The organism is Tardiphaga sp. 37S4, from assembly GCF_021044645.1.
Lineage (GTDB): Bacteria > Pseudomonadota > Alphaproteobacteria > Rhizobiales > Xanthobacteraceae > Tardiphaga > Tardiphaga robiniae.
The window spans coordinates 3,129,595-3,187,265 of the sequence record NZ_CP088008.1 but is presented as its reverse complement, the minus strand read 5'-3'; the positions used below and the strand labels follow the sequence as shown (position 1 = coordinate 3,187,265).

At 61.4% G+C, this 57,671-nt stretch carries 45 protein-coding genes (2 of these 45 only partly in view); 28 read left to right on the top strand and 17 right to left on the bottom strand.

Going from position 1 to position 57,671, the window contains the following annotated elements:
* Positions 1–1,548, top strand: partial view of an IlvD/Edd family dehydratase gene (locus LPB73_RS15480; protein ID WP_231077409.1) — the 3' portion only. Its footprint begins 159 nt before the window's first position; 1,548 of the gene's 1,707 nt are visible here — the last part of the coding sequence; its start codon lies off the left edge, out of view; its stop codon occupies positions 1,546–1,548.
* A gap of 2 nt (positions 1,549–1,550) precedes the next feature.
* Here the strand turns inward: LPB73_RS15480 and LPB73_RS15475 are convergent, their stop codons facing one another.
* Together LPB73_RS15475 and LPB73_RS15470 are read right to left on the bottom strand one after the other, a co-directional pair.
* Positions 1,551–2,462: a ribokinase gene (locus tag LPB73_RS15475; RefSeq protein ID WP_231077408.1), complete on the bottom strand. Its 912-nt coding sequence runs from the start codon at positions 2,460–2,462 to the stop codon at positions 1,551–1,553.
* A gap of 5 nt (positions 2,463–2,467) precedes the next feature.
* On the bottom strand, positions 2,468–3,361 hold the full coding sequence (locus LPB73_RS15470) for a sugar kinase (protein WP_120291164.1): 894 nt from the start codon (positions 3,359–3,361) through the stop codon (positions 2,468–2,470).
* Between the two features lie 204 nt (positions 3,362–3,565).
* Here LPB73_RS15470 and LPB73_RS15465 point away from each other — a divergent pair, with 204 nt between their 5' ends.
* Positions 3,566–4,411, top strand: a complete 846-nt coding sequence (locus LPB73_RS15465) for a VOC family protein (RefSeq protein ID WP_231077407.1) — start codon at positions 3,566–3,568, stop codon at positions 4,409–4,411.
* Positions 4,412–4,417: 6 nt separating this feature from the next.
* Here LPB73_RS15465 and LPB73_RS15460 read toward each other — a convergent pair whose 3' ends face one another.
* The 3 genes from LPB73_RS15460 to LPB73_RS15450 all read right to left on the bottom strand — a co-directional run bounded on the left by LPB73_RS15460 (position 4,418) and on the right by LPB73_RS15450 (position 5,888).
* On the bottom strand, positions 4,418–4,729 hold the full coding sequence (locus tag LPB73_RS15460) for a HigA family addiction module antitoxin (RefSeq protein WP_089266955.1): 312 nt from the start codon (positions 4,727–4,729) through the stop codon (positions 4,418–4,420).
* Positions 4,730–4,763: 34 nt separating this feature from the next.
* A complete protein-coding gene (locus tag LPB73_RS15455) occupies positions 4,764–5,039 on the bottom strand; it encodes a type II toxin-antitoxin system RelE/ParE family toxin (RefSeq protein ID WP_231077406.1) in 276 nt (91 codons plus the stop codon).
* An 87-nt stretch (positions 5,040–5,126) separates the two neighbouring features.
* Positions 5,127–5,888 carry a sulfite exporter TauE/SafE family protein gene (locus tag LPB73_RS15450; RefSeq protein ID WP_120291166.1) on the bottom strand — a complete coding sequence of 254 codons (762 nt, stop codon included), beginning with the start codon at positions 5,886–5,888 and terminating at the stop codon, positions 5,127–5,129.
* Between the two features lie 231 nt (positions 5,889–6,119).
* Between LPB73_RS15450 and LPB73_RS15445 the strand changes: the two genes are divergently transcribed.
* The 12 genes from LPB73_RS15445 (at position 6,120) to cnbZ (ending at position 20,966) form a co-directional block, all read left to right on the top strand.
* A complete protein-coding gene (locus tag LPB73_RS15445) occupies positions 6,120–6,779 on the top strand; it encodes a TetR/AcrR family transcriptional regulator (RefSeq protein WP_309949136.1) in 660 nt (219 codons plus the stop codon).
* A 194-nt stretch (positions 6,780–6,973) separates the two neighbouring features.
* Entirely contained in the window at positions 6,974–7,705 is a 732-nt protein-coding gene (locus tag LPB73_RS15440) for an ABC transporter permease (protein ID WP_246297556.1), read from the top strand.
* Positions 7,706–7,778: 73 nt separating this feature from the next.
* Positions 7,779–8,771 carry an ABC transporter substrate-binding protein gene (locus LPB73_RS15435; protein ID WP_231077404.1) on the top strand — a complete coding sequence of 331 codons (993 nt, stop codon included), beginning with the start codon at positions 7,779–7,781 and terminating at the stop codon, positions 8,769–8,771.
* Between the two features lie 50 nt (positions 8,772–8,821).
* Positions 8,822–9,673, top strand: coding sequence for an ABC transporter ATP-binding protein (locus LPB73_RS15430; protein WP_231077403.1), 852 nt, complete (start codon positions 8,822–8,824; stop codon positions 9,671–9,673).
* Positions 9,674–9,684: 11 nt separating this feature from the next.
* Positions 9,685–11,097 (top strand): hypothetical protein, encoded by a 1,413-nt coding sequence (locus LPB73_RS15425; RefSeq protein ID WP_231081161.1) that lies wholly within the window; start codon positions 9,685–9,687, stop codon positions 11,095–11,097.
* A 2-nt stretch (positions 11,098–11,099) separates the two neighbouring features.
* Positions 11,100–12,251, top strand: a complete 1,152-nt coding sequence (locus LPB73_RS15420) for a Gfo/Idh/MocA family protein (RefSeq protein WP_120290713.1) — start codon at positions 11,100–11,102, stop codon at positions 12,249–12,251.
* Positions 12,252–12,259: 8 nt separating this feature from the next.
* Positions 12,260–13,459, top strand: coding sequence for a dihydrodipicolinate synthase family protein (locus tag LPB73_RS15415; protein WP_231077402.1), 1,200 nt, complete (start codon positions 12,260–12,262; stop codon positions 13,457–13,459).
* 1 nt (position 13,460) lies between these two features.
* Positions 13,461–14,324 carry a sugar phosphate isomerase/epimerase family protein gene (locus LPB73_RS15410; protein ID WP_093761907.1) on the top strand — a complete coding sequence of 288 codons (864 nt, stop codon included), beginning with the start codon at positions 13,461–13,463 and terminating at the stop codon, positions 14,322–14,324.
* A 660-nt stretch (positions 14,325–14,984) separates the two neighbouring features.
* On the top strand, positions 14,985–15,692 hold the full coding sequence (locus LPB73_RS15405; RefSeq protein ID WP_175366681.1) for a TetR/AcrR family transcriptional regulator: 708 nt from the start codon (positions 14,985–14,987) through the stop codon (positions 15,690–15,692).
* 1 nt (position 15,693) lies between these two features.
* On the top strand, positions 15,694–16,890 hold the full coding sequence (locus tag LPB73_RS15400; RefSeq protein ID WP_089266964.1) for an efflux RND transporter periplasmic adaptor subunit: 1,197 nt from the start codon (positions 15,694–15,696) through the stop codon (positions 16,888–16,890).
* Positions 16,891–17,006: 116 nt separating this feature from the next.
* A complete protein-coding gene (locus LPB73_RS15395) occupies positions 17,007–20,096 on the top strand; it encodes a MexW/MexI family multidrug efflux RND transporter permease subunit (RefSeq protein ID WP_089266965.1) in 3,090 nt (1,029 codons plus the stop codon).
* Between the two features lie 126 nt (positions 20,097–20,222).
* Positions 20,223–20,966: a 2-amino-5-chloromuconate deaminase CnbZ gene (gene cnbZ, locus LPB73_RS15390; RefSeq protein WP_231077401.1), complete on the top strand. Its 744-nt coding sequence runs from the start codon at positions 20,223–20,225 to the stop codon at positions 20,964–20,966.
* Between the two features lie 3 nt (positions 20,967–20,969).
* Here the strand turns inward: cnbZ and LPB73_RS15385 are convergent, their stop codons facing one another.
* Complete coding sequence (locus tag LPB73_RS15385; RefSeq protein WP_231077400.1) at positions 20,970–22,433, bottom strand: UdgX family uracil-DNA binding protein; 1,464 nt, start codon at positions 22,431–22,433, stop codon at positions 20,970–20,972.
* Between the two features lie 21 nt (positions 22,434–22,454).
* Positions 22,455–23,696: a putative DNA modification/repair radical SAM protein gene (locus LPB73_RS15380; protein ID WP_231077399.1), complete on the bottom strand. Its 1,242-nt coding sequence runs from the start codon at positions 23,694–23,696 to the stop codon at positions 22,455–22,457.
* A 162-nt stretch (positions 23,697–23,858) separates the two neighbouring features.
* Here LPB73_RS15380 and LPB73_RS15375 point away from each other — a divergent pair, with 162 nt between their 5' ends.
* The 3 genes from LPB73_RS15375 to LPB73_RS15365 are packed head-to-tail and all read left to right on the top strand — an operon-like array spanning position 23,859 to position 29,471.
* Positions 23,859–24,650 (top strand): ImuA family protein, encoded by a 792-nt coding sequence (locus tag LPB73_RS15375; protein ID WP_175366676.1) that lies wholly within the window; start codon positions 23,859–23,861, stop codon positions 24,648–24,650.
* On the top strand, positions 24,544–26,127 hold the full coding sequence (locus LPB73_RS15370) for a Y-family DNA polymerase (RefSeq protein ID WP_231077398.1): 1,584 nt from the start codon (positions 24,544–24,546) through the stop codon (positions 26,125–26,127). The genes LPB73_RS15375 and LPB73_RS15370 overlap by 107 nt, the downstream gene beginning before the upstream one ends.
* The gene (locus LPB73_RS15365; RefSeq protein ID WP_231077397.1) at positions 26,124–29,471 is read left to right on the top strand and encodes an error-prone DNA polymerase; all 3,348 of its coding nucleotides are present in this window, start codon (positions 26,124–26,126) and stop codon (positions 29,469–29,471) included. The genes LPB73_RS15370 and LPB73_RS15365 overlap by 4 nt, the downstream gene beginning before the upstream one ends.
* Positions 29,472–29,503: 32 nt before the next feature.
* Here LPB73_RS15365 and LPB73_RS15360 read toward each other — a convergent pair whose 3' ends face one another.
* A complete protein-coding gene (locus LPB73_RS15360; protein ID WP_089266972.1) occupies positions 29,504–29,791 on the bottom strand; it encodes a hypothetical protein in 288 nt (95 codons plus the stop codon).
* A 98-nt stretch (positions 29,792–29,889) separates the two neighbouring features.
* On the opposite strand from LPB73_RS15360, the gene LPB73_RS15355 reads away from it, so the two are divergent.
* The 4 genes from LPB73_RS15355 to LPB73_RS15340 all read left to right on the top strand — a co-directional run bounded on the left by LPB73_RS15355 (position 29,890) and on the right by LPB73_RS15340 (position 38,652).
* Entirely contained in the window at positions 29,890–31,287 is a 1,398-nt protein-coding gene (locus LPB73_RS15355) for a CoA transferase (protein ID WP_231077396.1), read from the top strand.
* Between the two features lie 220 nt (positions 31,288–31,507).
* A complete protein-coding gene (locus LPB73_RS15350) occupies positions 31,508–32,677 on the top strand; it encodes an efflux RND transporter periplasmic adaptor subunit (protein WP_093761887.1) in 1,170 nt (389 codons plus the stop codon).
* A 36-nt stretch (positions 32,678–32,713) separates the two neighbouring features.
* A complete protein-coding gene (locus LPB73_RS15345) occupies positions 32,714–35,836 on the top strand; it encodes an efflux RND transporter permease subunit (protein WP_231077395.1) in 3,123 nt (1,040 codons plus the stop codon).
* A gap of 251 nt (positions 35,837–36,087) precedes the next feature.
* Entirely contained in the window at positions 36,088–38,652 is a 2,565-nt protein-coding gene (locus LPB73_RS15340) for an HWE histidine kinase domain-containing protein (protein WP_231077394.1), read from the top strand.
* Between the two features lies 1 nt (position 38,653).
* On the opposite strand, the gene LPB73_RS15335 is transcribed toward LPB73_RS15340, so the two are convergent.
* Entirely contained in the window at positions 38,654–40,069 is a 1,416-nt protein-coding gene (locus tag LPB73_RS15335; protein ID WP_089266977.1) for a TolC family outer membrane protein, read from the bottom strand.
* Between the two features lie 330 nt (positions 40,070–40,399).
* Here LPB73_RS15335 and LPB73_RS15330 point away from each other — a divergent pair, with 330 nt between their 5' ends.
* The gene (locus LPB73_RS15330) at positions 40,400–42,250 is read left to right on the top strand and encodes an acetyl-CoA hydrolase/transferase C-terminal domain-containing protein (RefSeq protein WP_231077392.1); all 1,851 of its coding nucleotides are present in this window, start codon (positions 40,400–40,402) and stop codon (positions 42,248–42,250) included.
* Here the strand turns inward: LPB73_RS15330 and LPB73_RS15325 are convergent.
* Both LPB73_RS15325 and LPB73_RS15320 read right to left on the bottom strand, forming a co-directional pair.
* The gene (locus LPB73_RS15325) at positions 42,247–43,026 is read right to left on the bottom strand and encodes an enoyl-CoA hydratase (RefSeq protein WP_089266978.1); all 780 of its coding nucleotides are present in this window, start codon (positions 43,024–43,026) and stop codon (positions 42,247–42,249) included. The two genes, LPB73_RS15330 and LPB73_RS15325, sit on opposite strands and share 4 nt — an antisense overlap.
* 77 nt (positions 43,027–43,103) lie before the next feature.
* The gene (locus LPB73_RS15320) at positions 43,104–43,787 is read right to left on the bottom strand and encodes a hypothetical protein (RefSeq protein WP_231077391.1); all 684 of its coding nucleotides are present in this window, start codon (positions 43,785–43,787) and stop codon (positions 43,104–43,106) included.
* Positions 43,788–44,118: 331 nt separating this feature from the next.
* Between LPB73_RS15320 and LPB73_RS15315 the strand changes: the two genes are divergently transcribed.
* Positions 44,119–44,664 (top strand): sigma-70 family RNA polymerase sigma factor, encoded by a 546-nt coding sequence (locus LPB73_RS15315; RefSeq protein ID WP_231077390.1) that lies wholly within the window; start codon positions 44,119–44,121, stop codon positions 44,662–44,664.
* A 2-nt stretch (positions 44,665–44,666) separates the two neighbouring features.
* On the top strand, positions 44,667–45,305 hold the full coding sequence (locus LPB73_RS15310) for an NrsF family protein (RefSeq protein ID WP_231077389.1): 639 nt from the start codon (positions 44,667–44,669) through the stop codon (positions 45,303–45,305).
* Positions 45,306–45,344: 39 nt separating this feature from the next.
* Here LPB73_RS15310 and LPB73_RS15305 read toward each other — a convergent pair whose 3' ends face one another.
* The 4 genes from LPB73_RS15305 to LPB73_RS15290 form a co-directional block, all read right to left on the bottom strand.
* Positions 45,345–46,673 (bottom strand): flavin-containing monooxygenase, encoded by a 1,329-nt coding sequence (locus LPB73_RS15305; RefSeq protein WP_231077388.1) that lies wholly within the window; start codon positions 46,671–46,673, stop codon positions 45,345–45,347.
* Entirely contained in the window at positions 46,670–47,719 is a 1,050-nt protein-coding gene (locus LPB73_RS15300) for an NAD-dependent epimerase/dehydratase family protein (RefSeq protein WP_231081160.1), read from the bottom strand. The genes LPB73_RS15305 and LPB73_RS15300 overlap by 4 nt, the downstream gene beginning before the upstream one ends.
* A gap of 114 nt (positions 47,720–47,833) precedes the next feature.
* Complete coding sequence (locus LPB73_RS15295; RefSeq protein ID WP_231077387.1) at positions 47,834–48,946, bottom strand: DUF2336 domain-containing protein; 1,113 nt, start codon at positions 48,944–48,946, stop codon at positions 47,834–47,836.
* Positions 48,947–49,015: 69 nt separating this feature from the next.
* The gene (locus LPB73_RS15290; RefSeq protein WP_231077386.1) at positions 49,016–50,086 is read right to left on the bottom strand and encodes a GGDEF domain-containing protein; all 1,071 of its coding nucleotides are present in this window, start codon (positions 50,084–50,086) and stop codon (positions 49,016–49,018) included.
* A gap of 629 nt (positions 50,087–50,715) precedes the next feature.
* On the opposite strand from LPB73_RS15290, the gene LPB73_RS15285 reads away from it, so the two are divergent.
* From LPB73_RS15285 to LPB73_RS15270, 4 genes are all read left to right on the top strand, one after another.
* On the top strand, positions 50,716–51,285 hold the full coding sequence (locus LPB73_RS15285; protein ID WP_089266985.1) for a sigma-70 family RNA polymerase sigma factor: 570 nt from the start codon (positions 50,716–50,718) through the stop codon (positions 51,283–51,285).
* Positions 51,282–52,016, top strand: a complete 735-nt coding sequence (locus LPB73_RS15280) for a hypothetical protein (protein ID WP_231077385.1) — start codon at positions 51,282–51,284, stop codon at positions 52,014–52,016. The genes LPB73_RS15285 and LPB73_RS15280 overlap by 4 nt, the downstream gene beginning before the upstream one ends.
* 80 nt (positions 52,017–52,096) lie before the next feature.
* Positions 52,097–53,848, top strand: a complete 1,752-nt coding sequence (locus LPB73_RS15275) for a S8 family serine peptidase (RefSeq protein ID WP_231077384.1) — start codon at positions 52,097–52,099, stop codon at positions 53,846–53,848.
* 407 nt (positions 53,849–54,255) lie between these two features.
* Positions 54,256–54,777, top strand: coding sequence for a TIGR03809 family protein (locus LPB73_RS15270; RefSeq protein WP_231077383.1), 522 nt, complete (start codon positions 54,256–54,258; stop codon positions 54,775–54,777).
* On the opposite strand, the gene LPB73_RS15265 is transcribed toward LPB73_RS15270, so the two are convergent.
* Both LPB73_RS15265 and LPB73_RS15260 read right to left on the bottom strand, forming a co-directional pair.
* A complete protein-coding gene (locus tag LPB73_RS15265) occupies positions 54,774–56,144 on the bottom strand; it encodes a TIGR03808 family TAT-translocated repetitive protein (RefSeq protein ID WP_231077382.1) in 1,371 nt (456 codons plus the stop codon). The genes LPB73_RS15270 and LPB73_RS15265 overlap by 4 nt on opposite strands.
* Positions 56,145–57,459: 1,315 nt before the next feature.
* Positions 57,460–57,671, bottom strand: partial view of a hypothetical protein gene (locus tag LPB73_RS15260; RefSeq protein WP_093759161.1) — the 3' portion only. Its footprint extends 46 nt past the window's final position; the window shows 212 of its 258 coding nt (coding positions 47–258); its start codon lies off the right edge, out of view — the gene reads right to left on this strand; its stop codon occupies positions 57,460–57,462.

The following is a 57,671-nucleotide window of genomic DNA, read 5'->3' as shown; positions in this document are numbered from 1 at the left end:
CACGGCAATTCGCCCCAGATCATCGAGGCAGTGAAGCGCGGCGTGATGCTGGCCGGCGCGCTACCGATGGTGTTTCCGACCATCTCGATCGGCGAAAGCTTTGCCCATCCGACCTCGATGTATCTGCGCAATCTGATGGCGATGGATACCGAGGAGATGATCAAGGCGCAGCCGATGGATGCGGTGGTGGTGATCGGCGGCTGCGACAAGACGCTGCCGGCGCAGATCATGGCGGCGCTGTCAGTCGACCTGCCGACGGTGGTGATCCCGGTCGGCCCAATGGTGGTCGGCCATCACAAGGGAGAAGTGCTCGGCGCCTGCACCGATTGCCGACGCATGTGGGGCAAGTTCCGCGCCGGCGAGATCAATCAGCAGGAAATCGACGATGTGAATGCACGCCTCGCGCCGTCCGTCGGCACCTGCATGGTGATGGGCACGGCCTCCACCATGGCCTGCATCACCGAGGCGATGGGCCTGTCGCTGCCGATGAGTGCGACCATTCCCGCGCCGCATGCCGAGCGCTTCCGGTCCGCCGAAGCCAGCGGCAAGGTTGCCGCGACGCTCGCCAAGAACAAGGGGCCGAAGCCGAGCGAATTCCTGACGCCAGGTTCGTTCCGTAACGCGCAGGTGGTGCTGCAGGCGATCGGCGGCTCGACCAACGGCCTCATTCATCTCACCGCCATGGCCAACCGCACGCCCAACCGGATTGACCTCGCCGCTTTCGACGAGCTTGGTCGCGACGTGCCGGTGCTGGTCGATCTGAAGCCGTCCGGTGATCACTATATGGAACACTTCCATCACGCGGGCGGCGTGCCGAAACTGATGGCGCAGCTCGGCGATCTCATCGATCTCGACGCGAAATCCGTCACCGGCGAGACATTGCGCGAGATCGTGGCGAATGCCGAAGAGGTGCCGGGCCAAGACGTGATCCGCTCGAAGGACAACCCGATCAAGCGGGAAGGCGGACTGGCGATCCTGCACGGTAATCTGGCGCCGCGCAGCGCGGTCATCAAGCATTCTGCCGCGTCGCCGAAGCTGATGCAGCACACCGGCCGTGCCGTGGTGTTCGAATCCGTCGAGGACATGACGAACCGCGTCGATAGTCCCGATCTCGATGTGACTGCGGATGACGTGCTGGTGCTGCGCAACGCCGGCCCGAAGGGCGCACCGGGCATGCCGGAGGCGGGCTATCTGCCGATCCCCATGAAGCTGGCGCGTGCCGGCGTGAAGGACATGGTGCGTATTTCAGACGCGCGCATGAGCGGTACAGCCTTCGGCACCATTGTGCTGCACATCACGCCGGAGAGCGCCGTGGGTGGCCCGCTGGCGCTGGTGAAGAATGGCGATATGATCCGGCTCGATGTCGCCAAGCGCTCGATCGATTTGCTGATCGACGAGGCGGAGTTTGCCAAGCGCCAGGCCGCGTTGCCACCGGCGACCACGCCCGATTGGGCCAAGCGCGGCTATGCGCATCTGTTCCACACCACGATCCTGCAGGCTGATGACGGCTGCGACTTCGACTTCATGACGGCGAAGGGGAAGGGCTGACGCTATTCGAGCGCGGCCGATACTTCTTTCGCGGTCGGCATCGATGGTCCGGCGCCCATCCGCTGTACGCAAAGCGACGCGGCGACATTAGCATAGCCAATGGCGCTCTGCAGTGAATGTCCATCCGCAAGCTTTGCGGCAACAGCCCCCACGAAACAGTCGCCGGCACCGGTGGTGTCAATGGCCTTCACGACGCGGGCGGCTTCGAGGTGGACCCGGCCATCGATCAGCGCGATCGCGCCGCGCTTGCCCAGCGTGATGCAGATGTTCGGCCGATGATCGGTTTGCAATGTCGATGCGGCGGCGATGAAGCGCGCATCGGGATCGGTGTCGTGCAGTTCGAGACTTGCAAGCAGGCCGAGTTCGCTTTCATTGAGAATCAGAATATCCACCAGAGCCATCAGCTCACGGTCGATCGGCATCGCCGGTGCCGGATTGAAAATCGTCGTTGCACCGGATACGCGCGCCCGCGTGAAGAAAGTCGTGATGGCCGGCAGCGGAATCTCGAATTGGCTGACGGCGATATCGCCTTTTCGGAATGCGGACGCAGCGACATCGGCCGCATTGACCAACGCATTGGCGCCGGGAATGACAACGATGGTGTTCTCAGCTTTCGCAACGGTGATGATCGCTGTTCCCGTGCCGGCGCCAGCGACCTCGCGCACGTAAGCGAGATTGACGCCCTGCATGGCCAGAAATGCCCTGGTGTCGCGGCCAAAGGCATCCGCGCCGGTGCAGCCGATCAGCATTGTCTTGGCGCCGAGCTTCGCCGCAGCAACGGCCTGATTGGCGCCCTTGCCACCGGGAAAATACAGCACCTCGCGGCCCACCACGGTTTCGCCGATTGCCGGATGGCGGTCGGCTGTCGCGACCACGTCCATATTGATGCTGCCGGCGACGACAACCTGGCCCATGGTTGTCACACCTGTGCCCGATATTCCTCACGCACCGCCGCGATGTCAGCCAATGTCGGCAGTCCCGCTTCATTGCCAAGCCGCTGGATCTTGAAGGTCGATGCGGCCCGCGCGAATTTGAAATGCTCGGCCCAGCTATGGCCGGGATTGGCGAGGTACGAATAGACGTAAGCGCCGTGGAAAACATCGCCGGCGCCATTGGTATCGATCACCTTTTCGCGCGGGATCGGCAGCGCGGGCAGTGTGTGCACTGTGCCGGCTTCGTCATACCAGAGCAGGCCCTTCTCGCCGAGCGTGACGCCGCCGACGCGGCAGCCGCGGCTCTTGAGATAATCGAGCATCTTCTCCGGCGTCAGGTCCATCTGCTCGCAGAGACGTTCGGCGACGATGGCGACGTCGATGAACTCAAGCAGCTCATGGGTATTGGTGCGCAAGCCGCCGCCGTCGAGTGAGGTGAGGATGCCGGCCTCGCGGCAGAGCTTCGCGTAGTGGATCGCGGCATCGGGCTGATGGCCGTCGATATGGAGCGCGCGGCAGGCACCGAGATTGAGCAGCGGGAACGGATGGATGTGTTCGTCGTCACGGCAGCGGACGATGGCACGCTTGCCGTCTTTCGGCATGATGAAGGACAGCGACGAACTCGCCACTTTGCGCGGATGGACCTCGATGGCGTATTTCGCCGACATGTCCATGAACATGCGGCCGAGCCAGTCATTGGCGACGGTGGCGATCAGATCGGGCACGATGCCCAGCTTGGCGCAGCAGAAGGCGGCGGTGACCGCATTGCCGCCGAACGACACGGCATAGTCGGAGGCGACATGCTTCTCGTCGCCGGTCGGCATATGGTCGGTGATGAACGTGACGTCGATATAGGTCTGTCCGATAAAGAGTGCCTTCATGAATCCGTCCGTCTCGCCTGAGGGATGGCTGCACCCGTCCGGAGACGGCGCATCAGTCAGCTTAACAGCGGTTGCGACGAGGTCACCACCGAAATTGTGCGATGCCGCAGGATGCCGCAGCCGGGCGGAGTCGGTTTTCAGCATTGCGGCTCGAAAACTGGCATAGTTCGATCACAACAACGCCACGAAGACGGGAGGGATGCGATGATCACCGGGCTGGATCACGTCGTCATTTTGCTGGAGGACCTGGAGGTGGGGATCGCCACCTATCAGACCCTGTTCGCCCGTGCGCCCGCCTGGCGCAGCACCAGCGACGGTGCGGCCATGGCGATCTTCACGGTGGCCAATATGTCGGTCGAGCTGATGGCGCCTGTCGGTCACGGCCCGGCCGCCGATCGCATCAGGGCCGTGCTGCCGGAGCAGGGCGCGACGCTGGCCAGCATCTGTTTCCGGACTGGCGATATCGCTGGGATGCATCGCCGGCTCGATCGCCTGGCGCTGAAGCCTGATCCCATCGCCGAGGTCGAGAGCAGGGATACCGAGACCGGCGCCACACTCTCCTGGAAGCGTACCCGTGCGGCGACGGACGCGACGCGCGGCGTCCGGCAATTCTTTCTCGAACTGTCCGACGAGCGTCCGGTGTCGCCCCCGGTGGGCGATGCGCCGTTCCTTGGCCTCGACCATATCGTTGTCGCCACGCAGGATCCGGAGCGCGCCGCTGCGCTCTATGGCGCGCGACTGGGCCTCGATATGGCGCTGGATCGCTCCAATCCGGATTGGGGCCATCTGATGTTCTTCCGCTGCGGCGATCTGATCGTCGAGGTCGTGCATCGCCCCGACGACAAGGCCGACAAGAATCGCGACAAGCTCTGGGGCATGACCTGGCGCGTCGCTGACGCGGATGCCGTCCGCGAGCGCTTGCTCGCCGCGCATGTCAACGTGTCGGAGGTGCGTAGTGGCCGCAAGCCGGGCACCCGTGTTGTCAGCCTCCGCGATGGCACCTGCGGAATTCCGACGCTGCTGATCGAGCGGACGGGGAAGGATGTGTGAGCGCCATCAAGCGACCTTCAGCGTCTCGATCCCGCTGACGTCGACAGTCTGTTCGGCGTGCCATGTGTCATAGGCTGCCTGCATCCGCACCCAGATGCCAGCACCGTTGCCAAACAATTTGCCGATCCGGACCGCGACCTCGGGTGAGATTGGTTTCTTCTCTTCGAGGATGTCGTGCAGATGCTGGCGGGAAATGCCGAGCAGGCGGGCGATCTCGGTCTTGGATCGCTTGACGGCGGGGATCACGTCTTCGCGCAGCACGGCGCCTGGATGGGTCGGGCAGCGGGACGCGCTGCGCTTGGCATTTTGCTCAACCATCGTGGCTCTCCTTGATCCCCGGCGCGAAGCGCCCTTAGTGATACTGCTCGAAGTCGACACGAAGCGCATCGCCGGCCTCGAATTCGAATGTGATGCACCATGGTCCGTTGACGTGAACGGAATAACGCTCTGGTTTGCCGCGCAGTGGATGGAAGTTGAAGCCGGGCAGGCCCATCTCGGCCGGCAAGGTTGCGACGTCCAGCATGTCGAGCCGGCGGAGAATGCGGCCATGCATTTTTTTGTCAATCTTGGCTGACGTCTTCCTGCTCCAGAGCTCGTTCAGACCGGGATGTATGAAGGATCTGATCACAGGCGCCTCGACGGCTACGGATCGACTGCCCGAACTGTAAGCTATTAGCTTACAGTTCGTCAAGTGGTTTTCTGCAGGTCGGGCGAACTACCGCCACAACATCGAACAACCCTGCCATAGCAGCACCAGCGAGATCACCAGCAGCAGCGCATAGGCGATGTTGTAGAACAGATTGGTGGGCGTGTGCTTCACGAGCCAGATGCCCATGAAGTTCGCAATGATGGCCATCGGCAGCAGTGCAAGCGATGTCGCGAAATTGCCGGCGTGGAATTGGCCGAGCGCGAAATAGGGCACGATCTTCAGCGCGTTGACCACGGCGAAGAAGATCGTCGTGGTCCCGACCAGCACCAGCTTCGGCAGCCGCTGCGGCAGCACATAGACCTGGAACGGCGGGCCGCCGGCCTGGGTCATGAAGGATGTGAAGCCCGATACCGCGCCCCAGAATACGCCGCCGGCCGGACCCATGCGGGTCGGTTCGATCCTCGCGCGCTTGCGCCAGACATCGATCACGAAGATGAGGCCGATCAAACCGACGGTGATGCGCACAGCATTGTCGGAAATATAGGAGGCGAGCAGCCACGCCAGCGTCATGCCGGCGACGGCGCCGGGCAGCATGATTTTCAGATTCGAGGCGTCCCACTCGCGGCGATAGACGTAGATCGAGATCAGGTCCTGCGTGATCAGCACCGGCAGCAGCAAGGCAGCCGCTTCCAGCGGTGGCAGATACAGCGCCAGTAGCGGCGTGGCGGCAATGCCGACGCCGGAGAAGCCGCCTTTGGAGAGGCCAAGGAAAATCACCGCCGGAATGGCGACGGCATAGAAGAACGGGTCTGTGATGATGGCAGGCACAAGCAGGTCCGGTTGGGGCAGGGCAGTGATAGCGACGGCACCCGCAAAAGGCGATGCCCGTTTGCGCATATGGCCCAGAACATGCTTTGTTCTCAAGCGGGCAAACGCATGCTACACGCGATAGACGTGCGGCTGTTGCGTCATTCCGCTGAGCGACGGGATCCGGGTTTGGTAAAAACAACTAAAAAAGCGCCGAAGAAAGCATTGAAGTGGCAGCGTGACCCGGAAGGGATGCGTCTGCGCATTCTCGAGGCTGCCAAGAAGGAATTCGCGAGCAAGGGTCTCGCCGGTGCGCGCGTTGATCGCATCGCCGCACAGGCCGGCGCCAACAAACGCATGCTCTACTATCACGTCGGCAACAAGGATGCGCTCTATCTTGCGGTACTCGAAGGTGCCTATGAGCAGATCCGCGCCGAAGAACGCACGCTCGATCTCGAACATCTCGATCCGCCTGAGGCCATCGAGAGCCTGATCGCCTTCACCTGGAACTATTTTATCCGCAACCCGGAATTCCTCGCGCTGCTCAACACCGAGAATCTGGAGCGCGCGAAGCACATCAAGCGCTCCACGAAGGTGAAGTCGATGCATTCGCCCTTCGTGGAGATGATCCGCACGGTGGTTTTGCGCGGCGTCGCGTCAGGCGATTTCAAGGTCGCGATGGATCCGGTGCAGCTCTACATTTCCATCGCCGCGCTGAGCTTTTTCTATATCGGCAACAATGCCACGCTCAGCGTGATTTTCGGCAGGGATCTCCTGGCGAAGGAGGCGAGGGACGAGCGGCTGGCGCATATGGTGGCGCTCGTCCTGGCGGCGCTCACCGGCCGATCCGTGGCCGAATTCCAGCTCCCGCCGGCGACGGTTGTCCACACCTCGGCCCGCCAAAGCGCCTGAAATCATTGTGTAATTTTCGCTAGTTAAGCGGCCAATTGACAACGGTGAAGCCATGCGCTGTATTTATCCAACGAGTTAAATGCGACCGCGAAGCCGGCATCTGGGAGACGAGACGCGTGAGTGAGAAGAAAGCACCCGGCAGTATATCGAAGCTGCTGAACGCCTCATGGCTGCGCCCATTCCTGTTGCTGGTGATGATCGTGGTCGGCTGGGATCTCGCGATCCGCATCTTCAACATTCCCGCCTATCAAATCCCTGCGCCCGGCGACGTCGTGAAGGTGCTCTATACCGACTGGCCCGAACTGCTTGCGCAGTCAGGGCCGACGACTTACGCGACACTGCTCGGCTTCCTTGCATCCGCCGTGTTCGGCATCCCGATTGCCATGCTGATCGCCGGTTCGCGGACCGTCGAAAGCTATGTCTATCCGCTGCTGGTGTTCTCGCAGTCGATTCCCAAAGTCGCCATCGCGCCCTTGTTCGTGGTGTGGTTCGGCTTCGGCATCGTGCCGAAGATCATCGCGGCATTTCTGCTCGGTTTCTTTCCCGTCGTCGTGTCGGCGGTGCAGGGGTTCAAGTCGGTCGATCCCGATATGGTCGATCTCGCCCGCGCCATGAAGGGCAGCCGCTTGCGCGTGTTCTGCGCGGTGAACCTGCCACACGCACTGCCGGCGATCTTCTCCGGTCTCAAGGTGTCCGTCACGCTCGCCGTCGTCGGCGCGGTGGTCGGTGAATTCGTCGGCTCCAATTCCGGCATCGGTTATGTGCTGCAGCGCTCGATCGGCACCTTCGATCTGCCGACGATGTTTGCGGCTCTCGTCATCCTCGCGCTGCTCGGCGTCATTCTGTTCTGGCTGGTCGATCGTATCGAACGCTTTGCGATTCCCTGGCACGTCAGCCAGCGCGCGGATGTCTTCATCGGGTCCTGATCGGGACCTGCAATTCCAAACAAGCGGTCCGGCGAAACGGGCCGCGATCACCTGCTTCAATGGGAGGCTAAAAATGCTGAAATGGGTTACTGCTGTTTCGACTGCCGCGATCACCGTCACGCTCGCGCTCGCCACGCCGGCGGCTGCGGCCGACAAGGTGACGCTGATGCTCAACTGGTATGTCTATGGTGAGCATTCGCCGTTCTATTACGGCAAGGCCAAGGGCATCTATGAAGCAGAAGGCATCGATCTCGACATTCAGGAAGGCCGCGGTTCGGCGGCTACCGTGCAGGCTGTCGCTGCCAAGAGCGTGAATTTCGGCTATGTCGACGTTCCCACCATGATGCGTGCAGCCGTGAAGGGCGCCCCGGTGATCGCCACCGGCGTGTTGCTGCAGACCTCGGCCATGTCGGTGATGGGCTTCGTCGACAAGAACATCAAGAAGCCGGAGGATATCAAGGGCAAGACCGTGGCGATCACGCCGGCGGATTCCATGACCCAGATCTGGCCGCTGTTCCTCAAGAAGGCGGGCCTCAAGGAATCCGATTTCAAGACCGTCGCCGGCGACGGACAGACCAAGCTCAACGCCGTCATCAACGGCCAGGCTGACCTGTTGCTCGGCTACGTCATGGACCAGTCCATGAAGATCAAGGATGCCACCGGCAAGGATGTGTATCCGATCAAGTTTGCCGATTACGGCATTCATCTCGTGTCGTCGGGCATTATCACCAATACCGACTATGCCAAGGCCAATCCGGATCTCGTGAAGCGCTTCATGTCGGCCACCACCAAGGCCGTCGAAGCTGCGTCGAAGGAGCCGAAGGCTGCCGCGCAGGCGATCCTCGATGCCAACCCGAAGGGCGGCAAGATCGAGACCCTGACCCAGGGCTTCGAACTTACCATCCCGCTCTACACCACGCCGGAAACCAAGGGTAAGCGCCCGTTCCAGGTCACCGATCAGAACATGAAGGAATCGGTAGAGCTGATGGTCGAATATGGCGGTCTGGAAGCCAAGGCCAAGGAAAATCCGAAGGCCTTCTACACCAACGAATATCTGCCGAAGTAACCGGCCCGGTTATCTCGACCGAACTGACGAAATCAACAGGACTAGCCGTAATGACTGCAGCGATGAGGACCATGAGCGTCGATCAACCGAGTGCGCATCTTCGCGTCGTATCCGAGCAGTCCGCACCATCAAAGGCGTCGGGGATCAATCTCTCCGGCGTCTCCAAAACCTATGGGACCGGCGACGGCCAGGTGCAGTCGCTGCGCCCCCTGGACTTCCATATCAATGACGGTGAGTTCTTCGTCGTGGTCGGCCCATCCGGCTGCGGCAAGTCCACGCTGCTCAAACTGATCTCCGGCCTTCTTGCGCCGACATCCGGAGAAATCCACGTCGATGGCAACAAGGTCACCGAGCCCCATGGCGATGTCGGCATCGTGTTCCAGAACGCGCTGCTGCTGCCCTGGCGGAACATTTTGAATAACGTGTTGATGCCGATCGACATGAAAGGCCTATCGCGCGAGAAATATATCCCGCGCGCGAAAGAGCTTCTGAAGATGGTTGGCCTCGAGGGCTTCGAGAAGAAGCTGCCGTGGCAGCTGTCCGGCGGTATGCAGCAGCGCGCCTCGATCTGCCGTGCGCTGGTGCACGATCCCAAGATCATGATGATGGACGAGCCGTTCGGCGCGCTCGACGCCATGACGCGCGAGAAGATGAATGTCGAGCTGTCGCGTATTCAGCGTACCACCGGCAAGACGATTCTCCTCATCACCCATTCGATCCCGGAAGCGGTGTTTCTGGCCGACAAGGTGCTGGTCATGACCGAGCGCCCCGGCGGCATTGCCGCGATCTATGACGTGCCGCTCGGGCGCGAGCGCACGCTCGATGCGATGTCGAACCCGATCTTCACCGATCTGGTCGCACGCATCCGCAAGCACTTCATGACCAACAGCACGCTGGACTAGCGCCCATGTCCATGTCGGCACGGATCGCCTTGCGAGACATTACGCTGTTCGAGCGCCACGTGGCGTTCGTGCGACCGTTTCGCTTTGGCGCCGTGACGGTCAATGCAGCGCCGCAGGCGTTCGTTCGGGTCGAGGTCGAGGTCGAAGGCAAAGGCGTGTTCGTCGGCGCCTCAGCCGAGCTGATGGTGCCGAAGTGGTTCGACAAGCGGCCGCATCTGGCCATCGGCGACACCGTGAACGAGCTGCGGCAGTCGCTGGTCATCGCGAAAGAGCTCTATCGCGCGCAGTCGGGTTTCATTTCGGCCTTTGGTCTGCATGCGGCCTGCATCGGCGACCAGATGAAGGCCGGCGCCGAACTGGACATTCCACCGCTGGCTGCAAGCTTCGGTCCGGCGGAAATCGACAAGGCTGTGCTCGACGCACTGCTGCGTGGCTTGGGCACGGATTTCTTCACGGGCATGAAGGCCAACGTCGCCGGTCTTACCGCGCGTCTTGCTCCCGATCTCGGCGCCGACGACATCGCGACGTTCCTGGCCAGCCGTCACCGGCTTGAGCGCGTCGCGCTGCGCCACACCGTCGGCCTCGATGATGTGATCGAAGGCGAGGGCGCTGTCGCCGACCCCCGTGAGAATAGCGGCGCACGATACTTCAAGCTCAAGATGAACGGCGATCCCGCGGCAGACGCCGCACGTTTGACCCGGATCGGAAATGCGCTGACGACGCTGCCTTACGATTATCAGGTGACGCTCGACGCCAACGAGCAATATGCCGATCTCAACGCGCTCGGCGCGCTGGTCGATCGCCTCGACAATGACAGCGCACTGGCGCCGATTGCATCCAGGCTACTTTACATCGAGCAGCCGATGCCGCGCGATATCACGCGCGAGTCGCCGCTCGGCCAATTGTCGTCGCGCAATTTCATCATTGATGAGGCTGACGACAATTGGGATGCATTCCCCGCCGCCAAGGCGTTGGGCTATCGCGGCATCTCCTCGAAATCCTGCAAGGGCTTCTACAAGTCGATCGCGAATGCGACTCGCGCTGCGGCGTGGAGCGCGCAGGGCGTCGATCATTTTATCACCGGCGAGGATCTCACCTGCCAGGCCGGCCTTGGCGTGCAGCAGGATCTGGCGCTTGGCGCGCTGATCGGCGTCACCCATGCCGAACGCAACGGCCATCACTACGTCGATGGTTTCGGCACTGCACCAGCGGAGGAGGCCGAGGCCTTCCTGACGGCGCATCCCGATCTCTACCGCCGCGATGGCGATATCGTCCGTTTGTCGATTCACGACGGCGATCTCCTCACGGGATCGCTGACCTCTGCCGGATTTGCATCCGGCGCACATCCGGACTGGTCGGTGCTGTCGCCGCTCCAGCTCGCTTCATCCGATCATTCTCAAACTAAAGTTCTCCAGGAGTCCTGACTATGGCTGTCCACCGCCTCGGCATCATCATGAACGGCATCACCGGCCGTATGGGTCTCAACCAGCATCTTGTGCGCTCCATCGTCGCGATCCGTGCGCAGGGCGGCGTGACCCTGAAGAACGGCGACCGCATGATGCCGGATCCGATCCTGGTCGGCCGCAATGCCGAGAAGATTGAAGGCCTCGCCAAGAAGTATGGCATCGAGCGCTGGACCACCGATCTCGACAAGGCTTTCGCCGACAAGAACGACAGCATCTTCTTCGATGCGGCGACCACGCAGGCACGCCCGGGTCTGCTCAACCGCGCCATCGAGGCCGGCAAGCACATCTATTGCGAGAAGCCGATCGCGACCAATCTCGAAGCCGCGCTCGACGTCATCAAGAAAGCCAATGCCAAGGGCCTCAAGCACGGTACGGTGCAGGACAAGCTGTTCCTGCCCGGCCTGAAGAAGCTTGCGATGCTCCGCGACTCTGGCTTCTTCGGCAAGATGCTCTCGGTACGCGGCGAGTTCGGCTACTGGGTGTTCGAAGGCGATTGGCAGGAAGCCCAGCGCCCGTCGTGGAACTACCGCGCTGAAGACGGCGGCGGCATGATCCTCGATATGGTCTGCCATTGGCGTTACGTGCTCGACAACCTGTTCGGCGAAGTCGAGAGCCTCACTTGCCTCGGCACCACTGACATCCCGGCGCGCTGGGATGAGCAGGGCAAGAAGTACACGGCCACTGCCGACGACTCGGCCTATGCGACCTTCAAGTTGAAGGGCGGCGTCATCGCCCATATGAACATGTCCTGGGCCACGCGCGTCTATCGCGATGATCTCGTGACCTTCCAGGTCGACGGCACCAACGGTTCGGCTGTAGCCGGTCTCACCGAATGCATGATCCAGGCGCGTCAGGCGACGCCGCGCCCGATCTGGAATCCCGATGAGAAGCGCACCCACGATTTCTATGCCGACTGGCAGAAGGTTCCGGACAATGCCGTCTACGACAACGGCTTCAAGGAGCAGTGGGAAATGTTCATCCGTCACGTCTGTGAGGATGCGCCCTACAAGTACACGCTGCTCGAAGGTGCCAAGGGTGTGCAGCTCGTCGAATGCGCGCTGGAAAGCTGGAAGGAGCGCCGCTGGATCGACGTTCCCACGCTCAAGGTCTGAGGTTCGTCATGAACAAGCCAGTCATGCCCACGTCCACCGGCTCAACGCTGTCGCTGAAACTGCCGAAGGCCGATCGTTCGATCGAGACCTATCGTCTCGCAGCGTCGCGCACGTTTCCGGCCAAGCTGGAAGGCACGCTGAACCGCATCGCCTTCTCGGCGGCGCATATCGTTGCCGACCCGCTGGCGGAATGCGACCCGTGGCTCAATCAGACCATCGATTGGGACCGCACCATCGCGTTTCGTGAACACGTCTGGGATCTCGGTCTCGGTGTCGCGGAAGCGATGGACACCGCGCAGCGCGGCATGGGTATGGACTGGCCGACCTCGCTCGAACTTATCACGCGCTCCGTCGCGGCGGCGAAGCCGCGCGGCGCGCTGGTGTTCTCCGGCGCCGGCACCGATCACCTCGCGGTGGAAGATGCCAAGTCGATCGACGACGTGATCAAGGCCTATGAACAGCAGTTCGAAGCGATCGAGAAGGTCGGCGGCCGCATCATCCTGATGGCGTCGCGTGCGCTGGCCAAGCTCGGCAAGAGCGCCGAGGATTACGGCCGCGTCTATGACCGCATCCTGTCGCAGTCGGCGCAGCCGGTGATCATCCACTGGCTCGGCGACATGTTCGATCCGGCACTGGCGAATTACTGGGGCACGTCGAGCCTCGACACCGCGATGGATATCGCCGTTGACGTCATCAACCGCAACGCCGCCAAGGTCGACGGCGTGAAGGTGTCGCTGCTCGATGCGCAGCGCGAGATCGACATGCGCCGCCGCCTTGTGCCCGAAGTGAAGATGTATACCGGCGACGACTTCAACTATGCCGAACTGATCGCCGGCGACGACAAGGGCTTCTCCCATGCACTGCTCGGCATCTTCGATGCCATCGCGCCGGCGGCATCCTATGCGCTGTCGCGTCTGGCGGCCGGTGACGAGGCCGGTTTCCACGACGTGCTTGGTCCCACGGTGCCGCTGTCGCGTCACATCTTCAAGGCGCCGACGCGATTCTACAAAACCGGAATCGTGTTCATGGCCTATCTCAACGGCCATCAGGATCACTTCACCATGATCGGCGGGCAGGAGAGCACGCGCTCGACCCAGCATCTCGCCGAACTGTTCCGTCTCGCCGACAAGGCCGGTCTTTTGGCCAATCCCGAACTGGCGACGCAGCGCATGAAGGCGATCATGGCCACACGTGGGATCGAAGCCTGAGATGCGTGACTTTTCCAACGACCATCGCTGGCTGTCGCTGAACACGGCGACGGTCCGCAAGCAGGGTGACTTTGTCGCCATCGCCGAAGCCTGTGCCCGCCACAAGATCCGCGGCGTCTCGCCGTGGCGCGATCAGGTCGCCCATGTCGGCCTCGACAAGGCCGTGAAGGCGGTGCGGGATCACGACCTCGAACTGTCCGGCTATTGCCGCGGCGGCATGTTCGTCTCCGACGAAGCCCATCGCCAGCAGCAGCGCGACGACAACAAGCGCTGCGTCGACGAGGCCGTGGCATTGGGCTCACCGTGCATCGTGCTGGTCGTCGGCGGCCTGCCGCAATATTCGCGGCCGGGCTCTGCGCCGTCGAAGAACATCATCAATGCGCGTGCGCAGGTCGATGATGGCATCGCCGAGATGATGGAATATGCGAGGCAGGCGAAGATGCCGCTGGCCATCGAGCCGCTGCATCCGGCCTATGCGGCCGACCGTGCCTGCGTGAACACCACGGAACAGGCGCTCGATATCTGCGACCGTCTCGATCCCAACCGCACCGGCATGCTCGGCGTCGCCCTCGACGTCTATCACATCTGGTGGGACCCCGAACTGCATGCCCAGATCGCGCGGGCAGGGCAGGATCGTCTGCTCGCATTTCACGTCTGCGACTGGCTGGTCCCGACCAAGGACATTCTCAACGACCGCGGCATGATGGGCGACGGCGTCATCGATATCAAATCCGCCCGCGCGGCTGTCGAGGCGCAGGGCTTCGCCGGTTACTCCGAGATCGAGATCTTCTCGGAGAACTGGTGGAGCAAGTCGATGGATGAGGTGATGACGACCTGCATCGAGCGTCACAAGACGGTGGTGTAACTCACGGTGTAGTGCCGAAACGCACGAACCTCTCAATTGTCATTCCCGGGGCGCGCTCTTGCGCGAGCCCGGAATGACAATTGAGAGGGTAGAGCTTAAACATTTTTTCCTATATATCTTGACAGTATACCTAGAAGGACTGTCCTCCGCTCATCCAGTTCGCGAGGGCGCTTCTAGAGGCGTCTTGAGGTGGAGCTGGGATTGCGGCGCCTACGGGCGGGAGGGAGACGTTCCCTCGCGCACTCGGGAGGCCCTGGGTAGCCGTCCGGGCCCACTACAGGCTCTGACGGAAACGGCTGGACTGGGACAGGCAAAAGCGGGGAAACCGGCCGGCGCCACGTCCCAGGAAGCACGGCCCCGGGGACAGAAATTGCCCATAGCAGTCGCAGACTGCGTAAACTTGTCTGCGGTGTGGCGCGTCGTGAGGCGTTGCGCGGTTGCAGCTTACCGGCGTTCCGGCGGAGTGGATCGCGATAAAAACCACCATTTGCGCCTCACGGCGCGCTGCCACCCCTCATCTTGTGGGGAGCGCATAACTCGGGCGCATTGGCGTCGCGAGAATGCAACACTGTGGCGGCTAGATACCACCTGCAGTCATTCTCCGGATGCGATGCACCATTTTCTTGACACGAATAGAGGTGAGTGCTTACTCACGACGCTATGAGCACACTTCGAATGACCCATGACCTCAGGCGCGAGCTGATCCTCAGTGCGGCGAAGCGATGCTTTGCGCGCAATGGATTTGCTGGCACCACGACCAAGAGCGTGGCGGCTGCGGCGTCGATTTCGGAAGGCTTGCTGTTCAAGCACTTCCCGACCAAGTCGGCGCTCTATGCCGAGATACTGGCGGAGGAATGCGAAGCCGACCCCGGACTGAACAAGCTGCTCGGTCTGCCGCCGTCGACCGAGACATTGGTGATTCTGATTCGCGGCATGGTTGGACATTTCCTCGACATTCCGCGCGATCCCGATCCCGATCATGAAGAGGCGCAGCGCCTGCGGCTAATGGTCATCAGCCAGTTGCAGGACGGCGAATTCGCCCGGCTGCTGTTTGACAAGATCGGCGAACTGATTGGCCCGACCTTTACGGCGTCACTTGAACACGCTGTCCGAACAAACGACGCGGTTCGGATCGGAAAAGAGCCGATGGGTCTTTTCTGGTTCGCGCACCACACCGCGATGATGGCGGCATTATCGCGCCTTCCCTCGGTTCCCTGTTTGCCTTATGCCAGCACCGCCGACAACGAGCGGCAACTTTGTGAGTTTATTCTCCGCGGTATCGGACTGAAAGACACGGCGATCGCGACGTATATCGATCGCGAGCTTCCGGCGTACCTGATGCCAGCGACTACGACAGAAAGCGCATGACATGACACTCACGACCGAACCCAACAGCACTACGGCGCCGCGCGCGACTGTCGAGAAGCCCCGTCCGCGTCCGCGGATGGTGCGTTGGTTCATCATCGTCGGCATCCTGCTGGCGATCCTGGTGGGCGGCCTGGTGGGCTTCAACGCGTTCCGCGCCCACATGATCAAGCAGTTCTTCGCCACCATGAAGCCGCCGCCGACTGTGGTGAGTGTTGCGGATGCCAAGTCCGAAGTAGTGCCCAACCTGATCAGCGCCGTCGGCGATCTCGCCGCTGTGCATCAGGTCAACGTCACCTCCGACGTCAACGGCCGCATTACCGACATCCAGTTCACCGCGGGCGCGACCGTCAAGGCCGGCCAGCCGCTGGTGCAACTGTTCGACGGTCCGGACCAGGGCGACCTCGCCAACTTCAAGGCGGCTGCCACCGTGGCGCGTATCAATCTCGACCGTGCCAAACAGCTCGCCGAGCGTCAGGTTGGTCCGCAGGCCACCGTCGATACCACGCAGGCGGCGTATGATCAGGCGCAGGCCAATATCGCCAAGACCGAAGCGGTGATTTCGCAGAAGCAGGTGCGCGCGCCGTTCGACGGCGTGCTCGGCACGCGTCGGGTCGAAGTCGGCCAGTACCTGACGGCCGGCACGCAGATCGTGTCGCTCACCGATCTGTCCGCCGTCTACAACAACTTCACGGTCACGGAAAAAGACTCCGGCAAGCTGCAGGTCGGTCAGGCTGTGCGCATTTCGGTGGACGCTTATCCGGGCCGCAAGTTCGAGGGCAAGATCACCACGATCGAGCCGCAGATCAGCGCGGATACGCGCAACATTCGTGTTCAGGCGACGCTGCAGAATCCGGAAGGCATCCTGAAGCCAGGCATGTTCGCGACCACGACCGTCGTGCTGCCGGACAAACCGGCTGTGATCACCGTGCCGGAAACCGCAGTCGACTACACGCTTTATGGTGACTCGGTTTACCTGATCACCGAGAAGAAGACCGACGATGGCAAGACCGAGCTCTCGGCGGTGCGCACCTTCGTGCGCACTGGCGACCGCATCGATGGCCGTGCGGTGATCACGCAGGGCCTGAAAGCCGGTGATCGCGTCGTGGCGGTCGGACAGCTCAAGTTGCAGTCCGGCGCGCTGGTGTCGATCTCGACCGATCCATTGCCGCAGATTCCGGCGAAGCCGCCGCTGAACTGAAACCCGATGGACGGGCCGCGACATGCGGTCCGTCCCGGTTCATCTGAATGAATTTTCTCGCATCGTCGCGCGGCCTGTGATGGCCGGCAGACGGTGCCGATGACGGAGCGACCGCAATGGTCTTCACGGATATCTTCATCAAGCGCCCAGTGCTGGCGCTGGTCGTCAGCCTGCTGATCCTGCTGATCGGTTTCAAGGCTGCAACCAGCCTGCCGATCCGTCAGTATCCGAAACTGTCGAACACCGTGATCACCGTCACCACGGTGTATCCCGGCGCGTCGCCGGACCTGATGCAGGGCTTTATCACCACGCCGATCGAGCAGGCCGTCGCGGCTGCTGAAGGCATCGACTACATGACGTCGGCATCGACGCAGGGCCAGAGCCTGATCTCGGTCTATATCAAGCTCAACGTCGATCCCAATGCCGCGCTCACCGAAGTGCTGTCGAAGGTCAATTCGGTCAAATATCTGATCCCGCGCGAAGCGAATGACCCCGTCATTCTGAAGTCCACGGGGTCGACGACGGCGGTGATGTATCTCGGCTTCTCCAGTGAGGAACTGTCCGGCTCGGCGATCTCCGACTACCTGACGCGCGCGGTGCAGCCGATCCTGTCGACTGTGGACGGCGTGGCGTCGGCCGAAATCCTCGGCGGTCAGACCTTCGCCATGCGCCTGTGGCTCGATCCGCTACGCATGCAGGGCCGCGGGGTATCTCCGGACGATGTCGCTGCGGCGATCCGCGCCAACAACTTCCAGGCGGCAGCCGGTCAGACCAAGGGCTATTACATCGTCTCCAATGTGACGGCGAATACCGACCTGCAGAACGTCGAGCAATTCAAGCGCATGACGGTGAAAGCCAAGGACGGTGGCTTTGTCCGTATGGAGGATATCGCCACCATCGAGCTTGCCGCGCAGAGTACAGACGCGAGCGTGGCGTTTAGTGGCGAGCGCGCGATCTTTATCGGCGTGCAGGCGACACCGCTCGGCAATCCGCTCAACATCGTCAAGGGCGTGCGCGCGCTGTTCCCCGAACTCGAGCGTAACCTGCCGCCATCGCTGAAGATGAAGGTCGCCTACGACTCCACCAAGTTCATCACGTCGTCGATCGAGGAAGTTCAGAACACGCTGATCGAAGCCGTCGGCATCGTGATCGTGGTGATCTTCCTGTTCCTGGCTTCGTTCCGCTCAGTCATCATTCCGGTGGTGACGATTCCGCTGTCGCTGGTCGGCGTCTGCAGCCTCATGCTCGTCATGGGCTTCAGCATCAATCTGCTGACCCTGCTGGCGATGGTGCTCGCCATCGGCCTCGTGGTCGACGACGCCATCGTGGTGGTGGAGAACATCCACCGCCATCTCGAGGAGGGCAAATCGCCGGTGCAGGCGTCGCTCGAAGGCGCGCGCGAGATCGTTGGTCCGGTCATCTCCATGACCATCACGCTGGCGGCGGTGTATGCGCCGATCGGCTTCATCGGCGGTTTGACCGGTGCGCTGTTCCGCGAATTCGCCTTCACCCTGGCGGGCTCGGTGATCGTATCCGGCGTTATCGCGCTGACGCTGTCACCGATGATGTGCTCGGTGCTGTTAAAGCAGGAAGAGCCGGGCTGGTTCGCCAAGAAGGTGGACAAGGTGTTCGGCGCAACCACGCGCTGGTATGGCCGGCAGCTCGATCGTTCGCTGGACTATCGCCCCATCACGGCCATGTTCGCCGTTGTGATCCTCGGTCTCGTCGGCTTCATGTACATGAACACGTCGAAGGAGCTGGCGCCCGAGGAAGATCAGGGCATTCTGTTTGCGGTGACCAAGGCACCGAAATACGCCAACATCGACTACGCGGATTTCTATGGCGATCGCATGGACGAGGCGTTCAAGAAGTTCCCGGAAACCGATCTGCGCTTCATCATCAACGGCACCAACGGTCCGAGCAACGGTATCGCCGGCATGCTGCTGAAGCCGTGGGACGAGCGCAAGCGTTCGTCCACGCAGCTGAAGCCGCTGGTGCAGGCCGAACTCAGCAAGATCGAGGGTGTCAACGCCTTCGCATTCAACCTTCCGGCGCTGCCGGGCGGTCCCGGCGGTCTGCCGATCCAGATGGTGATCAGCTCGACCAACGGTTTCCAGTCGGTCTATGAGGAGATGGTCAAGTTGAAGGACACCGCGCGCAAGAGCGGCCTGTTCATCGTCAGCGACAGCGATCTCGATTTCAATCAGCCGGTGGTGCGCGTCTCCATCGATCGCTCCAAGGCCAACGACCTCGGCATTACGATGTCGAGCATCGGCAATACGCTGGCGACGCTGCTCGGCGGCAACTACACCAACCGCTTCAACCTCGAGGGGCGCTCCTATCAGGTGATCCCGCAGGTGCCGCGCGGCATGCGGCTCTCGCAGGATTCGCTGGCGAACTACTATGTGCCGACGATCACGGGTCAGCAGGTGCCGTTATCGACGCTGGTGAAGGTCGAAACGGGCACCAACCCGAACGCGCTGTCGCATTACAACCAGCTGAATTCGGCGACCTTCCAGGCGGTGCCGATGCCCGGCGTGACAGTGGGGCAGGCGGTCGACTTCCTTGAGGGTGCCGCCAAGCAACTGCCGTCGGGTTTCAACCACGATTATCTCGCGGATTCCCGGCAGTATGTGCAGGAGGGCAACCAGCTGGCAGTGGCGTTCGGCTTCGCGCTGATCATCATCTTCCTGGTGCTGGCAGCGCAGTTCGAAAGTCTGCGCGATCCGCTCGTGATCATGATTACTGTGCCGATGGCGATCCTGGGCGCGTTGATCCCGCTGTTCTTCGGCATGGCGACGATCAACATCTACACCCAGGTCGGCTTGCTGACGCTGGTCGGTCTGATCTCGAAGCACGGCATCCTGATGGTGGAGTTCGCCAACGAACTGCAGCTCAAGGAAGGTCTCGATCGTCGTTCGGCCATCGAGATGGCTGCCCGCGTGCGTCTGCGTCCGATCCTGATGACCACGGCCGCGATGGTCACCGGCCTGTTGCCGTTGCTCACCGCGGCGGGTGCTGGTGCAGCGAGCCGCTTCTCGATCGGCCTCGTTGTCGTCTCCGGCATGATGATCGGTACGCTGTTCACGTTGTTCGTGCTGCCCGCGGTTTACGTGGCCATCGCCACCGATCACCGCGCCGGCAAAGAGACGGAGCGCGCCAAGCAGATCGAGGAATTCGATCTGGAGCATACGCGGACGGCCTGATCGCACGGACGCGGCCTTGCGAAGCTGAGCTTGCGGGGCCACGTGGTTTGAGGTTGGATGGCGGATCGCTTCATGCGATCCGCCATTATCTTTTGGCGGCCCGCATGGCCCCACAGGACCCATCCCATGACGCGCGATTTTCCGGCCGGCAATTATCGCTATATTCCCGCAGTATTTCAGTATTCCAGCGGCGTTGCCGCCAATGCGGATTTCGAGATCGAGCGCGTGCGTTTCGACACGTGGCTGCCATTGGCCGATGGGTTTGCGCGTATTGCCGATTACATTCTCGCGGCCGATCGCCCGCTGACATCGTTCTGCGCCTGCGAGTTGCGCTCGCCTGCAGTGGTCGATGAGGCTGGCTTCCGGACATTCAACGAGCACTATGTCAAGACGCTTGCTGAATGGGGCATCTTCGACGGCACGAACAATCCTGTCGCGCGCAGCAATGTGTGCCTTGAGATCGATCCGCCGAGCGAACCGTCGTTTTACGCGTTCTCGTTCACGCGGCCGTCGCTCGGTGCCAAGCCGACTTTCGTGATTGCGGGTGGTGCTGAAGCGCGCGGTGGTCCTGGAACATATCCCGAGCGGATCACGCGCTATCGCGAGGCCTCGCTGGACGCATTCCGGGAGAAAACGAGGATGACCATGAGCAATATGGAGGAGCGTCTGGGCGAATTCGGCTTCTCATGGAAGGACACGACTGCGACGCAGATCTACACGGTACAGGACTTCCATCCCGTGGTGGCCGATGAGCTGGTCAAGCGCGGTGCGTCGCGGCAGGGCATGACCTGGCATTTTGCGCGGCCGCCGGTGGTCGATCTCGAATTCGAGATGGATACGCGGCGTGTGATGCGTGAATTCGTGATCTGACCGTCAGGCAGCGCGCGCTGCAGCGCTCAGATGCTTGGCGACGATGCGCAGGTCTTCGACGAAATGCGCATATTCGCGTGCCTTGGCATCCTCGTCGGGCAGTCGTAGCAGATAGGATGGATGCACGGTCACGAGAACCTGTGTGCCGTCGTCAGCCTGGATAATCTGGCCGCGGGTCTTGCCGATCGGCGTGATCTTGCCGAGCACGCTTTGCGCGGCTGTCGCGCCCATCGCGACGACAAGCTCGGGTCTTACGGATGCCTTTTCACGCTCATACCATGGTCGGCACGCCTTGATTTCAGGTGTTGCCGGTTTCTGGTGCAGACGGAATTTTCCACGCGGCACGAATTTGAAGTGCTTCACCGCATTGGTGACATAGACCTTGTCCCTGACAATGCCGGCTTCCTTCAGCGCCTTGTCGAGCATCTGTCCGGCCGGTCCGACGAACGGCTTGCCGGCGAGATCTTCCTTGTCGCCGGGCTGTTCGCCGACCATCATCACAGAAGCATGCTGCGGGCCTTCGCCGAACACGGTTTGCGTCGCATCTTTCCACAAATGGCAGGCACGGCAATCGGCGGCTTCGTCGCGCAATGCGGCAAGACTTTCCTTCCCGGTATGTTCGGCCGTTTTGGTCGTATGCGACTTGACCATGGTCTCCTCCCGACGTTGCGGTTTCCTGGGCGCGCTGGCTTCAGCCGCGATCATGTCACCTGTGATGCGTTCAGCTTGCGCGATCAGCGGCTTGATCAGCGCGGCTTCGGGCAGGTTGCGCCAGTATTTCTTCGGCATCTCGTTCTGCATCGCCTTGGTCTTCAACCGTGCCGGATTGAAGATGTTGGCGTAATAGGTCAGCCATACCTCTTCGAGCCGATCCTTGGTCGGCGCATCGGCTTTGCTGACGCCGGGCGTGATGGAAATCGCGTGGCCGTCCCAATGCGCGCAGAGATCCGGCGTCAGGATCGACCACGCCATGTCGGCGAAGCGCCGCGCGAAGAACGGCGCCGCGAGTTCGACGATGTGATGTTCGGGCTCGAACCAGGCGACGAAATGCGATTTTGGCTCGCGGCCGATTTCGCGAAACCGTACGAAAGCATGCATCTTGTGTTCGTCGCGCCGGACAGCCTTGGCCATCGCCTGTAATTTAGCGATGTCGGAATCGATCGCGACGTGGATCAGATCGGGATTGTCGCGCAGCCGCCACAGCAGACGATAGAGCAGGGCGAAGCGTTCGGGGTCGCGATGCAGGATTGCGGTTTGCGCCAGTTCGACGAATTTGGCCGAGACGTTGAAAGTGCCTTGCGCGGCGTCAGAGAGCGACGTCTCGGGCAAGGCAGAAAATAGTTCAAGTTCAGCACCAGCGAGGATCCATCTCACCTGAGTGGGAGCAATGTTGTTCAGCACGAGTTGTCGTGCCGCCTTGCGCCAGCCTTCAAAGTCGGTGTCGCTGTCCAGCACGATACTGTGCATCAGGTCTCCTGAAATGAAATTCTAAAACCCAAATCCCAATTGCGTCGCCTTCGGCTTGAACCGCTCCGCCAGCTTCGCGCCGTCCAGCAAATTAACGGCCGGGCGATGATCCGGAAGAACGATGAAAGGCAGTGCCTTGTTCCGCGGAATATGCAGCCGCGCGAGATCGCCGACGCGGATCGACGAGATCCGGCGCGTTTCGATGATCCGCTGCACGGCCTTGGCGCCGAAACCGGGCACGCGCAAAAGGTCTTCGCGGCTGGCGCGGTTGACGTCGAGCGGGAAACGGTCGCGGTGGCGCAGCGCCCAGGCGAGCTTCGGATCCATGTCCAGCGACAGCATGCCGTCATTGTCATCGACGATCTCGTCGGCGTCGAAGCCGTAGAAGCGCATCAGCCAATCGGCTTGGTAAAGCCGATGCTCGCGGATCAACGGCGGGGCGCGCAGCGGCAGCGAACGGCTCGCATCGGGGATCGGGCTGAAGGCGGAATAATAGACACGCTTCAGATTGTAGGACCCGTACAGATTGGCCGAGGTGCGGATGATGGTTGAATCATTGGCGCTGTCGGCGCCGACGATCATCTGCGTGCTCTGGCCGGCTGGCGCAAAACGCGGCCCGACTTTGCCGCGCGGCGTCGGCTTGCGACCCTCGCGGGCTTCATCGAGCTTCAACCGCAATCGACCCATGGTGCGACGAATGGCACGGACGTCTTTCTCCGGCGCCAGCTTTGCGAGGCTGTCTTCCTCGGGCACCTCGATATTGATGGAGAGGCGGTCGGCATATTTTCCGGCCTCGGTGATCAGCGCGTCGTCGGCTTCCGGAATGGTCTTGAGATGGATATAGCCGCGGAAGTGATGCTCCTCGCGCAGTTTCCGCGCGACGGCGACAACCTGTTCCATCGTGTAATCGGCGCTGCGGATGATGCCCGACGAGAGAAACAGTCCCTCGATGTAATTGCGCCGGTAGAAATCCAGCGTCAGTTGCACCACTTCGTCCACGGTGAAGCGGGCACGCGTCACATTGCTGGAGGCCCGGTTGACGCAATAAAGGCAATCGTAATTGCAGGCATTGGTGAGCAGGATCTTCAGCAGCGAGATGCAGCGGCCGTCCGGCGCGTAAGAATGACAGATCCCCATCCCTGCATCGGTCGAGCCGATGCCTTTGCCGTCGCGGGAGTCCCGTTTCTCGGTACCGCTGGACGCACAGGACGCGTCGTATTTCGCGGCATCCGCCAGGATCTCCAGCTTGCGCTTCACGTCCATGTTCAAAAATCCCTTTGATTCCAAACGCTAAAAAAGTGGCTGATGATCCCGATTGACTCGGCTTGCCATCTTAGCTTTATATTAGAACATATCATGAACAAATGGGCCGGCAATGGGTTCACTAAAGACCCGCCACGGCAAAACAATTTCGAGGAGCGGCGCATGACCGGCGCACGCATGACCACGCTCGCGCAATTGCGCGGCAGCATCGAACGCATCGAGACCCACAGCGATACCTATGCGCCGGATCGCGTGTCGCTCGGTCATGCCGAGGCGGACGCGGCGCTGCAAGGCGGCCTCGCGCGTGGCACCATGCATGAGGTGTTCGCCGAAGGCCGGCACAGCGCGGCCGCCACGGGCTTTGTCGCCGGCCTCGCGCATCGTGTCTCGGCAAAGCGGCCGCTGCTGTGGATCCGGCAGGATTTCTCCGAACGCGAATGCGGCGCGCTGGCCATGAGCGGCTGGCGTGAGCTCGGCCTCGATCCGCGCCTGCTGGTCACCGTGCGCGCGCCCGATGTCGAGACGGCATTGCGGACCACGGCTGATGCGCTGGCCTGCGATGCGCTGGGCAGCGTCGTGCTGGAAACCTGGGGCGACAGCAAACAGTTCGACCTGGTCGCCAGCCGCAAACTCACGCTGGCGGCGCGCGGCTCGGGCGTCACGTGCCTGTTGCTGCGGACTGCAGGCGTTCCGGTCTCGAGTACGGCAGAGACGCGCTGGATCATCCGCTCCGCGCATTCGCCGCCATTCAGGCCCTGGCAATCATGGGGCGTGCCCATGCTCGACGTGCAACTGGTTCGAAATCGTCACGGCCCGAACGGGCAATGGATCATGGAATGGAAGTGTGATGAGTGCGTTTTCCGTGACACATCGGCGCATCCTCAGCCTGTGGCTGCCGCGCCTGCCAACCGATCGCATCAAACGTCAGCTCGCGCGCAACGGCGCGCCAGCTAATCTGCAAGCAAGTATTGTCGTCGCCAAGCAAAGCAATGCGCTGCAGATTTCCGCGCTGGACGATGCCGCGGCGAAGCTCGGCCTTGAACCAGGTCTGCCGCTTGCCAATGCCCGTGCGGTCTGTCCGGACATTCAGGTGTTCGATGCCGATCCTGTCGCCGATACGCAGGTACTGACCGACATCGCCGATTGGTGCGACCGCTTCACGCCACTGGTGGCGCTGGATCTGCCGCATGGCCTGTTTCTCGACATCACCGGCTGTGCCCATCTGTTCGGTGGCGAGGCGGCACTGATGGAGCAGCTCTGCGCGTCGCTGTCGCGGCAGGGTTTTATTGTCAGTGCAGCGATTGCGGGGACATCGACATGCGCGCGCACGCTCAGTCGATACGCACATGGCCGGATCGTCGCCGCGGGCGAGGAGGCCAAGGCAGTGACGCCGCTACCGCTGTTCACGCTCGGCGCCGATGAGGCGCTCATCCGTGGATTGCGCCGCGCCGGCTTGAAGACCATCGGCGATGTCGCCTCGCGCTCGCGCCCCGAAATCACCGCACGTTTCGGCGCGGAATTCACGACGCTGCTGGAACAGGCGCTGGGGCAAAGCGATGCACCGATTTCCCCGCGCAAGCCGCTGCCGGATTATATCGTCGAGCAACGCTTCGCCGAACCGATCGCCACCGATGGTGTGATTACGCTGACACTGGCCAAGCTGGCGCGCACGCTGATCGATGCGATGGACAGGCAGGGCAAGGGCGCGCGGCGGCTGGAAGCGGCGTTCTTTCGCACCGACGGCGCGGTGCGGGTGATCACCGCGGAAACCGGCCTGCCGGTGACCAAGGGCGAGGTGATCGACCGGTTGTTCCGCGAGCGACTGGACGCGATTGCCGATCCGCTCGATCCCGGTTTCGGTTTCGATATGATCCGCCTGTCGGCCAGCCGCACCGAGATTGTCGTGCAGCAGCAGCGCGATCTCGATGCCAATGTGCATGCGAACGATGAACTGGCCGACCTGATCGACCGTATTGCTGCGCGGATCGGGTCGCGGCGTGTGCTGGTTTATCTGCCCGTCGAGAGCCACATTCCCGAACGCGCGATGCTGGGTGTGCCGGCACAGCATCATCTGGCTGCCGCCATGCAGGCAGCATGGCCGGCGCGTGAAGACGAGCCGCCATTGCGGCCGTTACGGTTGTTCGAGCAGCCCGAACTGATCGATGTTCCGCTCGCGGAGTTTCCAGACAAGCCGCCGAAGAAGTTTACCTGGCGACGGGTGTCTCACAACGTCATTCATGTGGAAGGTCCGGAGCGTGTGTCGATGGAGTGGTGGCGTTCGGAGGCGAAGCCCACGCGCGATTACTTTCGCGTCGAGGATGAGGCAGGTCAACGTTTCTGGCTCTTCCGCGACGGGCTTTATGGTGAGATCAGAGACGTGGACGATCAAGCCGTTTCGCCGCAATGGTTCGTGCATGGGCTGTTCGCATGAGCACGGGCGGCGTCGGCGCGCCTGATTATGCCGAGATTAGCGTCACCAGCAATTTCTCGTTCCTGCGCGGCGCGTCGCATCCGCAGAACTATGTGCATCAGGCCAGTATCGAACGGCTTTATGCCATCGGCATTGCCGATCACAACACCATGGCCGGTGTGGTGCGTGCCTTTGCCGAGCTGGACCACAAGGATCTTGTCTACAAACCGAAGCTTCTGATCGGCACACGGCTGGTCTTCAATGACGGCACGCCTGACATCCTTGCCTATCCGTGCGACCGCGCTGCCTATGGCCGACTGTGCCGGTTGCTCAGCATGGGCAAGTTGCGCGGCAACAAGGGTGAATGCCTGCTGCAGCTCGGCGATCTCGCGGAGTTTAGCGAAGGGGTGTTGCTTGTTCTAATGCCGACCTATCGGATCGACTGTGATCTTGTCCTGCGCACGCTCGATGCACTATCGGGCCTGCTGGCGGAAGGCATCTGGCTTGGCGCCAGTCCGTTTCATCGCGGGGATGACAGGCGTCGTCTGGCAAAGCTGCAGCGCATCGCATCCACCGCGCGCGTGCCTCTGATCGCCACCAATGACGTGCTCTATCACACGCCAAATCGCCGCATACTGCAGGACGTGGTCAGTTGTATTCGCGAGAAGACCACCATCGAGCAGGCTGGCCGGGTGCTGGAAATGAATGCCGAACGGCATCTCAAGCCGGCTGCTGAGATGGCTCGGCTGTTTCGCGATTATCCGGATGCGATCCGCGAGACCATCCGTTTTGCCGATCGCATCACCTTTTCACTGAACCAACTCCAATACCAATATCCCGACGAACCGGTGCCGCCGGGAAAGACCGCTCAGCAGCATCTCGCGGATCTGACCTGGGAAGGAATGAAAGGGCATTTTCCTAAGACAGAAGATCCGAAGCTTGTTGCCACCTTGGAAAAGGAACTCGCGCTCATTAAGGAGCTCGGCTATGCGCATTATTTTCTGACTGTCCACGATATTGTCCGCTATGCGCGCAGCCAGAACATCCTGTGTCAGGGCAGGGGCTCGGCGGCCAATTCAGCGGTTTGCTATATGCTCGACATCACCTCGGTGAATCCCGCCGAGGTTGATCTCCTGTTCGAGCGCTTCATCTCCAAGGAACGGCTTGAGCCGCCGGACATCGACGTCGATTTCGAGCACGTCCGGCGCGAAGAGGTGATGCAGTATGTCTACAAAAGATACGGCCGTCATCGCGCGGCAATCATCGCCACCGTCATCCACTACCGGCCGCGCTCGGCAATCCGCGATGTCGGCAAGGCGCTGGGACTGACCGAAGACGTCACCTCGGCGCTGGCCGATACTGTCTGGGGCAGTTGGGGCAAAGGCCTCAACGAGATGCAGGTCAAGCAGGCAGGGCTTGATCCGTCCAATCCGATGATCGTGCGCGCGGTCGAGCTGGCCACCGAGCTGATCGAATTTCCGCGCCATCTGTCGCAGCATGTCGGCGGCTATGTGCTGACGCAGGACCGGCTCGATACCTATGTGCCGATCGGGAATGCGGCGATGGACGACCGCACCTTCATCGAATGGGACAAGGACGATGTCGACACGATGAAAATGATGAAGGTCGACGTGCTCGCGCTGGGCATGCTGACCTGCATCCGGAAATGTTTGGATCTGGTCGCTTATTACAAAGGACAGCGTTACGAACTCAAGGACATCAAATCCAAGGATGATGATCCGGTCTACCAGATGCTTCAGCGGGGAGAATCCCTCGGCGTATTCCAGGTCGAGAGTCGTGCCCAGATGAACATGTTGCCGCGCCTGAAACCGCGCACCTTCTACGATCTCGTCATCGAAGTCGCGATTGTTCGCCCGGGCCCGATCCAGGGCAACATGGTGCATCCCTATCTCAAGCGGCGGGCGATGAACCCTGATGATATCGAATATCCATTTCCGAAGGGGGGCAACAAGGACGAACTGAAGAATGTCCTGCACAAGACCCTTGGCGTGCCACTGTTTCAGGAACAGGCGATGCGCATTGCCATCCAAGCGGCACATTTTACTTCAGAAGAGGCCAATGGTCTGCGCCGCGCCATGGCGACGTTCCGCAATGTCGGCACCATGCATACGTTCGAGGCGAAGATGGTCGGCAAGATGGTCGACCGCGGCTACGATCCGGCATTTTCCCAGAGCTGCTTCGATCAGATCAAAGGTTTTGGCAGCTACGGTTTTCCGGAAAGCCATGCGGCCAGCTTTGCGCAGCTGGTTTATGTCTCGTCATGGCTAAAACATTATCATCCCGATGCGTTCTGCTGCGGGCTGTTGAACTCACAGCCGATGGGGTTTTATGCGCCGTCGCAGATCGTGCGCGATGCGCGCGACAATGGCGTCGATGTGCGGGAGATCGATGTATCCTTCAGTCATTCGCAGAATACGCTAGAAGAACCAAGCAGAGACTATTGCGCCGTTCGCCTCGGCTTTCGCCAGATCGATGGATTCAAATGGGCGGATCCGGATGAGGAGCGCGAACGTGCAAAAGCTGGCAAGCCGCCGGGAGAAGATTGGGGCAAGCGCATCGTTGCCGCGCGAGAGCTACAGCCTTTCACCTCGCTGGAAGATTTCGCCCGCGATACCGCTTTGCCAAAACGCGCGCTGATCATGCTGGCCGATGCCGATGCATTTCGCTCGATCGGGCTCGATCGCCGTGCCGCACTATGGGCGGTAAGGCGATTACCCGATGATGTGCCGTTGCCGTTGTTCGAAGTTGCGAGTGCGCGCGAGCAGCCGGACGAGAATGCGAAGCCTCTGCCTGAGATGCCTTTGCCCGAACAGGTGGTCGCCGATTATCAGACTATCCGGCTGTCGCTGAAGGGACATCCGATGGAGTTCCTGCGCGCGAATTTCACGCGGGAAAAAGTGGTGACCTGCGCGAGCATTGTGGATGCCAATGACAGACGGCGCGTGCGTTGTGCCGGCGTCGTGCTGGTGCGGCAGCGGCCGGGTAGTGCCAATGGCGTGGTCTTCATGACGCTGGAGGACGAAACCGGTATCGCCAATATCGTGGTCTGGCCGAAGGTGATGGAGCAGTTTCGCAGGGAGGTCATGGGTTCCAGACTCATCCTGGTCGAGGGGCGCATCCAGAGCAGTCCAGAAAAGGTCGTCCATCTGGTTGCCGAACGGCTGATCGATCGCTCGGACGATCTGAAGTATCTTGGCAACGATGCGCTTGGTGGACCCCGACAAATGCTGTCAGGTCCCGAAGCGATCAATGACGATCGCCGCGAGCATCCCGACAATCCCGCACAACGCATTCGCCATCCGCGCAATGTCCGGATCCTGCCGCGCTCGCGGGATTTCCATTAAGCGCCGTTCAGAAACCATTCAGCCGCTATTACCTATTCAGGTGATGCACCGACTGGCGGTCCGCCGGGTGGCCGGTGCAGGAAAGTAATAGTGGCATAGGCGCCGATCCATGAACCGACGGCGGCGAAACCCACATACATCCAGTTTTCGGTATAGCTGATGACGGCATAGGACGAGAGTACATACCAGACGCTGCTCCAGGTGGCCGCAGGGATGCGCCGACGGGCCACCACCGCAGAGGTGAACATCACATAGACCGCGTCGGTGGCAGCCGTGGCCAGCACCACGGCGCCGGCTGTCAATGGATCGATGGTGGCCATGCTCTCTCCTCCATGCTTGTACAAGATGATGCGATGACGGATGTGGTCACCTGGAAGCGTGAGCTGAATCGGTGGCGTGGGAAAGGGGGAGGACGTTGATGTACGGCATTCGTGAACTGCTCGGCGACCTCTGGAGGCAGGCTGGCGGTGATATTGCGGCGCTCCAGCGTGTCGCGCTGACCGGCAATGAGCCGCAATTGCCGTCGTCATTCCATGTCGGTGCGGCCGCTCAGGTCAGTATCGCTGCGGCCGGAATGGCGGCTGCCGAAATCTGGCGGCTACGCAGCGGGCAGACGCAGACCGTCTCCGTCGACATGCGCCACGCCATCGTCGAATGTCGCAGCGAGCGCTATCTGCGCTGCGACGGTAATCCGCCGCCGCCCGCCTGGGATGCGATCGCTGGTGTCTACCAGACCGGTGACGGCAAGTTCGTCCGGCTCCATACAAATTTTCCGCATCATCGCGACGCTGTCTGCCAGGTGTTGTCATGCGCGCCGGAGCGCGAGGCCGTGCAGGCCGCGTTGATGCAATGGAACGGCGAGGCCTTCGAGACCACGGCCTATGCAGCCGGCGGTGTCGTAGCGCTGATGCGATCCCATGACGAATGGATGGGGTTGCCGCAGGCCAAAGCCGTTGCTGAACTGCCGCTCGTCGAGATCACCCGGATTGGCGACGCCGAACCGAAGCTGTGGCCGATCGGCGCCCGGCCGCTTGCCGGTTTGCGCGTACTCGATCTCTCACGCGTTATCGCCGGTCCCGTCGCTGGTCGTACGCTTGCGGCCCATGGCGCGGATGTCATGCTGGTCTCCAGCCCCAATCTGCCGGCGATCCCGTGGCTCACCATCGATACCGGCCGCGGCAAGCTCTCGAGCTTCGTGGATCTCCAGAGCGAGCAGGGGCGCGACACCTTGCGAGGATTGCTCGCGCAGGCGGATATCTTCTCGCAGGGCTATCGTCCGCAATCGCTTGCGGCGCTCGGCTTCTCGCCGGACGAGGCGGCCCGTGTCTGTCCCGGCATCGTCTATGTCTCGCTCTCCGCCTATGGCCGTTCCGGGCCATGGGCCGGGCGCCGCGGCTTCGACTCCCTCGTCCAATCCGCGACCGGCTTCAACCATGCCGAAGGGCAGGCGGCCGGCGTCGATGGGCCCAGGGAATTACCGGCCCAGATGCTGGATCATGCCACAGGCTACTTAATGGCGTTCGGCGCCATGATCGCACGTGCACGTCAGGCGCGTGAAGGCGGTAGCTGGCACGTCCAGGTCTCTCTTGCCCGCACCGGTCAATGGCTGTGGGATATGGGAAGGATCGCGGAGGGTCTCGTGGTCGAAGACCTGAAGGGAGAGATGGTCAAAGCCTTTACTGAGGATATGCCGTCCGGATTTGGCCAGTTGTCGGCGGTCCGTCATGCAGCCGTGTTATCGCGAACCCCGGCATCGTGGGCGCGTCCGGCCATGCCCCTCGGCAGCCATCCGGCGGTATGGCCGTCCGGCAATTGAAACCCATTCGCAGGATTTCAAAATTTTAACGAAGATTCGTAAGTGCACACGCGTTTTTAGATTGTCTGAACGCCCAGATGCGCACTATTAGCGCGTGAATGGGACAAATCGCCGCGGAATAAGTGCGTTTCCTACCAAGGACTGGACAGTGACGAATTTAGATCAACGATCTCAGCTGTTTAGCGGAAAGCGCCTGATTGCGGGCGGTTGCATTGCTGCCATGCTGGTCGCCGCAGGCATCGGCTACGTGCGGCTGTCCACCCCGTCGAAGGGGCATTCCGACGTTTCGAGCCAGTCGCGGAAGAATCCGCAGCGCTATACGACGTCGCCGTCTGAATGGGCCAGTCTGACCATCGAGCCGGTCACCGTGCGTGCCTTCCGCGCCGAACACGTCACCGAGGGCAAGATTGCCGTCGATGAGGACCGCTCGACCCCGATCTTCTCACCCTATGCCGGCCGCGTCACCAAGCTGCTCGCCAAGCCAGGCGACCACGTCGAAAAGGGCCAGCCGCTCTTTGTGATCGAAGCGGCCGACACCGTCGGCGCGCAGAACGATTTCGTTGCCGCGACTACGGCTCTCAACAAGGCGAAGTCACAATTCGACCTCGCACAGATCCAGGACAAGCGCGCCCGCGACCTGTTCGAAGGCAAGGCTGTGCCGCTGAAAGACTATCAGCAGAGCCAGGCCACGCTGCTGCAAGCACAGAACGATCTGCGCACCGCCGACACGGCACTCGAAGCCGCACGCAATCGCCTGCGTATTCTTGGCCTCTCGGAAGACGCCATTACGGCGTTTCAGGAGAAGGGCCGCATCAATCCGGAAACGACGATCTACGCGCCGCTTGCAGGCACGGTGGTTCAGCGCAAGATCGGCCCCGGCCAGTACATCAGTGCCGGCGCTGCCGACCCGGTCTTCGTGATCGGCGATCTCTCATCGGTGTGGCTCACGGCCTTCGTGCGCGAGACCGAAGCTGCTGCCGTGCAGATCGGTCAGGAAATGAGTTTCACCGCACTCGCGCTGCCGGGCCGTGTGCTCACTGGCCGCATCAGCTATGTCGCGACTGCGCTCGATCCCGCGACGCGTCGTCTGCTGGTACGTGCCACGCTGGACAACAGCAACGGTCTGCTGAAGCCGGAAATGTTCACCACCGTGACGATCTACGCGCCTGGCGACCAGCCGACGATAGGCGTGCCGAAAACGGCGCTGATCTATGAAGGCGATCAGGTCCGCGTCTGGGTCGCGCATGACGACAAGACCATCGAGCTGCGCACGATCAAGACCGGTATGACCAATGGCAATCTCGTCGAGGTCCATGGCAACCTGAAAGCCGGTGAACGCATCGTCACCAAAGGCAGTCTGTTTATCGATCGCGCGGCCTCCGCCAGCTAACCCCCAGCTTCGGCTCTTCTGAAAGGTCCGATCTGGATGGATCGTCTTGTTGCTCTGGCCGTCGACCGTCGCTTCCTGATGGTGGCGATGTTCGCCGTCGTTTTCATCGGTGGCCTGTTTGCTTTCAATCAGCTGAATATCGAGGCCTATCCCGATCCGACCCCGCCGATGGTCGATATTGTGACCCAGAGCAACGGTCTCTCTGCCGAGGAAATCGAACGCTACATCACGATTCCGATCGAAGCGCAGGTCGCGGGCATCAAGAACCTCAAAACGATCCGCACCATCTCGCTCTACGGCCTCTCGGACGTCAAACTGCAGTTTTCGTTCGACTATACCTATGACGAAGCATTGCAGCAGGTGCTGAACCGGCTATCGCAACTCGGGACCTTGCCGGGCAATGCGCAGCCGACAATCTCGCCGATCTCTGCGGTAGGGGAAATCTTCCGTTACCGTCTGGTGGGACCGCCGAACTACAGCGTACTCGATCTCAAGACCCTGCAAGATTGGATCATGCAGCGCCGCTTCCGTGCGGTACCAGGGGTCATCGACGTCATTGGTTGGGGTGGCAAGACCAAAACCTATGAGATCCAGGTCGATTTCAGCAAGCTCGTTGCCTATGGCTTGACGCTGCCGCAACTGCTGACCGCCGTCGGCAACGCCAATATCAATGTCGGCGGCAACACCGTGAATATCGGCGCGCAATCGGCCGTGGTGCGCGGCGTCGGCCTCATTCGCTCGATCGACGACCTTTCCAATACGATGATCTCCCAGACCAACGGCAATCCGGTTCTGGTCAAGGATGTCGCCACGGTGTCGGTCGGCGAGAAGCCGCGCCTCGGCATTGCCGGTCTCAATCAGGAGGACGATATCGTCCAGGGCATCGTGCTGATGCGCCGCGGCGAGAAGAGTTCGCCGACCATCGCGCGTGTCGAACAGCTGGTGCAGCAGATCAATCGCGGAGGCATCTTGCCGCCCGGCGTGCGGATCGAACGCATCTATGACCGCAAGGACCTGATCGATACCACCACGCATACGGTGCTGCACAACATGGTCGTCGGCATCCTGCTGATCGTGCTGCTGCAGTGGATGTTCCTCGGCAACCTGCGTAGCGCGCTGATCGTCGGTGCCACTATTCCGTTCGCCTTGTTTTTCGCTGTCATCATTCTGGTGCTGCGCGGCGAATCCGCCAACCTGCTATCGGTGGGCGCCATCGATTTCGGCCTGATCGTCGATGGTACGGTCATCATGGTAGAGGCCATCTTCAGACGGCTGACCCAGACAACGGAGCTTTCCGAAGCGGAGCGTAGCCACATCTCGCCCGAGACCATCATGGGGATGAAGAAGCATGGCATCCTCAGCGCATCCGCTGACGTGTCGCGCTCGATCTTCTTTGCCGCCGCTATCATCATCGCTGCGTTCCTGCCGCTGTTCACGCTGTCTGGCGTCGAGGGCAATATCTTTGGACCGATGGCGCGGACCTATGCTTATGCGCTGGCCGGTGGCCTGATCGCGACATTCACCGTCACGCCTGCGCTGAGCGCGATCATTCTGCCGGCGCATGTCCACGAGACCGAAACATGGATCATGCGCCAGCTGCATCGCCTCTATATGCCGGTGCTGCACTGGGCGGTCGCCAGCCGAAAGATCGTACTGGGCATTGCGATCGGTCTCGTCGTGGTGACTTTCTTCATGGCGCGTTTCCTCGGCCTGGAATTTCTGCCGAAGCTGGAAGAGGGTAATCTCTGGATCCGCGCCACGCTGCCGCCGACGATCTCGCTGCAGGAAGGCAACACTTACGTCAACGAGATGCGCAGGCTGATCCGCCAGCAGCCCGAAGTGGAATCCGTCGTCTCGCAGCATGGCCGTCCCGATGACGGCACCGACGCAGCTGGCTTGTTCAATGCGGAATTCTTCGCCCCGCTGAAGCCTGCCTCCGAATGGCCGGCGCCTCAGGACAAGGATGCACTGACGGCGCGCCTGCTCAAGGAACTGCAAACGAAATTTCCCGGCGTCGAGTTCAATTTCTCGCAATATCTGCAGGACAACGTCTCTGAAGCCGTCTCCGGCGTGAAAGGCGAGAACTCGATCAAGCTCTACGGCAACGATCTGGATGCACTCACCAAGACCGCTAACGAGATCAAGGCCGTACTGTCGACGGTGCTGGGCGTGACGGATCTCGCCGTGTTCACATCGCTGGGGCAGCCAACAATCCAGATCGACGTCGACCGCGCCAAGGCTGCGCGCTACGGATTGTCGCCCGGCGATATCAACGCCACCATCAAGGTGGCCATCGGCGGCGACTCCGCTGGCGATCTCTATGAGCCCGGCAGCGATCGGCATTTCCCGATCATGGTGCGGTTAGCGCCGGAATATCGCCGTAGCGCTGAGGCGATCCAGAATTTGCGCATCGGCGCACCCGGTCCGAACGGCACGATCGCGCAGATCCCGCTAAGTGAAGTGGCGTCGATCAATCTCGTCTCCGGTGCGGCCTATATATATCGCGAGAACCAGGAGCGTTATCTGCCGATCAAGTTCTCGGTACGCGAACGCGATCTCGGCAGCGCCATTCAGGAAGCGCAGGACAAGGTCGCCGCGCTCGTTCAGCTGCCGCCGGGCTCGCGGACCGAATGGGTCGGTGAGTTCGGCAATCTTCAGGACGCTATCGCACGGCTTTCCATCGTGGTGCCGATCAGCCTCGCTCTGATCGGCGTGCTGCTCTGGTTCAACTTTGGCTCGATGGCCGACACACTGCTGGCCATGAGTGTGATCCCGATGGCGATCTTTGGCGGCGTGCTCGGTCTACTGATCACGGGTATTCCGTTCAGCGTATCGGCGGCGATCGGCTTCATCGCGCTGTTCGGCATTGCTGTCATGGACGGCATCCTGATCCTGTCACAATACAATCAGCTGATCGACGAGGGCTATGAACGTATCAAGGCTGTGATCCGGACCGGCGAGTTGCAACTGCGGCCGGTGCTCATGACCTGCATCGTCGCGGGCGTCGGCCTGTTGCCGGCAGCGCTGTCGGAGGGAATCGGGTCTCAGGTCCAGAAGCCGCTGGCGGTTGTCGTCGTCACCGGCATGATGCTGGCACCTCTGGTGATCCTGATTACCCTGCCGGTGCTGATCTCGTTCTTCTCGAGCCGGGCGCGTTAAATCAGCTTGCGACGGGAGCGGCTCGGGCTGTCCCTGAGGCAGCCCAATGGCCCATATCCAAAAAACCGGCCTCGAAATGGATCGAAACCGGCGCTTGCCCGTTGACCGGTTTCCCACCGGGCTATTCCAGCCCCCGTGGCGTTTCGGTAGGTGCTCTTGAACGCTGTATTTACTGATCTTTTTTCAAAGATGCAGCCGTGCCATGCTGGCGGCCGTCGTTTCGAGCGCCGCATCTTTTCAGAGACTTTTTGATGCTCACCAAGACCGCCTCTGTCGACCTGACCAATTGCGACCGCGAGCCAATCCACATCCCCGGCAGCATCCAGCCCTATGGCTGTCTGCTCGCCTGCGATGGCTCTGTCGGGATGGTCCGGCGCCATTCGGTCAACGCCGGCCCGATGCTTGGTGTGGGATCAGGCGACATCAATGGCCGCAGGCTGGACGATCTGATCGGCGAGGGGCCGGCGCACGACATTCGCAATGCCATCGCCAAATGGGGCAACCAGCAGCGCCCGGGATTGCTGATCGATTTCAAGGTCGCGCATTCGCAGACCGCGTTCAACGTCGCTGTGCATCGGCACAAGGGCGTGAACATCATCGAATTCGAGCCTGTGGACGCCAGCGAGGCGACACCGCCTCTGGAGTTGTCGCGCTTGCTGATCGGCCGCATCGGCCAATGCAACGATCTCGATGTGTTGTTTGACAATGCGGCGCGGCTGCTGCGCGGCGCACTCGGCTACGACCGGGTGATGGTCTATCAATTCGCTCATGATGGCTCCGGCCGGGTGATCAGCGAGGCGCGCCGCGGCGATCTCGAGAGCTTTCTGGGGCAGCACTTCCCGGCCGGCGACATCCCGCAGCAGGCGAGGGTGCTCTACGTGCAGAACACCGTGCGGATCGTCTCGAATGCGAGCGGCGAGCGCGTGGCCATTGAGCCGGAATTCGACACGTCCGGTGAACCGCTCGACCTGTCCTTTGCACATCTGCGCAGCGTTTCGCCGATCCACTGCGAGTATCTGCGCAATATGGGCGTCGGTGCGTCGATGTCGATTTCCATCATCCACGACGGCGTGCTCTGGGGGCTGATCGCCTGCCATCATTATGCACCGCGCGCGCTTTCCATGGAGAAACGCGTTGCTGCAGAGATGTTTGGCGAGTTCTTTTCCATGCAACTGGCCGGGCTTCTTCAAAAACGCAAACTGGCTGCTAGCGAAAGCGCGCGGCGCTATCTCGACCAGCTGTTGCACAATGTTTCGCATCACGGCGATGTCGAAGACCTGCTCAAGGAAAGCGTTCGCGATTTTAGCGTACTGATGCCGTGTGACGGTATTGGCCTATATCTCAACAAGACCTGGACGTCTTATGGCAGCGCGCCGCCGGCTGCGGCAGTGCCGGCGCTGATGGGCTTCATCAATTCGGTCGCCGAGGGCAGGGTGTGGGCGACGAGCGCATTGTCAGATCGATTGCCGGCGGCTGAAGACTATGCCCTTGCCGTTTCCGGCGTGCTGGCCGTGCCCTTGTCGCAACTGCCGCGCGACTATCTTCTGTTCTTTCGCAGCGAAGTGACGCAAACCCTGAATTGGGCAGGCGATCCCAACAAGACATACGAAATTGGCCCGTTGGGCGATCGGCTGACGCCACGCAAGAGCTTCGCGATCTGGAAGGAGATCGTGCAACGCCAGTCGCAGCCATGGCTGCAAAACGAGCGCGACACCGCCGAGGCCGTGCGCTCGGCTTTGGTGGAAGTGGTGCTTCGCCACAACGAATTACTGGCGGATGAGCGGCACAAGGCCGACCTGCGCCAGAAAATGCTGAATGAAGAGCTCAATCATCGCGTCAAGAATATCCTGGCACTGATCAAATCGCTGGTCTCGCACCCGGTCGAGGATGGGCGCAGCATTGAGGATTATGTCGCCTCCCTGAAGGGACGTATTCAGGCCTTGTCGCTTGCGCATGATCAGGTCATCCGCGGCGCCGGTGGCGGCGCGCTAAAAGGATTGCTCGATGCGGAATTTTCGCCGTATCGCGAGTCGGTGAAAGCGATCGAGGTGACCGGGCCCGATGTTTCGCTCGACGCTCGGGCCTATTCGGTACTCGCATTGGTGCTGCACGAACTGGCCACCAATGCCGCCAAATATGGTGCGCTTTCCGTAAGCACGGGGCGCTTGTCGCTCGAGTGGAAACGCACCGATATCGGCGATTGCGAAATCTACTGGCTTGAGCGCGACGGCCCCCTTGTCACACCGCCATTGAGGCCGGGCTTTGGATCGATGCTGATCAGTCGCAGCATTCCCTATGATCTCGGGGGTGAAAGTGATGTCGATTATGAGCCGGCCGGCGCGCGCGTGCGGTTGCTCATCCCGGCGCGCTTCGTTGTCTGGCCCGCGCCGGCGGCGGCGCGCAACGTGCGCGTCCGACGCGAGGACGACAAACCGATGGCGTCGATGCGCGGCTTGAAGGTGTTGATGGTCGAGGACCAGCTTCTGATTGCCATGGACGTCGAGACCATGCTGACCCACGAGGGCGCGGCATCGGTCGAGACAGCATCTTCGGTCAAGGAGGCATTGATCGCGCTGGCGATCATGAGGCCTGATGTGGCCATCCTCGACGTCAATCTCGGCAATGGCAGTTCGGTGCCGGTGGCCCAGGCATTGCGCGAGCGGGGCATCCCCTTCGTCTTCGCCACAGGTTATGGCGAAACCAGCCTGATCCCGGCGTCGATGGATGACGTGCCGATCGTACGCAAGCCCTACGACCTCGCATCGCTGGTCGCCGCGATGACCACGGCGATGGCAAAGAAGAGTTCAGCCGGATAATTTATTGCCCCGAAGGCGTGCGCAGCCCGTGCCAGGCATCGCGCACCTGATGATAGTGAACTTCTGGCAGATAGTCTGGCGTGTTCAGTCCGAGCGTCTTCACATCCAGCCTGCCGATTGCGCTGAGCAGCGAATAGGATGCGATGACCCGGTCACGCTGCGCGCCAATCAGGCGTGCCTTTGCCTGTACGAGATCCTGCTGTGAGTTCAGGACGTCGACAGTGGTGCGCTGACCGCCTTGGGCCTCGCGCTGTACGCCCTGCAGTGCAACGCCAGCAGCGCGTACTTCGGCTTCAGCGGCACTCACCGCCGTCTTTGCGCCTTCATTTGACACCCATGCACCGACGACTGCTGTGCGGGCCTGATTGCGGACCTGCTCGAGCACCAGACGGCTTACCGACGACAGTTCCTTGGCTTGACGCGTCTGCGCAGCACCGAGGCCGCCGTCATAGATCGGCGCCGTCAATTGGCCGACAATCGAAGCCTGGTCGGTGCCAAAAGTGCCAAGCGTCGGATCCGATTGGCTGGATTTGCTGGCGCTGCCCTGCAGCGTCAGAGTAGGCAAAAGGCTGCTCTCGGCCACTTTGATCGTCGTGGTCGCTACGTCGACATCGTAGCCGGCTGCCAGCACCGCGGGGTGCGCCTTGAAAGCCTGATTGACGGCATCGTCGCGGTTGCGCGGCAGCAGCCGATCCATCGGTTCCGCCGGACTGAGCCGCGAGGGTGCAGCACCAATCACCTGCGTATAAGTCGCCTGGCTGATGGCGAGATTGACCTCAGCGGCATTGAGATCGGCCTGGCCACGCGCCAGTCGCGCTTCGGCCTGTGACGTGTCGGTGGGCGTGACGTCCCCGGCGTTGAGCCGCTTCTGGGCGATGCCGAGGGTTTCGCGCAGGGAGGTGACGTTGGTGCGCTGGGCTTCGACCAGCGATTGGTTGGCGAGAACATTGGTATAGGCAACGACAGCATCGAGCAGCACGCCCTGGCCGACATTGCGCAGCGCTTCCCGGCCGGACTGGACCTGCAATTCCGCGACGCGGACACTGTTGGCTGTCTTGTTTCCGTTATAAAGCGTCTGGGTGACTGTGACGCCGATGGTCCATGGCTTCAGCGTTGCGCCCTGGATGGTGTTGTCCACGAGCAGGTTGCGTACGGCCTGAAGGCCATAGCTCAGTGTGGCTGCCACCTGAGGCCGGTAGCCGGCCATCGCTTGCGGGACGTTCTCATCGGTGGCGCGCTGGCGGGCCCGTTCGCCGTTCAGCTGCGGATTGGACTGATAGGCTTTGGCAAGGGCTTCCGACACCGTTTCGGCACGGGCATCGACCGCAGCAAAAATGCCATAGCCAATCAGGCTCAGGGCCATGCCTGTCCGAAGCGCGCGCCTTGCGGCGAGGCCAAATATGCCGTGACGAACCATATTATCCCAAAGCAATCTTCGGACGTCCGCCCCCGCTGACGTCTAGGTATGTTTAGAGGGCGTTGCCTTTGCAGGCAAACCATCCGGCGAAGAACCTCCGGGCTTTTGCGCTTTCCCCACAGGGCATTTGGCTGCCCCGATTTGCTTGATTGATCAGGACCCTAGGGTGGATGAAGCGCTCCGTGAATGCGACGAATAAACCCGCTTCACATGGCCGCGTGTGTTGCATGTCGGGCACATTTCTGAATAACCGCACGCAGTGGTAACTCTGTCCGGCTTTGCTGCGCGATTGCGCTGAGGAGCTGCCGATCCTGCCCAGCCGGAATGCCTATGCCCAAGATATTCACTGATCCCGACGCCATCGCCGAAGACATCATTCGCGACGTTGGGACGACGCTCGTGGTCGGGCTGCCGCTCGGGCTTGGCAAGGCCAACCATATCATCAATGCGCTCTATCAGCGCGCGCTGGCCGATCGCAGCATCAGACTGACGTTCTTCTCTGCCCTGACACTGGAGAAGCCGAGACCATCCAGCGAGCTGGAGAAGCGCTTCATCAATCCGGTGATCGAACGGCTGTTCGGGGGCTATCCCGATCTCGCTTATGCAAACGCGCTGCATAAAGGTGAGCTGCCGCCAAACATTCAGGTCAACGAATTCTTCTTCCTTGCGGGAAAATGGCTGCGGGTTGCCGACGCGCAGCAGCACTATATTTCGGCGAACTACACCCATGCGTCGTCCTATCTTCTGACGCGCGGGCTCAACGTCATCACGCAATTGGTGTCGAAGCGTGTGGTCGATGGCGCGGCGCGCTATAGTCTGAGCTGCAATACCGACACCACACTTGATCTGATGCGGGCGCGCAATGAAGGTCGCGTCTCGTTCAGGCTAATCGGTCAGGTCAATTCGGAATTGCCCTTCATGCCGGGGCAGGGTGATCTTACCAGCGATGAGTTTCACGCGGTGCTCGAAAGCCCGGAGACTGAATTTCCGCTGTTTGCGCCCCCGTCCGAACCGGTCAACGACACCAAATACGCGATTGGATTGCACGCTGCCGGCCTGGTGCGCGACGGCGGCACGCTGCAGATCGGCATTGGGCAAGTGGGCGATGCGCTGGCGCAGGGCCTGATAGTTCGCCACCGCGACAATGCGGCGTTTCGTAATCTGATGCAGCGTCTTGCCCCCGATGCGCCTCCGAAGGAAGTCGCGACGTTCGAACGTGGTCTCTATGGCGTGAGCGAAATGCTGTTCGAAGCATTTCTCGGTTTGATCGACGCGGGCATTCTCAAGCGCGAGGTGGATGGCACCATCGTGCATGGCGCGTTCTTTCTTGGGCCGAAGGCATTCTATCAGGCGCTGCGCGACATGGTGCCGGAGCGTCTGGCGAAAATCCAGATGATGCCGGTGTCATTCACCAACGAACTCTATGGCAACGAAGAGGCGAAACGGCAGGCGCGTGTCGATGCGCGCTTCGTCAACAATACGATGATGGCGACGCTGATGGGCGCCGCGATCTCCGACGGTCTCGAGAACGGCCAGGTCGTGAGCGGCGTCGGCGGACAGTACAATTTCGTCTCACAGGCTTTTGCTCTGGAGGGTGCACGCTCGATCCTGACTCTCGAAGCGACGCGCGCCGGCAAGAAGCCAGCCTCCAATATTCGCTGGAGCTACGGTCACACCACGATCCCGCGACACCTGCGCGATATCATCGTGACGGAGTATGGTGTCGCCGATTTGCGCGGGAAATCGGACGCCGACGTGATCGCGGCCATGCTGCAGGTGTCCGACTCGCGCTTTCAGTCGGAGCTGATGAAGCAGGCCAAGGATGCTGGAAAGCTTCCCAGGAGCTATGACATTCCCGCCGGGTATCGCGACAACGTGCCCGAGCGAATCTCCGCTGCTCTTAAGCCGGCGCGGGACGCTGGTCTGCTGCCCATGTTCCCGTTTGGTAGCGACTTCACCGAAGTAGAACAGCGCCTGATCCCTGCGCTGCAGGTCCTGAGCGCCGCATCGGTGTCGCCACAACAACTCGCAGGCCTGTTCTGGCAGGGCATGACACACGCACCGAGTGCGTCAGATGAAGCGGCGCTTGCGCGGCTTGGGCTCGATCGTCCGGCCACATGGGCCGAACGTGCCTATCGTGTGCTGGTGTCCGCCGCGCTCGCGCGCAGCGGCTCAGCCTAGCGGTTCTTGTTGACCGGCTTCCGCTTCTCGATGAAGGCGGCCATGCCTTCTGAACGGTCTTCCAGCGCGAATGTCGCGTGAAACAGATCGCGTTCAACCTTGAGGCCTTCGGTGAGCGGCGTCTCAAAGGCGCGATTGACGGCGTTCTTTGCCATCGTTGCCACCGGGCGCGACATGGCGGCGATCTTTTCCGCCATAGCGATGGCTTCTTCCATCAGCTTGTCGGCTGGGACAATGCGGCTGACGAGGCCAGAGCGCTCGGCTTCCGCCGCATCCATCATGCGGCCCGTCAGGCAGAGGTCCATCGCCTTTGATTTGCCGATGGCGCGGGTGAGGCGTTGGGTGCCACCGATGCCGGGAATGGTGCCAAGAGTGATTTCCGGCTGGCCGAACTTCGCGGTGTCTGCGGCGATCATGATGTCGCACATCATGGCGAGTTCGCAGCCGCCGCCGAGTGCATAGCCTGAGACGGCAGCAATGGTCGGTTTGGTACAGGTGGCGACACGGTCGCCGCCGATCGCGGTGAAGTCGCTGGAGAACATGTCTATGAAGCTCTTTGGCTGCATCTCCTTGATATCTGCTCCGGCGGCAAATGCTTTCTCGCTGCCGGTTACGATGATGCAGCCCACGGCGGTGTCGGCTTCCAGCTCGTCGATGGCGATCTTGATTTCGCCGAACACACCGAAAGAAAGCGCATTGAGCATCTTCGGGCGATTCAGCGTGATGATGCCGACCGCGCCTTTGCGCTCAACGATGAGGTGTTCGTAGCTGCTCATGTTCCATCCCGCGGATTTTTTGCCGAAGCCGCCAGGATCGGCGGCCCCGCGCAATTTGCCCGCTCGGGGGATGGGGTTCAAGCCATAAACATACGGGCCGCAGAGGCCATGGTCAGCAAGCCGCCAAATGCGATGAAGATCTTGCCAACAAGGGAGGTCTTGTCCCAGGTCGTGCTGCTCTCGGTGGCGACTTCCGGTGCCGGCGTATCGATGGTGGCCTTTGCGAGCGTCAACGGCGGCTTGTCGTTGCTGATGGCACGATCGAGGTCGTTGAGCTGGTCAGCGGCAACGAGCTGCGCATTGCTGGCGCCGGAATCCGGCGTGGTCGTTGCGGGCTGTTCCTGCTGGCCGCCGATTTGGCCAAGCGCGCTGCCGGCTTGCGATGACATGTTGTAGGTGTTGGTCGCTGCGGTCTCGGAGGGCCATTGCGCATTGGCATTGGCGACCAATGACGGGATGGCAGTATCACTGCTTCCCGGCTTCGCGTCTTCCGTCTTGGCGGCGTCCTCCTCAGCGGGCTTTTTCGACGCCTTGGTGGCCTGCCGGTCGGACTTGCGCGATTTCGTTTCGCTCTTCCTGGCACTGCGGTGCTTGGCGGCCTTCGCTGCTGGTTCGGCGGATGTGTCTGCGGCGCTGCCGACCGCTGCGGCCGGCTCGGATGCCGCGGCGTCGTTTTCGATCGCGTGAAGCGGTGCCGATGTGCAGATCCACAATCCGGCTGCGATGACCAATGCCGCACGCCCGCTGGCTCTGATGTTCATGGAAATCTCCCCAAAATACCGGCCCCCAATGGGCGCAAGGGAAACTGCGCAGGTGTTCACACCGGGGCAAAAAAAGGGAATCTTCGGACGAGTCCGGCAGAAACGGGGCATGAACACCGCCGCAGTCATCGTCTCCACAGGCCTCAGGAAAAATCTGCCTTTGAAATCAAGGCGACGGATGTCACTCTGACGGTTCGATGTTATGAGCCGGATGTCCTTGAAATCTTCGGCTCGGGGTTGGGGCGCAGGTGAGGGCTTCACGGTTCCGTGATTTTTCTCTCGGCTGACGTAACAAATTGAACTATCCGCCGAATTGGCTTTAGGAGCGCGCGTGCGCGGACGTGACGACGAATGGACCGATCTGATGCGGTCGGCCAATGCAGGGGATAGCGTTGCTTATCATCGCCTGCTGAAGTCGGTTACGCCCGTGCTGCGTGCCGGAGCGCGGCAGGGCCTGTCACGGGCTGGCCAGCCGCCCGATCAGGCCGAGGATATTGTGCAGGACATTTTGCTGGCGGTGCATTTGAAGCGGCAGACCTGGGACGCAAACGCGCCATTCGCGCCGTGGCTGTTTGCGATCGCTCGCAACAAATTGATCGATGCGCTGCGCCGGCGCGGGCGTCGGACCTTCGTCAACATCGACGATTTTGCCGAGACGATTCCGAGCGAAGCGCCCGCCGAAACATTGCCCACCGTCGAGATATCCAATCATCTCGCTGATCTTCCGCCGCGGCAGCGCGACGTGTTGCGATCGATCGCGGTGGAAAGCGCATCCATCAAGACCACGGCGTCGAAATTGTCGATGACCGAAGGCGCCGTGCGCGTGGCGTTGCATCGTGGGCTCGCGAGCCTCGCAGCCAAGCTGCGAAAGGACTGACCATGGATACCGATCGCCTGATTCAGACGCTGGCTGCCGACAACGATCAGAGACCGCGCTCCGTGAGTACCCAACTCGCGATGGCCTTGTTGGTCACGCTGCCGGTCGTTGCAGCGATGTTGCTGGTGACGCTTGGCATTCGCCCGGACTTCATGTCGGCGATGCGCAATCCGTTCTTCGATACGAAGTTTCTGGTGACGCTGGCGCTTGCCATTCCGGCCATCGTGATCAGTGTCCATCTGTCCCGGCCCGAGGCGTCGTTGGGGCGCTGGATCTGGCTGTTATTGTTGTCGCCGTTCATTCTCATCGTCGCGTTGATCGTCGAAATGACGATGCCGCAGCGCGCGCCGATGATGGTGCGCATTATCGGCAGAAACTCGTCGCTGTGTTCGGCGGCGATCACATTGCTGTCGCTGCCGATCCTCGGCGGCGCGATGATCGCGCTGCGCCACGGCGCGCCGTCACGCCCCGCCGTTGCCGGTGCACTCGCGGGATTGATGTCAGCCGGGCTAGGGGCGACGTTTTACGCCGCGCATTGCGCGGATGACTCGCCGCTGTTTGTCGCGACCTGGTATACGCTCGCAGCCCTCGTCGTGGCGGCGCTGGGTGCAGCCATCGGTTCGAAAGTACTGCGCTATTGAGCTGCGCGTGAGCCACGCGGTCCGCGAAAACGAAGCCGGTCAGGCCGATGCCACGGCCGCAGGACGGCCGCTTGCCGCCTTCGCGATGTCTCTGTTTAGCTCGCCGGTGTAGTCTTTGAAGTCGACTTCCAGCGTGTAGCGCGCTGAATTGAGCCAGGTGCTGATCTTCCTCTGGTGAAAGTCGCGGACCTCCAGCGCCATATCGCCAGGGCTGGGCAGGGCGACCTTTCCGGTCAGCACAGATGCGATCCATCGGGCCTGGATTTCGACCAGCGGAATGGTCGGTCCGATGGGCTGCACCAATCCGGCAAAGAACAGGCCAGGCCGGTTCGGCGGTGTAATGCGCCGATAGAGATCAACCATGCCGCCGTCTTCCGGCACCGAGAAGATCTCGGGCGCGAGGAACGGGAAGCTGCTCTTGTAACCGGTCGCGTAGATCACCGCGTCGAAGCTCTCCAGCGTGCCATCGGCGAAGGCGATGGCGTCCCCCTCCAACGAGGTGACGTTCGGCTTGATGCTGATCCAGCCATGGCCGATGTAAGGCAGCAACTCCTGGCTCAACGTTGCATGTTCGCGCCACATGGGATGTTTCGGCTTTGGCACGCCGAAGCGGGTCTGATCGCCGACGGCGAGATAGATCAGCCGTGCCATGATCATGCGCGTCAGCAGTGTCGGTAATTTCAGCTTGCGCGCGAAGAAGGCCGACCAGCGATCGATCGGGATGCCCATCATGTATTTCGGCATGATATGGGCGCCGGTTCGCGTGGACAGCACGACGCTGTTGGCGCGCTTGCAGAGATCGACGGCGATATCGACGGCCGAGTTTCCGATGCCGACGACCAGCACCTTCCTGTCTTCGAATGGTTGCGCGGTGCGATACTGGCTGGAATGAATCGCCGTGCCGTTGAATGTGCCCGAGAAGGTCGGCCAACGCGGATCCCAGAGATGACCATTGGCCACGATCACCGTCTTGTATTCGCGGGTGCCTTCCTTCGTCGTCACGTGCCAGCCGTCGTCGCTCTTTTCGACCGAGGTCACTTCGCAGTTGAAGCGGATGCGAGATCGTGCGCCAAATCGGTCGGCATAGGCTTCCAGATAGTCCAGCAACTGCTGGTGAGACAGGAAGTCGGGCTTGTCGGCTGGAATCGGAAAATCGGAATAGCCGAGATTGTTGCGGCTGGTGTCGATATGCAGACTGCGATAGGCGCAGGACAGGCCATTGTCATTGCCGTAGCGCCACATCCCGCCGATATTTGAGCCCTTCTCGTAGATGTCGAAACTGAGCCCCTTGTCGTGCAGGGCCTTGGCAACGGCAATACCGGATGAGCCGGCGCCAATGATGCAGATGTCGGCCACGGGCTCGGTCATGCAGCAGATTTTTCGGCAAGACGCTGGCGATACTGGCTCACGATGTCCTCGAAACTCTTGTCGGCGACGACGCCGAGGGATGGCGCGCGGGTGGAGATGAAACCTTTCGGCCAGCTATCGACGATCTTCTTGAGATCGGGATCGAGGGCATATGTCACGTTCGGCGTGGTGTTGGTGACACGTGCAATCGATTCAATGATGTCGTCCATGCTGATCGTCAAAGCAGGCTGATTGAGCGCGCGTTTGCCGCGCATCTTGGCTGGATCGGCATTGTGAAGCGTGATCAAATTCTGCGCAACGGTCTCCACCGAAACGATCGGCACTTTCGTGTCCGCGCGCAATGGGCAAATCGACGGCTTTCCGGCGACGCCATCACGAACGATGCCCGCGATCCGGTCGGATACCGACTGTGTTGGCGGGCCGGGGTGCACCAGCACGATCGGCAGGCGCAGGGCACGTGCATCGACCATTCCGTGACGCGTGGCGTCCGCCAGCATCAATTCGGCGATGGCCTTGTGCGTGCCATAGGAGGTTTGTGGACGCTGCAAATGATCGTCATCGACGTGATCAGGCAATAACCCGCCGAAGACCGCGATCGAACTTGGAAAGATCAGGCGGGGCGGAGCATCCTTCGTGCCGATGGCGTCGATCAATTCCGCCAGCGCCGAAACATTCACCGCCAGCGCGCGCGTCGAGTCCTGTTCTGCGGCGCTGGTCAGCACAGCGGCGAGATGAAACACGCTATGGGGTTTCCATGCAGCGATTTTCTTCAGCGTATCGGGTACGTCGATGTCGGCTTGCAAGTGCCTCACACGTCGGTCGGATGCTGGCGGCAGATGTGTGTCGAGAAGGAGGAGCTCCTCGATTGTTTCGCTTGTGCCTGCAGTATTGGTGAGCGCGCCTGCTTGAAGCAGCGCAGAAGTGAGTGTTCTGCCGATGAAGCCACCGGCGCCTGTAATCAAGACGCGCATGAATCCCGCCCTGCTTGATGCCAACCGTTCCGGCGTTATTCGCCGTGATCGAGGCATCACTATCAGCGCCTTCACCGGCAAGTCGATGCCTCCTGACGGAATGGCTGCTCAGCGCAATTGGCGTTGCGGCGCTCGGTCTCAATGGCCAGACTGCGGCCATTCGCGTGGAAACATGTCGACTGACAAACGTCAGGCGGCAGGTAGGTCGGACGTCGCCTGCTGCATACGGTGGAAGCGCAGGACTTGTTGCGCCGCGGAGATGCGGAGGCGCTCATAGGTCTCGCGGTCGGTCGCGCTGTCAGACATTTGCGTTCCAGCGAGTTGCTCGCGCATGTTGATGATAGTCTTGACCGTCTTCCATGAAAAATTCGCGACCTTGCACAGAATGAAAATGCCCTCGCTGCGGGATTCGACCATCATGGTTTCCGCGACGGAGATTGGCACGTTGGCCAGGCACGCGAGCGCGGCGTTAGCCTCGTCGAACTTGCCGGCTTCGGCGAATTTCGCCACTTCGTTTTCATCCAGCCGACCGTCTTCAAACAGGGAGCGTACGAGACCATGGGCGATGACGGTCTGCTGACTGATGCTGCCTGGTGCGGAGCGAGCCCGCCGGGCGACCTGCTGAACCACCAGAGATATGTCGGCGGTGTGGTGGACGTGGGCGGCTTCCAGCTTCGCCCGGACCGAGGCCGACGCCTTGGCGACGAGCTTCAGATAGTGGTGGCGCGGAATGGAGGGACGCAGGCCAACACATGTCGCAATCGTATCGTTGCCCTCGGCACGGGAGAGCAGGGTATTGTAACCGCGTTCTGAAATCTCGGCGCCGCGGTTGTTGACGGTGCTGGTGACGACGGCTTCGTTGCCGCGTTCGACAAGAACATCCGTCAGGGCGCCGCTCAGGACCTTGCGCGTCGAAATCGCGAGCAGATGGTCCTGGCTCTTGGTGCGTGCATTTTCGATCAGCGCATGGTCATCGAGCTGCTCCGATTGTGAGAGCACGGGGGCGGCGACCTCGATCAAATCGTCGAATGCGAGGGTCCGGACGACCCGGGGCGGTGCGACAGGGATGGGTGCCAGTCGCTCGGCCAGAAGGGCCTTTGCAGACGCTTCCATATGCGTCAGCAGGCAATCGAAGACGTCGTCGAACACTGCGATCTGCGCATCGGAGTAGTCCACGGCATTATTGACGAACAGATCCGTGACACGGCGCAGCGTTTCCACGCGCCGTGCGACCGTTCCGTGGGCCAGTGCGGCGTCAAGTTCGTCGAGTAAATTTGGCGATAACGGTGACTTCGAAGACATAAATCAAATCCCGTAATTCTAATCGTGTCCTGCCGCTAATATGTTGCGGCCAGGGTTCGTTAAATTCGTTCAGGCGCTTGCAATTCGATTTCGTCCGCGCTCCTTGGCGGCATAGAGTGCGCTGTCGGCGCGTGCGAGTAAGGTGTCTGGCGTGTCGTTCGGACCCAATGTCGCAACGCCGCCCGAAATCGTCACGGTCAAGCCGTCGGAAAATGCGCTCCAATCCAGTGCTTCGACAATCCCCCGCAAACGGTCGAGCATTTGCACGGCCTTGTCATGCGGCGTGTCCGGCAGCACCAGCAGGAATTCCTCGCCGCCATAGCGGCCGAATTTGTCGATGCTGCGGATATTGGCGAAAATGGTGATGGCGAAGGTCCGCAGTACTTCGTCGCCGGTTGGGTGTCCGAAATTGTCGTTAATCCGCTTGAACCAGTCGAGGTCGATCAGCGCGGCGGTGCAGGGTGTGTTGCTGCGCTGTGCGCGGATGATTTCATCGTCAAGCAGCCGCATGATGCAGCGGCGATTGAACGACCCCGTCAGTTCATCGAGTTCTGCGAGCTCTTCGATGCGCTTGTAGGCGGCCTCGAGTTCAACGCGGCGCCGAAACAGCGCGTCGCGTAGCGAGCTGGAGAAAATGCCAATGAACATACTGCGGGCGATGGTCATCGAGAATGTCAGCAAGGTGCCGAAGCGTTCGATCGAGTTGCTGGAGGGGAGCGTCAAGGGCAGATCGACGAAGAAATACAGCAGCGCGAGGCCGCCGGTCATGACGGTCCAGGCGCCGACACCTTCACGTGGCGAGGTACGCAAGGCGATGACATTGGCCACAAGAAACAATGCGCAGAGAAACACGACGGCGACATTGGGTGCTGTGTAAACGAAGGCGAGCAGAAGTGCGTAAGTGACAGCCGTGTAGGGCGCTGCGAAGAAGTGATCGCGCCAGTCATCCGTCAGGCCGCTCTCGGAGATCGCGAGGAAGATCAGGACAGAGGTAAAAGCGCAGCCGGCATAGGCCGCGACGATGGTGCCATCGATAGTGCCTGCTGCAAGGAAGACGAAAAGCAGCACGACGTTGACGGCATGACTGGCGGCCGCCAATGCGAGCATTTGGCGCCGCCGCTTCAGGCGACGTGCCAGCATATCAGACCGCAACTCTCCATCGACGGCTTCGAAGTCGCCGTTGACTGGATTCAAGACTGATGAAGCGGCTGCGGTCATTGAGCCCATCGATGGGTTTTGCTGATGGAACTCTAGTGCTCAAAGCCTTTAGGTTTGGTATCTATTGCCGCAAGTCAAATCTGGTAACGGGCTACTCATTTGCTGCTCCCGGCGACATCTGTCGACAGATCGCGTACTGCGGGACTGCCAGAAGGTTTCAAGCATAGCTTTGTTGTTTAAGTAAAAATGCCCGGACCGATGACGGGCCCGGGCGAGTTGACTTGATGTGGCGGACAAGCCGCCGGGACAAGTTACGGTATTCATTGACGAGGGTTTCGGGATATGGCTGCAAAATGCAGGTTCCGCCGTCTCAAGGCTGTTCCGGAAGCCACGACTTGGTAAGGTTGCCGTGTGAATCGCTGGCGTTCGGGTCGGAAATGCCCCAGCATTATGCTACCTGTTACCCGTTCCGCCCAAGAAAAGGGCGGTAAAAGCCCGTTCGGCGCGGTTAAAACAGCCGCGACCGGTATATTCCTGCCCATTCGAGAAGATTTTATCTTGTCAATCGAACCTCTTACATCCTCATTCAGACCAACCTTGCGAGACGGGCAGTGAGTGCAACACAGGCGGCATCGGATGAGATTCTGATCGCCCGGATTGCGCAAGGCGACCGTCTTGCCATGCAGGTGCTTTATGGCAGGCACCACGTCCGGGTGTTTCGCTTCGGCCTTCGGCTGGTGCGGAACGAACAGATTGCTGAGGATCTTATCAGCGAAGTGTTCCTGGATGTGTGGCGGCAGGCAGGCAAATTCGAGGGCCGTTCCGCGGTCTCGACCTGGCTCCTGGCGATTACGAGGTTCAAGGCGCTGTCCGCGCTGCGCAAGCGCAAGGACGCCGAACTGGACGATGAGACGGCCAACGCGATCGAGGATACGTCCGATAATCCCGAAGTGTCGGTTCAGAAAAAGGATACCAGTGACGCGTTGCGAAAGTGCCTGACATCCCTTTCGCCCGAGCATCGGGAAATCGTCGATCTCGTCTACTACCACGAGAAGTCCGTGGAAGAGGTGGCCGAGATCGTTGGAATTCCCGAGAACACCGTCAAGACGCGCCTGTTTTATGCGCGCAAGAAATTAGCCGATCTGCTCAAGGCAGCCGGCATTGAACGAGGCTGGCCATGATGGCGATGAGCAACAAAGTGCCGACCCAGGAGCCAGGCGAGATCGAGGCATTGCTGCCTTGGCACGCCGCGGGCACGCTCAACGCGCGTGATGCGCGCCGCGTCGATGATGCACTCGCCAAGGATCCGGAACTGGCGAAGCAATATGCTGTGATCCAGGAAGAATATGCGGAGACCATTGGCCTCAATGAGAGCCTCGGTGCGCCGTCCTCACAGGCAATGCAGAAGCTGTTTGCTGCGATTGACGCCGAGCCGGTGCGCAGCGGATCGACGTCGGTCGGTCTGTCGGCGCGGATTTCCGGATTTTTCGCATCGCTTTCGCCGCGGACGCTGGCGGCTTCGGCCGCTGTTGGCGCGCTTGCGATCATGCTGCAGGCAGGTGTGATCGGCACCGTGCTGATGCAGCGCGATACACACTCATTCCAGACCGCGTCCTATGAAGCTGCGCCGTCGCCAGCGAGTGCACCGACCACTGTCACCCGGTCGCTCGCGCCGGCACCGGCCTCGGTAGAAGCTCCGACGCGCCTGTTCGTCCGTTTTGCGCCGACTGCGCGGGTGTCGGACATCACAGCGCTGCTCGACGGCTATCAGGGCACGATTGTCGATAGCGGCAAGGACGGGCTGTTCCGGCTGCAGTTCGGCAATCGGGTGATGACCAAGGACCAGATCGCCGGGCTGATCCGCCGGCTGGAGAACGAGAAGATCGTCAGCATGGCGGTTCAGGCGCAATAGGCGCCGTCGGTTGATCCGATCCGCATTATGCGTGCGAGGCCTGTTCCATGAGACATGATCGTGGTGCCTCCAGACCAATGATGAAATGCACGGCCGCTGTGCTTTCGCTCGCCGTCGCGTGGCCGTTCAGCCTTTCGGTCGCTGGCGCGCAGAGCATGATGCGCTCGCCGAGCCTCAATATCGGTTCGCGCATTCCCACGATCGCTCCCAGCACAACGCCGCGCATCAATCCGAACATCGCTGCCGGCGCGGGTCGCATCGCCGGCCGTGGCCCGAATATCGCGAGCCGTGGACCCATTGTTGGTCGCGTCGGTATCACCGGCGTCGGCCCGCGCGGGGCGGCGATCGGGACGACAGCCAGCCGGACACCGCCCATATCCACGCGGCCAGGGCGCACACCGCCGCCGAAGATCGTGGGCGTGCTGCCAACCATTCCTTATGTACGCTATTCCCCCAACACCTATCCGAGCTGTGCCTATGCCAATCGCGCGGCATCCGGCGAGTGCAACGAGAAGCCATTCGTTGCTGATCTGGGCGGCGGTGGCCCGACGCCGCGCAGTCAGAATGCCGGTGGTGGACCGCGCAGCAATGGCCCGCAGGCGGCCCTCAATACGCGCTATGTCCCCCGGCAGATTGTCGCCGAACTCGACAGCGCGCTCACGCCCGACCAGACGGATGCGCTGGCGCGCCGTCTGCGCCTGGAGCGTCTGTCGTCGCAGGACTTTCCGCTGATCGGCGCCAATATCAGCCTGTTCGGCATCACCGACAACCGTTCGGTCGAGACTGTCGAGTCCCAGATGCGCGCCGAGGCTGACGTGCGCGCTGTGCAACCCAATTTCCGCTATGTGCTGCAGGACCAGGTGACAGTGCCGACGATGGGCGAGGGCGATCCTGCGCAATATGCGCTGGCGAAGTTGCGTCTGCCCGAGGCGCACAAGCTGTCCGCCGGTGCCAATGTCACAGTCGCTGTGATCGACTCCGGCATCGACGTCGCGCATCCCGAACTTGCTGATGCCATCGTGGGTTCGTTCGATGCGCTTGGCAGCAAGGAAGGTGCGCATGTGCACGGCACCGGCATTGCGGGGGCGATCGTATCGCATGCGCGGCTGATGGGCAGCGCGCCGCGCGCGCGCATCTTGGCCATTCGCGCTTTTGGTGTGTCGCAGGGCGGTGCCGAGAGTTCGTCTTTCGTGATCCTCAAGGGTATCAACCACGCGGCCATGAATGGCGCCCAGGTCATCAATATGAGCTTTGCCGGTCCGCAGGATCCGCTGATCGAGCGCGGTATTGCGGCCTCAGCCAGCAAGGGCATCGTGATGGTCGCAGCATCAGGCAATGCCGGACCGAAATCGCCGCCGCTTTATCCTGCTGCAAGCCCCAGCGTGATCGCAGTCAGCGCCACCGATGCGTATGACAGGCTGTTCTCCGCGTCGAACCGTGGCAGCCACATCGCGGTGGCTGCGCCGGGCGTCGATATCTTCCTGCCCGCGCCGGACAACAAGTACCAGATGACGTCGGGCACCTCGTTCTCGGCGGCTTACATCAGCGGGCTCGCCGCATTGATGATCGAGCGCAATCCGCAACTACGGCCGAACGAGATCCGCAGCATCCTGATGACAACCGCGCGTGATCTTGGTGCGCCCGGCCGTGACGACCTGTTCGGTGCCGGCGCGGCGGATGCCTATAGTGCGGTATCGGCAGTGCAGGGCGCTCAGCAACCCGTGGCGACAGCGCCTGCGCCTGTCACGCCTGTTCTCGTCACCGCGCCGGCGCCGACGACGCGTGCGGTCGAGGCATCGTCGCCGTCGATGGCGTCAGACGTCCAAAAATAATCTCCTGATCGTTGAACGTTTGGCCGGGTCTGCCGGACATATGGATGTGGGAGCGGCATTCCCTCCCCAACGAGGCCATATCCGGCGCATGCGCCCAAACATTCGCGCCGGTATAGCTTGACCCGTCCGGTTGTCCCCCCGGACGGGTCTTTCGTTTTTGTTAACCAAAAATTTTAACCTTCAGGTCATAGATTGCCGGTGCATGGCCCGGCATCGAGCAAGGCTCAAGCAAGGCTTGACTGCAATACCTCAGGTTTGACGGGGCTTTCTCACGTGTTTTCAACGCAATTGTCCAAGTTTGACCACATTGCGCTGGACCCCGAAAACTTTTCCACAGAAACTCTCCAAGTATTGGTGAGTGATTCGTTTGTTGCTTTGCGTCCGTTTTTTCTCTTGCGGACATTTCCATGTCATCTCACCTGAATTTTCCTTACCCGCATGCCGGCATCGGTCGGCCACTGGCCCAGCGCTGGTGCGCTCTTGCCGAGAGCCGGCTGGATTACCTGACAGAACTGTTCGAGAGCGGGCGCTGGCGCCGTTTTCACAGTGAAGCCGAGTTTCTCGACAATATTCAGGAAGCCAAGGAGGCGGTTGAACGCTGGCGGCTGATGGTCGAGGGCGAGACAGCCGCGGTGAGGCGCGTGCTGTCTTCGGAAGGTGTGATCTACCGGGCGCCGCGCGCCCCTGAACCACCGCGGCCTGCTGCCGTCGCGGCTCCTGCCATCGCAGCGCCTGCGGTTGCGCCGTTGCAGCCCGACATCGAGCCGGTGGCTGAAGCGGCTTCGCCCGTCCTGATCCCGATCGAAACCCTGTTGCGGCAGGCTCCGCCGCGGCAGGCGGCGGTGACGCCGGCAGATCTGGATTGGCAGAAGGCGCTTGATCCTCTGGTGATGAGCGCGCGCTATCCGATGCTGCGGACAGCGCTTTAGCGCACCATGTTCCCGGAGAGGGCAATCTGCTGATAGCGCTGTGCGCCATCGGCGGTGAGGTCCGGCGTCACCGGCCTCGCATGATCGAGGCCGACCACGGCGCCGCGTGGCGCGCCTGAAATCATGTTGTTGCTGACAAGCGCGGTGCCGGCGCCCGGTGCGACCGATACACCAATGCCGATGAAGCTGTTGCGCACCACGTTGCCGGTGATGGCGACATCGCGCAGATACTTGCCCCAGCCCGCGATCATGCCGAAGGACGGCGCGTTCTCGACGACATTGCCGCTGACGCTGGCGTCCGCCTCGATATAGATGCCGATACCGGCATCGTCGTCGGGCGCCGTACCGATCGGCCGCTTCGGGAGCAGGTTGCGGATGATGTTGCCGTGTACGACGGCGATACGGCCGCCTTCGTTGAAGTTGCAAACGGAGACACCGAGCGCCGCACCATCGACGGTGTTGTTGGCGATCACCGCGGCCTCGAAGGCGAATTCCGAATAGAGCGCGACTTCGCGCACGCTCGACACGCTGTTGCCCGTGATGTGGATGTTCGATGCGGAGTTGCCGCGCACCGCCGAGTAATCGCAATTGCGGATGCGATTGCCGGCGACGATGACATTGCCTGCACGAAAAGCGTTGATGGCGTTGCCATACTGACCGGAGCCGCCGGGACCGGCCTTGATGTCCTCGATACGATTGTCGATCACTTGCGTGCCGTCATCGCCGATGGCGGTGCGCAGGATCTCGATGCCGTTGCTGCTGGTGCCGGAAATGATGTTTTGCGCGACGATCAACCCCTGCGCATCGAACGAGACGATCGCCGTGGTGGCGATGTTGGTGAGTGTATTGCCGGTGATCGCGCCCGCCGTGTTGTCCAGCCAGATGCCTGCGCCGCCGCTATTGGTGACGGTGCAATCGCCGATGCGGAGTTCGCGTGCCTGCACCATGTGCAGCAGCCCGCGCCGCGGCGGCAGTTTGGCGAAGTTGCCGTCCAGCGTGAGGCCGCTGAGGCTGACATAGTCCGCGCCTTCGCCTGACAGCAGTGATGCGCCGCCGCTGAAGGTGAGGGTCGTTGCACCGCGGATGCCGATGATCTGCGAGCCGCGCGCGAGCCTGAGCATGCCGGTGCGATAGGTACCGGGCGGCAATGCGAGCGGCGCCTGCACGCGCGCTGCCTCGTCGATGGCGCGTTGCAATGCGCGGGTCTGATCGTCCTGGCTATTGGCACGCACGCCATATTGCGCGGCGTCGCGTCCGAGCGTCGAGGTGAGCGTGGCGGCGCGTGCCGCGTCACTCGATGCGGCGAATGCGCCGGCGGCGAGACCCGCGCCGGACGCAGTCAACAGATGGCGGCGATGCACGTCCATGGTTCAAGGTCCCGGTGGATGTCCGCTGATGACGTAACGCAAGATGATGCGTGTGACGTTGCCAGGCGAGAGTGGCCGCGATGAATGTGCAGGGTAGGGTTAATGATGCGCTCACCTGCGCGCTGGAACGCAGCATGGGCTCGCGCCGGAGCGATGCGCCCGTGCTCTACCGATCCTGCGATCTCGCGTAACGCTCTCGGTCGTCATGCGCGGACAGCGCGAAGCCAGCTTCGCAATGACCCAGGCCTCTCCCACGTCATGGCCGGACTTGTTCCGGCCATCCACGCCTTGCTTTGTCGCCAAGACGTGGATACCCGGCATGCGCCGGGCATGACGGCGTTTGGTTTGAGCGTGCGCGCGTCACGCTAGTTCAGATTCAACTGTCAAACAGCCACTGCTCTTCAGACATGCGTCATCACCCCTGTTATTTGCAGCGCGGGGGCGCCGTCGTCTCTTGCATTCCTGCCCCCTGTGAGAGGGCGTGCGGAACGCCGGGTGCCCGTTGCACCCTTGGGCCTGATGCGACGCGGTCTTCCGCAGGTTAGTGTGCATCAGGACTTTCGGAGGCGCCGAGCGATTGCCCGGCGTTCCGCATGCGGTGTTTTTTCGGTTGCTTGCACATCTGCCATGGCGAACGGTCCCATCACCAAAATTAATGTCCCAGGGCGGAGGGACAGGGTAGCCGCAAAGCACTTGGCCGAACGCGTTTCGATTTGGTCGTCCGTCACACTGTCCAGGGATCTTTCCATCCCAAGGCCGGCCGTCTCCTTGCCAGTGGCAGTGTTGGCGCAGATCCGTCCTGCCCGAAGACAGACGTCCCCCATGAACCGCGTAACGCCGCATCTCCGGCGTCCACCGCATCCTGCCCCGCGAACGTGACGATCGCGATCGCCCCTCTCGGTGGGGCAGGACGAAGGGGAATATAAACCTGATGGGGATGTTGTCAACGGAGGATAGGAAAAAATGTTCGAGGACTGTCTTGCCGCCCCACACTGTCATTCCCCGGCAAACCAATTGGTTTGCCTGAGGGCGCGGGCGCACCTTCGCGCAGGCGAACCCGGAATCCCAGCATAGGAGTCTCTAGTCAGCGCCAAACACTCTGAGATTCCGGGGTCGCACTTCAGCGGCTTCGCCGCTTGCGTGCGCCCCGGAATGACAAGTGTGGATCGGGATTCCCCGGCACAATTGGAGTGGCTGAGGTTTGCGTTCTGTCGGCTTTGCTAAGATCGCGCCCCCGGAGTTTGGGCCAACGGGGGAGCGTGCAGGCGCATAATTTCGGACGTCGCTTCGCTGGGCGCCCCAAGGGCACCCCGCGCTATCGTCCCTTCAGCGCGAGCTGGAAATCCTTCTCGGCCTGGGCGTCGCGTTCGTTCTTTTCCGGGCATTCGCCGGGCTCCGCCTGGCAGGGACGGATCTCATAGTCGTTGTCGAGCACGCGGCGCGGCGTCGGCTTCGAATTCTTGGCTTCGACATCGGTGACAAGGCCGCTCTCGGCGGCGAGTTTCCACACGTCGGCTTCGGTCGGAT

Coding starts and splice junctions, on each gene's coding strand:
- LPB73_RS15445 (WP_309949136.1), top strand. CDS start 6,120: ATGCGTCTGCGCATTCTCGAGGCTGCCAAGAAGGAATTCGCGAGCAAG.
- LPB73_RS15375 (WP_175366676.1), top strand. CDS start 23,859: ATGACCGGCGCACGCATGACCACGCTCGCGCAATTGCGCGGCAGCATC.
- LPB73_RS15415 (WP_231077402.1), top strand. CDS start 12,260: ATGAACAAGCCAGTCATGCCCACGTCCACCGGCTCAACGCTGTCGCTG.
- LPB73_RS15370 (WP_231077398.1), top strand. CDS start 24,544: ATGAGTGCGTTTTCCGTGACACATCGGCGCATCCTCAGCCTGTGGCTG.
- LPB73_RS15275 (WP_231077384.1), top strand. CDS start 52,097: ATGAAATGCACGGCCGCTGTGCTTTCGCTCGCCGTCGCGTGGCCGTTC.
- LPB73_RS15325 (WP_089266978.1), bottom strand. CDS start 43,026: ATGAGCAGCTACGAACACCTCATCGTTGAGCGCAAAGGCGCGGTCGGC.
- LPB73_RS15340 (WP_231077394.1), top strand. CDS start 36,088: ATGCTCACCAAGACCGCCTCTGTCGACCTGACCAATTGCGACCGCGAG.
- LPB73_RS15425 (WP_231081161.1), top strand. CDS start 9,685: ATGTCGGCACGGATCGCCTTGCGAGACATTACGCTGTTCGAGCGCCAC.
- LPB73_RS15290 (WP_231077386.1), bottom strand. CDS start 50,086: ATGCTGGCACGTCGCCTGAAGCGGCGGCGCCAAATGCTCGCATTGGCG.
- LPB73_RS15405 (WP_175366681.1), top strand. CDS start 14,985: ATGAGCACACTTCGAATGACCCATGACCTCAGGCGCGAGCTGATCCTC.
- LPB73_RS15395 (WP_089266965.1), top strand. CDS start 17,007: ATGGTCTTCACGGATATCTTCATCAAGCGCCCAGTGCTGGCGCTGGTC.
- LPB73_RS15440 (WP_246297556.1), top strand. CDS start 6,974: ATGATCGTGGTCGGCTGGGATCTCGCGATCCGCATCTTCAACATTCCC.
- LPB73_RS15420 (WP_120290713.1), top strand. CDS start 11,100: ATGGCTGTCCACCGCCTCGGCATCATCATGAACGGCATCACCGGCCGT.
- LPB73_RS15385 (WP_231077400.1), bottom strand. CDS start 22,433: ATGCACAGTATCGTGCTGGACAGCGACACCGACTTTGAAGGCTGGCGC.
- LPB73_RS15335 (WP_089266977.1), bottom strand. CDS start 40,069: ATGGTTCGTCACGGCATATTTGGCCTCGCCGCAAGGCGCGCGCTTCGG.
- LPB73_RS15310 (WP_231077389.1), top strand. CDS start 44,667: ATGGATACCGATCGCCTGATTCAGACGCTGGCTGCCGACAACGATCAG.
- LPB73_RS15350 (WP_093761887.1), top strand. CDS start 31,508: ATGCTGGTCGCCGCAGGCATCGGCTACGTGCGGCTGTCCACCCCGTCG.
- LPB73_RS15430 (WP_231077403.1), top strand. CDS start 8,822: ATGACTGCAGCGATGAGGACCATGAGCGTCGATCAACCGAGTGCGCAT.
- LPB73_RS15360 (WP_089266972.1), bottom strand. CDS start 29,791: ATGGCCACCATCGATCCATTGACAGCCGGCGCCGTGGTGCTGGCCACG.
- LPB73_RS15435 (WP_231077404.1), top strand. CDS start 7,779: ATGCTGAAATGGGTTACTGCTGTTTCGACTGCCGCGATCACCGTCACG.
- cnbZ (WP_231077401.1), top strand. CDS start 20,223: ATGACGCGCGATTTTCCGGCCGGCAATTATCGCTATATTCCCGCAGTA.
- LPB73_RS15465 (WP_231077407.1), top strand. CDS start 3,566: ATGATCACCGGGCTGGATCACGTCGTCATTTTGCTGGAGGACCTGGAG.
- LPB73_RS15320 (WP_231077391.1), bottom strand. CDS start 43,787: ATGAACATCAGAGCCAGCGGGCGTGCGGCATTGGTCATCGCAGCCGGA.
- LPB73_RS15305 (WP_231077388.1), bottom strand. CDS start 46,673: ATGACCGAGCCCGTGGCCGACATCTGCATCATTGGCGCCGGCTCATCC.
- LPB73_RS15410 (WP_093761907.1), top strand. CDS start 13,461: ATGCGTGACTTTTCCAACGACCATCGCTGGCTGTCGCTGAACACGGCG.
- LPB73_RS15330 (WP_231077392.1), top strand. CDS start 40,400: ATGCCCAAGATATTCACTGATCCCGACGCCATCGCCGAAGACATCATT.
- LPB73_RS15380 (WP_231077399.1), bottom strand. CDS start 23,696: ATGGACGTGAAGCGCAAGCTGGAGATCCTGGCGGATGCCGCGAAATAC.
- LPB73_RS15475 (WP_231077408.1), bottom strand. CDS start 2,462: ATGGGCCAGGTTGTCGTCGCCGGCAGCATCAATATGGACGTGGTCGCG.
- LPB73_RS15345 (WP_231077395.1), top strand. CDS start 32,714: ATGGATCGTCTTGTTGCTCTGGCCGTCGACCGTCGCTTCCTGATGGTG.
- LPB73_RS15295 (WP_231077387.1), bottom strand. CDS start 48,946: ATGTCTTCGAAGTCACCGTTATCGCCAAATTTACTCGACGAACTTGAC.
- LPB73_RS15270 (WP_231077383.1), top strand. CDS start 54,256: ATGTCATCTCACCTGAATTTTCCTTACCCGCATGCCGGCATCGGTCGG.
- LPB73_RS15355 (WP_231077396.1), top strand. CDS start 29,890: ATGTACGGCATTCGTGAACTGCTCGGCGACCTCTGGAGGCAGGCTGGC.
- LPB73_RS15280 (WP_231077385.1), top strand. CDS start 51,282: ATGATGGCGATGAGCAACAAAGTGCCGACCCAGGAGCCAGGCGAGATC.
- LPB73_RS15400 (WP_089266964.1), top strand. CDS start 15,694: ATGACACTCACGACCGAACCCAACAGCACTACGGCGCCGCGCGCGACT.
- LPB73_RS15265 (WP_231077382.1), bottom strand. CDS start 56,144: ATGGACGTGCATCGCCGCCATCTGTTGACTGCGTCCGGCGCGGGTCTC.
- LPB73_RS15470 (WP_120291164.1), bottom strand. CDS start 3,361: ATGAAGGCACTCTTTATCGGACAGACCTATATCGACGTCACGTTCATC.
- LPB73_RS15365 (WP_231077397.1), top strand. CDS start 26,124: ATGAGCACGGGCGGCGTCGGCGCGCCTGATTATGCCGAGATTAGCGTC.
- LPB73_RS15460 (WP_089266955.1), bottom strand. CDS start 4,729: ATGGTTGAGCAAAATGCCAAGCGCAGCGCGTCCCGCTGCCCGACCCAT.